Consider the following 57671-nt stretch of genomic DNA (forward strand, 5'->3'; position numbering starts at 1 on the left):
CGAGTTCACCGCTTCCACCGGCGAGCAGCGCTGGGTCCTGGGATCCATGGGGCCCGGCACCAAGCTGCCCACGCTCGGCCACATCACCTACGCGAAGATCCGGGACGCCTACCAGATCAACGCCGAGGGCCTGCTCTCCGGCGGCGCCGACGCGCTGCTCGTCGAGACCACCCAGGACCTCCTGCAGACCAAGTCCTCCATCATCGGAGCCCGCCGCGCCATGGAGGCGCTGGGCCTCAGCGTTCCGCTGATCTGCTCCGTCACCGTCGAGACCACCGGCACGATGCTGCTCGGCTCGGAGATCGGCGCCGCGCTGACCGCGCTGGAGCCGCTGGGCATCGACATGATCGGCCTGAACTGCGCCACGGGCCCCGCCGAGATGAGCGAGCACCTCCGCTACCTCGCGCGCAACGCCCGCATCCCGCTGTCGTGCATGCCCAACGCCGGTCTGCCGGTGCTGACCAAGGATGGCGCGCACTATCCGCTGGGCGCACCGGAGCTCGCCGACGCCCAGGAGAACTTCGTCCGCGAATACGGCCTCTCACTGGTCGGCGGCTGCTGCGGCACGACCCCCGAGCACCTGCGCCAGGTCGTGGAGCGGGTCCGAGGCACGGCCGTAACCGAGCGAACCCCCCAGCCCGAGCCCGGCGCCGCCTCCCTCTACCAAACGGTCCCGTTCCGCCAGGACACCGCGTACATGGCGATCGGTGAGCGCACCAACGCCAACGGTTCCAAGAAGTTCCGCGAGGCCATGCTGGACGCCCGCTGGGACGACTGCGTCGAGATGGCCCGCGACCAGATCCGCGAGGGCGCGCACATGCTCGACCTCTGCGTGGACTACGTGGGCCGCGACGGCGTCGCCGACATGCAGGAGCTCGCCGGCCGTTTCGCCACCGCCTCCACCCTGCCGATCGTCCTGGACTCCACCGAGGTTCCCGTCCTCCAGGCGGGCCTGGAGAAGCTCGGCGGCCGTGCCGTCATCAACTCGGTGAACTACGAGGACGGCGACGGGCCGGAGTCCCGGTTCGCGAAAGTCACCCGACTGGCCCAGGAGCACGGTGCCGCGCTCATCGCGCTCACCATCGACGAAGAGGGCCAGGCCCGTACCGTCGACCACAAGGTCGCCATCGCCGAACGCCTGATCGAGGACCTGACGTCGAACTGGGGCATCCACGAGTCGGACATCCTCATCGACACCCTCACCTTCACGATCTGTACCGGCCAGGAGGAGTCCCGCAAGGACGGCATCGCCACGATCGAGGCGATCCGCGAGCTCAAGCGCCGCCACCCGGACGTCCAGACCACCCTCGGCCTGTCGAACATCTCCTTCGGTCTGAACCCGGCCGCCCGCGTCCTGCTGAATTCGGTGTTCCTGGACGAGTGCGTCAAGGCCGGTCTGGACTCGGCGATCGTGCACGCGTCGAAGATCCTGCCGATCGCCCGCTTCGACGAGGAGCAGGTGACCACCGCCCTCGACCTCATCTACGACCGCCGTGCGGAGGACTACGACCCGCTGCAGAAGCTGATGGCCCTCTTCGAGGGCGTCAACACCAAGTCGATGAAGGACGGCCGCGCCGAGGAACTCCTCGCCCTGCCCCTGGACGAGCGACTGCAGCGCCGCATCATCGACGGTGAGAAGAACGGCCTGGAGACCGACCTCGACGAGGCCCTCCAGACCCGCCCGGCCCTCGACATCGTCAACGACACCCTCCTGGAGGGCATGAAGGTCGTCGGCGAGCTCTTCGGCTCCGGCCAGATGCAGCTGCCGTTCGTCCTTCAGTCGGCCGAGGTCATGAAGACGGCCGTCGCCTACCTCGAACCCCACATGGAGAAGACGGACGACGACGGCAAGGGCACGATCGTGCTGGCCACCGTGCGCGGTGACGTCCATGACATCGGCAAGAACCTCGTCGACATCATCCTCACCAACAACGGCTACAACGTCGTCAACATCGGTATCAAGCAGCCGGTTTCCGCGATCCTCGAGGCCGCGCAGGAGCACAAGGCCGATGTGATCGGCATGTCGGGCCTGCTGGTCAAGTCCACGGTGATCATGAAGGAGAACCTCCAGGAGCTCAACCAGCGCAAGCTGGCCGCCGACTACCCCGTCATCCTCGGCGGCGCCGCCCTGACCCGGGCGTATGTGGAGCAGGACCTGCACGAGATCTACGAGGGCGAGGTCCGCTACGCCCGTGACGCGTTCGAGGGCCTGCGGCTGATGGACGCGTTGATCGGCGTCAAGCGCGGGGTGCCGGGGGCGAAGCTGCCGGAGCTGAAGCAGCGCCGGGTGCGGGCGAGCGCCGCCGACACGGTGGTGGAGGAGCGGCCCGAGGAAGGGCACGTCCGCTCCGACGTCGCCATCGACAACCCCGTCCCCACCCCGCCCTTCTGGGACACCCGCGTCATCAAGGGCATCCAGCTCAAGGAGTACGCGAGCTGGCTCGACGAGGGCGCCCTCTTCAAGGGCCAGTGGGGTCTCAAGCAGGCCCGCACCGGCGACGGCCCCACCTACGAGGAGCTGGCCGAGACGGAGGGCCGCCCCCGCCTGCGCGGCCTCCTGGACAAACTCCAGACGGAGTCGCTGCTGGAGGCGGCCGTCGTCTACGGCTACTTCCCGTGCGTCTCCAAGGACGACGACCTGATCATCCTCGACGACCAGGGCAACGAACGTACGCGTTTCACGTTCCCGCGTCAGCGTCGTGGCCGCCGGCTGTGCCTGGCCGACTTCTTCCGCCCTGAGGAGTCCGGGGAGACGGATGTCGTGGGCCTTCAGGTGGTCACCGTCGGCAACCGGATCGGGGAGGAGACCGCCAAGCTCTTCGAGGCGAACTCCTACCGCGACTACCTCGAACTGCACGGCCTGTCCGTCCAGTTGGCCGAGGCGCTCGCCGAGTACTGGCACGCACGCGTCCGCTCCGAACTCGGCTTCGCCGGCGAGGACCCCACCGACGTCGAAGACATGTTCGCCCTCAAGTACCGGGGCGCCCGTTTCTCCCTCGGCTACGGCGCCTGCCCCGACCTCGAGGACCGTGCCAAGATCGCCGACCTCCTCCAGCCCGAGCGCATCGGCGTCCACCTCTCCGAGGAGTTCCAGCTCCACCCCGAGCAGTCCACCGACGCCATCGTCATCCACCACCCGGAGGCGAAGTACTTCAACGCGCGCTGAGTCCTACCGCGCACGTTGATCGGACAAGACGTACACTTGACGGTCCATCGCAGGCCGGTTGCCCTCTGTGCACTCAGGGGCAACCGGCCTGATCGTCCCTCAAGGAGGTGCGCCAGGATGACCAGCACGGTCCCCGCGCTCGGAACCCGTACGGCCGAAGGCTCAGCACTGCAGGCCGTTCTCCTCGACATGGACGGCACCCTGGTGGACACCGAGGGCTTCTGGTGGGACGTCGAGGTCGAGATCTTCGCCGGTCTCGGCCACACCCTCGACGACTCCTGGCGGCATGTCGTGGTCGGCGGCCCGATGACCCGCAGCGCCGGGTTCCTCATCGAGGCCACCGGCGCCGACATCACGTTCGACGAACTGTCGGTGCTGCTCAACGAGGGTTTCGAGGACCGTATCGCCAGGGCCCTGCCCCTGATGCCGGGCGCGGCCCGCCTTCTCGCCGAGCTCTCCGCCCACGAGATCCCCACCGCCCTGGTCTCCGCCTCGCACCGCCGGATCATCGACCGCGTCCTGGCCTCCCTGGGCCCGCAGCACTTCGCCCTGAGCATCGCCGGGGACGAGGTGGAGCGTACGAAGCCCTTCCCCGACCCCTATCTGATCGCGGCCGCCGGACTCGGCGTCGACACGGTGAGATGTGCCGTCGTGGAGGACACAGCGACCGGTGTCGCGGCCGCCGAGGCCGCGGGCTGCCACGTCGTGGCCGTACCGTCCGTCGCGCCCATCGCCCCCGGCGCGCGCCGCACCGTCGTGACCTCGCTGGAAGAGGTCGACCTGCCATTTCTGCGCGGGCTGATGACGTACGACCGATGACGGAAATGCACTGAAGCGTTTACCGAGTGTGCCCGATTCGAATGCGGGATAACGCGCGGATGAACGGGCGGGCCGACAAATGAGAATTGCGTGCCCTCCGTCGATCCCCACCGCCTCCACCCGCGAGCGAATTCAGCTGAGTGCCCGCACTCGGAATATGTGAGCTTCGCCACGCGACAGGGGCTCGGCTGTGGGCGGGTGGCGTCTACACGCACCCTATTGGCAGCGTCTCCTCGTGACCTTGTGTCCCGATTGGGGAGAGCCTGCGCGGAATCCTTCCCGTGGCGGTTTTTCGTTGCGTCCACGCCCGGTTTCGCAGCGTGATGAGCGCTCAACTCCGGCTGCATGCGGGCCTTCCCGCGGTCCGGACTAATCTCGTCGGGAGAACATCGACGCAATCCCTCACCCGCGCGCACCACCCCACGCACGCCGGGTCCCCTGGGATCGACAGCCTGGAGAACCCGAGCATGAACCGCAAGACCTTGGTGCTGCCGACGGTGGTCGGCCTGCTGGCCCCGGTGCTCGCCGCCTGCGGTGGCGTCGACGGCGGGGGCAGCAGCGGCGACGCGATCGTCGTCGGCACCACGGACCGGTTCACCGCCACGAAGGCAGCCCCGGCGCCCATCGACCCGGCCTACGCCTATGACGTCGGCACCTGGAACATCCTGCGCCAGACCGTACAGACCCTGATGGTCCAGCCGCGCGGCGACGGCGAACCGGTGCCCGAGGCCGCCGAGAAGTGCGGCTTCACGGACAGCGGCAACGAGCGCTACGTCTGCACCCTGCGCAAGGGCCTCGAGTTCTCCAACGGCGACGCCGTGAAGGCGTCCGACGTGAAGTTCTCCATCGACCGGGCCCTGCGGATCCAGGCCGACAGCGGTGTGTTCGCCCTGCTGTCCACCATCGACACCGTCGAGACCCAGGGCGACCGCGAGGTCATCTTCCACCTCAAGACCGCCGACGCCACCTTCCCGTTCAAGCTGTCCACCCCGGTCGCCGGCATCGTCAACCCGGCCGACTACGACAAGGACAAGCTGCGCGACGGCTTCGACGTCGACGGCTCCGGCCCGTACACGCTCAAGGCCGAGGTGAAGAACGACGAACTCGTCAACGCCGTCTTCACCAAGAACAGCCGCTACAAAGGGCAGTTGACGCCGAAGAACGACAAGGTCGAACTGCGTTCCTTCGCGGACGCCGACGAGATGGGCACCGCGCTTTCCAAGGGCGACATCGACCTGATGACCCGCACGATGTCTCCCGAGCAGATCAGAAAGCTCGACGGCGACTCGACCGGCGACATCGACCTCGTCGAGATGCCCGGCCTGGAAATCCGCTACCTCGGCTTCAACACCAACGCCCCGACGGTGAAGACCAAAGCCGTCCGCCAGGCGATGGCCCAGATCATCAACCGCGCCGAACTCGTGGCCAAGGTGTACGGCGACGAGGCCCAGCCGCTCTTCTCGCTGGTCCCGGCCACGATCACCGGCCACTCGAACTCCTTCTTCAACAAGTACGGCGAGCCGAGCGACATCAAGGCCAAAGCCCTGATGGAGAACGCCGGAATCACCACGCCGGTGAAACTGACCCTGCACTACACCACCGACCACTACGGGTCGGCGACCAAGCAGGAGTTCGAGGAACTGCAGAAGCAGCTCAACGGCAGCGGGTTGTTCGACGTCACCATCCAGGGCGCCCCCTGGGACACCTTCCGCCCGGCCGAGAAGAAGGGCAAGTACGACGTCTACGGCATGGGCTGGTTCCCGGACTTCCCCGACGCCGACAACTACCTCGCCCCGTTCCTCGACAAGGACAACTTCCTCAGCCTGCCGTACGCCAACGCCAAGATCCGCGGCAGCCTGATCCCGCAGTCCCGCCGTGAGGCCGACCGCCTCACCGCCATCACGAGCCTCACCGACATCCAGAACATCGTGGCCGACGACGTACCCGTACTGCCGCTGTGGCAGGGCAACCAGTACATCGCCGCCCGCGACGGCATCACCGGCGCCGAGTGGGCCCTCAACTCCTCCTCGACGCTCCAGCTCTGGGAGCTCGGCCGCGGCGCGAGCAGCTGACCAGCACGCCCGCCCGAAGCACACGTCCCGACCCGGGGCTGGGACGGTCCCGGGTATCCAAGACCCGACGACAAGGCACTTCGACGTGAACCTGCGCAACCAGTGGCCGGTCCTGCCCATCGTGGCGGGGCTGGCCTCCGGCCTGCTGACCGCATGCGGATCGGAGAACGGCGGCACGGGGGCCGACGGCTCCACCGTGGTGATAGGGATGTCCGACGACGTCCTGGCCACCGACCCGGCCTCCGGCTACGACCCGGGCTCCTGGCTGTTGTTCAACAACGTGTTCCAGTCGTTGCTGAGCTTCCCCAACGGTGGCACCGAACCGCAGCCCGAGGCCGCCAAGGAGTGCGCCTTCAGCGACACGCAGACCAAGGTGTACAAGTGCACCCTGCGCGACGGCCTGAAGTTCAGCAACGGCGACGCGCTCACCTCGGAGGACGTCAAGTTCTCCTTCGACCGCATGCTGAAGATCAACGACGCCGCGGGTCCCGCGATCATGTTCCCGATGCTCGGCTCGGTGGACACCCCGAACGAGAAGACCGTCGTCTTCAACCTCAAGGTGCCCGACGCCACCTTCCCCAGCAAACTCGCCTCCGGCGCCGGCTCGATCGTCGACCACAGCCAGTACGAGGAGGACGGCCTGCGCAAGGACGGCGAAGCCGTCGGCTCCGGCCCCTACAAGCTCGACTCGTTCGACGAGGACAGCGCGGTCTTCTCCGTCAACCCGAACTACAAGGGCACCGCCGAGGTCCGCAACTCGGGCGTCACCCTCAAGTTCTTCCACGGCGACCAGACCGAGCTGAAGCAGGCCATCGTCGACAAGGACATCGACATCGCCTACCGAGGCCTCAAGGCCGGCGACATAGCCGACATCGAGAACGACAACGGCGACGAGGGCATCGACATCATCGAGGGCACCAGCGCCGAGGTCCAGCACCTCGTGTTCAACATGAACGACCCGGTCGCCGGAAAGATCGGCGTACGCAAGGCCATCGCCCACCTCCTCGACCGCGAGTCCCTCGTCAACGAGGTCTACGAGGACACCGCGACCCCCCTCTACTCGATCATCCCGGCCGGCATAGCGGGTCACAACACCGCCTTCTTCGACACCTACGGCGCCCGCCCCTCCAGGGCCAAGGCCCAGGCGGCCCTCCAGGCCGACGGCATCACCGGCAAGGTCAAACTGACCCTCTGGTCGACCCCGTCCCGCTACGGCCCCGCCACCGACGACGAGTTCAAGGCCATCGCCAAGCAGCTCAACGCCAGCGGCCTGTTCGACGCGACCGTCCAGTCCGTGCCCTTCGCGCAGTACGAGAAGGACATCGAGGCAGGCAAGTACGGCGTGTACGTGAAGGGCTGGGTGCCGGACTACCCCGACGCCGACAACTTCACCGCCCCCTTCTTCGGGCAGGGCAACGTCCTCGGCAACAACTACACCAACGGCACCATCACCGACACCCTCATCCCCGGCACCGCCGCCCAGAGCGACCGCTCCGCGACGGACACGGACTTCGCCGAGCTGCAGAACATCGTCGCCAAGGACATCCCCGTCCTCCCCATCTGGCAGGCCAAGCAGTACGCCGTCGCCCGCGAGAACATCTACGGCCTGGAGAACTGCCTCGACGCCTCGACCGTCTTCCGCTTCTGGGAGATCAACAAGGGCTGAGCCCCGCCGCACAGGAACGAGGGCGCCCCTTCCACATCCGGAAGGGGCGCCCTCGCCGTCGTACAGCCGTGGCGTACACACAACTCCGTCGTACGCGCGTCCGGTTACTGTGCGCCGGGACGCACCAGCCCGCTCTCGTACGCGTACACCGCGGCCTGGACCCGGTCGCGCAGTCCCAGCTTCGTCAGCACATGCCCGACATGCGTCTTGACCGTCGTCTCGCTGACGAACAGATCAGCGGCGATCTCCGCATTGCTCAACCCCCGCGCCACCAGCTTCAGCACCTCGACCTCACGCTCGGTCAGCGTGTGCAGGGTGTCCGGCACCGGCTCGTCACCGGAGGGCAGATGCCCCGCGTACTTGTCGAGAAGCCGGCGGGTGATGCTCGGCGCGAGCATCGCCTCGCCCGCCGCCACCACCCGGATCGCCTGCACCAGTTCGTTCGCCGGGGCGTCCTTCAGAAGGAAGCCGCTGGCACCGGCCCGCAGCGCCTCCACCACGTACTCGTCGAGATCGAAGGTCGTCAGCACCAGCACCTTCGCCGGCCCGTCCCGCCCCGGCCCCGTGATCTGCCGGGTCGCCTCCACCCCGTCCATCCGCGGCATCCGGATGTCCATCAGAACCACATCGGGCTGCAGGGCCCGCACCTGGTCGATCGCCTGAAGACCGTCTCCGGCCTCGCCGACGACCGCGATATCCTGCTCGGCCTCCAGAATCATCCGGAACCCCGTACGCAGCAGCGGCTGGTCGTCAACAAGTAGGACGCGGATGGCCACGTAGATCTCCTTCGCTAGTCGACCCCATTCTGCCCTGCGGGGGGCGCAGCCCTCCCCGCCAGGGGCCGCGGGACCGTGTTCATCTGCGGCTCCGCCGCGCGGGCGCGACAAGCCCCCACCGGCCCGCAGTTGAACTACGGCGCACCCGGCGGAGCCACCCGCACGGGCAACGGATACGGCGGGGGAGTCCCCCCGAACTCCGGACACACCGCCTGGTGATCGCACCACCCGCACAACTTCGTCGGCCGGGGCAGCCACACCCCCGTCTCCGTCGCCTCCCGGATCGCCTCCCACAACGCCAGCAACTTCCGCTCCACCCGCTCCAGATCGGCCAGGACCGGGTCGTACGTCAGCACATCCCCACTGCCGAGATACACCAGCTGAAGCCGCCGCGGCACCACGTTCTTCAGCCGCCACACCACCAGCGCGTAGAACTTCATCTGGAACAACGCGCCCTCCGCGTACTCCGGACGCGGCGCCTTCCCCGTCTTGTAGTCGACGATCCGCACCTCGCCCGTGGGCGCCACATCGACCCGGTCGATGATGCCGCGCAGCTTCAGCCCCGAATCCAGCTCCGCCTCGACGAACAGCTCACGCTCGGCGGGCTCCAGCCGTGTCGGGTCCTCCAGCCCGAACCAGCGCTCCACCAGCCGCTCCGCCTCACCCAGCCACCGGGCCAGCCGCTCCCCGTCCGGATCATCCGCGAACAGTTCCACGACCTCCGGCCGCGCCTGACGCAGCCGGTCCCACTGGCCCGGGATCAACGACTTCGCCTGCGGCGCCGTCCGCTCGGCCGCCGGCACATCGAACAGCCGCTCGAGAACCGCGTGCACCAGGGTGCCTCTCGTCGCCGCCTCACTCGGCTTCTCGGGCAACCGGTCGATCACCCGGAACCGGTACAGCAACGGACACTGCATGAAGTCACTGGCCCGCGAGGGCGACAGCGACGCCGGCGCGGAGGGCAGCACGACCGGCGGAACGGACTCGGCGGCACCCTCGGGGCTCATTTCCATGACGACGACCATACGGCCCGCCACTGACAGTGACCTACCCGCGGCAACGCCCCGGCAGCGACGGCCCGGCGAACACAGGGGGTGCCGGGGCGGAACACGGTGCGACGGCCGCATACCATCGACCCGAGACCTTTCCGCCCCGGAGCGGAAAAGGGAGACGCATTCGACAAGGGGACACCGTGGACGAGAGCGGCGGGAGCGGACAGCCGCGCTCCGGCAACGACCAGCCGACCGACCGCCACACCGGCGGCACGGCCCGGACCACCGACCCCGCACACCCCGAACCCACAACCGTGGACACCACGCGCGACGACCGGACCGACCGGGACGACGAGCACACCGAACCCGCGGAACCGGCCGCCGCGGAACCCACGAAGCAGACCGAACCCGACCCCGCCCCCGCGCCCGGCGGCACAGGCACCGCCCCGCGCCTCGCCAAGTCCCGGGCCCCCCGCAAACCCAAGGAACTCCGCGGCGGACTCCTCATGGGACGCCCCTTCGGCGTACCCGTCTACGTCGCCCCCAGCTGGTTCCTCGTCGCCGCCCTCATCACCTGGGTCTTCGGCGGCCAACTCGACCGCGTCCTGCCCGAACTCGGCGCCCTGCGCTACCTGGTCTCCCTCTTCTTCGCGGTCGCCTTCTACGCCTCCGTCCTCGTCCACGAACTCGCCCACACCGTCGCCGCCCTCCGCTTCAAACTCCCGGTACGCCGCATCCAGCTCCAGTTCTTCGGCGGCGTCTCCGAGATCGAGAAGGAATCCGAGACCCCCGGCCGCGAATTCGTCCTCGCCTTCGTCGGCCCCCTCCTCTCCCTGATCCTCGCGGGCGTCTTCTACCTCGCCCTCCAGACCGTCGAACCCGGCACCGTCCCCGGCGTCCTGCTGGCCGGCCTGATGATCTCCAACCTCATCGTCGCCGCCTTCAACCTCCTGCCCGGCCTGCCACTCGACGGCGGCCGTATGCTCCGCGCGATCGTCTGGAAGATCACCGGCAAACCCATGACGGGTACGATCGCCGCCGCCTGGGTCGGCCGCGCCCTCGCCGTCTCCGTCCTCATCGGACTGCCGCTGCTCACCCAGTCCGGCGCCCTCGGCTCCACCGCCGAGGACAGCGTCGGCATGGACACCGTCACCGACGCCCTGCTCGCCGCGATCCTCGCCGCGATCATCTGGACCGGCGCCGGCAACAGCCTCCGCATGGCACGCCTGCGCGAACACCTCCCCGAGCTGCGCGCCCGCAACCTCACCCGCCGCGCCGTCCCCGTCGAGACCAACACCCCCCTCTCGGAGGCCCTGCGCCGCGCCAACGACGCCGGCGCCCGCGCCCTCGTCGTCGTCGACCCCGACGGGGAACCCCTCTCCCTCGTCCGCGAGGCCGCCATCGTCGGCGTACCCGAACACCGCCGCCCCTGGGTCTCCGTCAGCGGCCTCGCCCAGGACCTCACCGACGGCATGCGCGTCTCGGCGGAACTCTCCGGCGAGGAACTCCTCGACGCGCTGCGCGCCACGCCCGCCACCGAATACCTGGTCGTGGAGGAGTCCGGCGAGATCTACGGAGTCCTCTCCGCGGCCGACGTCGAACGCGCCTTCGTCAAGGCGATGGCCCGCCCGAACTAGGGCACGGCCGCAGGCCACCACGGCACGACTCAGCGGGACACTCGCCCACGGCGCCACGGACCGGCGGCCAGGCGCTCGACGAGCAGGTAGTGGACGAGCAACGACAGGAACCACGTCACCGCACCCCCGACCAGGAACAGGGTGACAGCGCCCAGGCCGTGCGACTGCCCGCGCCGCAGCAGCCAGTACACCGGCAGATGCAGCAGAAAGAGGCTGTAGGACATCCGGCCGATCTCCGTGAGCAGATCGCCCGACAACAGCCGAACCAACGGCCCCCGGCCGCCGCACAGCACCGCCGTCAGCACAGCGGTGCCCAGCACGACCGCCACCACGTAACGGTCACCGGTGTGTCCTCCACCGAGAAGCACGGCCGACACCACCAGGGCCGCCGCCGCCCCCGGCCCGGCCACCAGCAGCAGCCCACCAACCCGCCGGGACACCGTACGGCCCCCACGCTCGGCCAGGTGAACAACGCAGGCGGCAGCGACCCCGGCCGGCAGAGCGAGCGTCTGTATACCGGTGACGACCCCGACGCCCGGCAGCACCCCGTACGCCGCGGCCACGGTCACCGCCCCGGCGAGCAGGGCAACGACCGACGCCACCTCGGCGAGTCGGCGCCGGGCCACCAGACACAGGCCCGCCAGCAGCAGCGACCACGCCAGCACGGAGCGCGCGGTCACGTCCCACAACCACAGCGGAGCAAGCGGCGAGTCCATCGTCGGGACGACACCCACCGCCCGGCCGTGCACCCACCCGGCCCAACCGTCCCGGCCCGCGACGACCGACCCGACCTCCCCGATCAGATCACGCACGATGCGCGAGGAACCCAGCGCCCAAAAACCCATGAACGCCATGGCCACCGCCACCAGCAGAGCGGGAACCAGCCGCTTCACCCTGCGGACCAGGAAGCCGACGGCGCCGGTCCTGCCGGTCGCCGTCGCCCTGCGCAGCAACGGCAGAGCGGTGAGGAAACCCGTCAGCACCAGCAGCACATCGACGCCGACACCCGCACCGGCCCAGGACACATACGGCCCGCCCACCCCGGTGTCGAACAACAGGACGGCCAGCACAGCCGCTCCCCGCAGACCGTCCACGGCCAGGAACCGTCGCCCACCCGTCTCGGGCGGCCCGGCCGGGGCTGCCGGAGACGGGGACGACTCGACCACGACCACGGGGACGGGCACAGGTACGGGCTCCGGATCCCGCTTCACCAGCAGCGTCGGCAGCCGGTCGGCCGTCGCCGGCCGCACGAGCGGGATGGTGTCCGTGATCCGCCCCGCCTCGACGCCCCGGGGCCGCCCGGGTGCCAGGCGGAGCCCACCGTCGGCCCTCGGACCGGGTTCGGCGTTCGGATCGGACGCCGGGCGTCCGTTGCGCTCTTCGTTCATCTCGGCCAGGTCCGGAAGCAGGAGGCGATGACAGCCTCGGCGGGACGGCCGAGGAAGGAGGTGCGGGAACCGGCGGGCGTACCGGCCGTGGGGTCGGTGTGGAAGTCGAGGTTCCACCAGTACAGGCCGGCCATGTCCCGGTCCTGGGCGACCCGGCAGGCCGCCTCGAACCAGCGCTTTTGCACCGTGGGATTGAGCTTCCCGCCACCCGTCCACACCGCCGGGTGACGGTAGGCGCCGTCCTCGGCGATGATGCCGACCTCGCTCAGGACGATCCGGGGCAGCTTCCCGGTGCTCTTCTGGTCCAGCCAGCGCTGCCAGCCCTCGGCGATCTGCGCGACGGAGGCATCGTCCCCGAGGTGGCGGAACGGGAAGTACGCGTCGATGCCCAGATGGTCCACGGGGACGGGGACGTGCCGGGACACGTAGTCGTCCCAGTTCGCGTCGTAGGACAGCTCACCGGAGAACGACCTGCGCGCGGCATCCACAACCGAACGCCAGCGCGGATCGTCCTCCAGCGACGTCAGCTCCGCCCCGAGGACGAAGGTGCTCGCGTGATGACGGTCCGCGAGGGCGAGATACGGCGCGAGGAACGCCTCGTAGGACCGGAACCAGGCCGCCCTGTCGGCAGGCTTGAGCGATCCACGCCAGGCCAGCGGATCCCGGGCGACCAGACTCCGCTCATCGAGAAGCGGACGCAGAGTGATACGCAGCCCGGCCGCCGCCGCGGTGTCCAGGAACAGCCCCAGACGCCGTACGGAGGGAGTCCTGGCAGAGGCACTCACCACGCTCGCCGACGGCCCCGCGGTCACGAACGGAAAAGTCACCGAGACCGCGTTCATGTGCTTGCCGACCATGTAGTTCACCAGGCGCAGCGCATTGGCACGCACCGACGCGTCCGTCTCGGCCGCGTAGGAGTACCAGAGCACCTGCGCACCGAGCTGGGGATCCCCCGGCCGCCAGGGACGGGCAACCCGCTCGGGCGCCGGAAGCCTGCCCGGCGACGCGGAGGCGGACGCGGGCGAGGACGGAGCCGCCGCCGGGGACACCCTGGCGTTCGCCGGGGCCTTCGCTCCAGGAGCGACACATCCCGTCAGCAGGACAGCCAGGAGGACAAGGGGAACGGGGAGACGAAGGCTCCGCAGACGTGTACGCATCCCTCAGGCCGGCTTCGCTATCACGACGAACTGGTTCTCCGCCCCGCGCAGACACCGCAGCAGCCCCCGGAAGGAACCCACCGCCTCCCACAGCGCGAAGAACGGCATCAGGGCGACCACCGCGACCGGCTCCCACCACAGACGACGGCCGTTCACCGACACCGACGCGTTGATCTTGAGCCCCTCCCAGTACATCCACACCGCGTACCCCATGGTCACCGCCCACAGCGGCAGGATCCACGGCGTGACCGGCGACGTGTTGAGGTCACCCAGCAGCGCGCCGACCGCCAGGACCACCCCCACATGCTGGAAGGGCCCCATGACCCACGTCGTCACGCTGTACATGAGCAGCGCCCTGGAACGGCGCGGCAGAGTGCGGTTGAACGCCAGCCCCACCAGACCCCACGACCAGCGCTCCCGCTGCTTGAGGAAGTCCCGCATCGTCGCCGGGGACGCGCCGTAACTCCGCCCCGAGAACCAGTCGCTGCGCCCCTTGTAGCGGCTGGCGAAGACCAGAGCCAGATGAGCGTCCTCACAGATGGAGTCCGGGCCGAAGTCCCAGCCGATCGTCGCCTCGATGGACGCCCGGATCAACAGCAGCTCGCCGTGCAGCCCGGCCAGCGGAGTACCGCCGCCGGTGAGAACGGCGAAGCGGGCGATGTCGTCGGCCGGACGTATCGCGTCGGCGAGCCACGTCAGACGGTTGACCGCGTTCTCCCGCGGATACGTCAGCATGCCCTGCGCCAGATGCTTGCCCTCGGAACCGGCGCGGCGCTGCGCGTTGATGAAACGCGCGACCTGCTCGGCGGTGTCGGGGCCCACCCCCGTGTCGTCGTCCATGTGCAGCACCCACACGTCGTCCAGCGCCTCACCCTCGGCGATACGCAACTCGTGGGCGTAGTGGTTGGCGCGGGCCTTGAACCGGGTGCCGTTGGCCGTGCGGTAGGCCTTCGGCACGGTCACCACCCGGATCAGCGGACTGCGGGCGGCCAGCGCGTCGATACGGCCGGCGGCCTCGCACCCCTCCTCCGTCAGCACGTCGATACGCAACTCGGGGAACCAGCGCGGCAGGAACGCGCAGTACGACAGCACCGACCGCTCCAGCGCCGGATACGTGTCGTCACGGCCGATGGTCGGCACCAGCACGACGAGACGGTCCTCCAGCGCCGGCGCGGCCTCCACCCAGCCCCGCTGGCGCGCGATACGACGCCGCGTCAGCAGCGCACCCGTGACACCGACGAGCGAACTCACGACGGGCAGCGTCCACAGGACGGTGACGACCCAGCCCATCAGCGTCACCTTGGGGGAGTACAGCGCGGAGGAGAAGGCGTAGGCGAGGCCCGCGGTGACCAGGAACGGCAGGAAACCCGGCTTCCACACCGCCTGACGCTTCACCATCCGCGCGGTGCGACGGGACGGGAAAACGTCAACGCCGTCTGCGGAGGTGGTCATGATCACCCACTTGTATGTATAAGGACCGACTCATCCCAAGGGCGGCAAAACCCTTGAAGTGCGAAGAAGTACTAAGCGGAACCATGCATGTCGATTGCAGATTTTGTGAAGATGATTCCCATCACAGGGCCCCACCCCCGAAGCCCACCCCGAACCCCGTCCCGACCCCGCCCCCTCGATGGTCGGCGGCCCCCGTCAACACCGGTAGGCTCTTCACATGTCCGAACCGACCGGTGCCGCCCGCAGGCGCGGGCCCTTCAAGGTCGGGGACCAGGTTCAGCTGACCGACCCCAAGGGCCGCCACTACACGTTCACGCTCGAAGCCGGAAAGAACTTCCACACCCACAAGGGTTCCTTCCCGCACGACGAGCTGATCGGCGCACCCGAGGGCAGCGTTGTCCGCACCACCGGAAACGTCGCCTACCTCGCGCTGCGCCCCCTGCTCCCCGACTACGTCCTGTCCATGCCCCGCGGCGCCGCCGTGGTCTACCCCAAGGACGCGGGGCAGATCCTCGCCTTCGCCGACATCTTCCCCGGCGCACGCGTCGTCGAAGCGGGCGTCGGCTCCGGCTCACTCAGCAGCTTCCTGCTGCGCGCCATCGGCGACCAGGGAATGCTGCACTCCTACGAGCGCCGCGAGGACTTCGCCGAGATCGCCCAGCAGAACGTCGAGCGCTACTTCGGCGGCCCCCACCCCGCCTGGCAGCTCACCGTCGGCGACCTCCAGGACAACCTCAGCGACACCGAGGTCGACCGCGTCGTCCTCGACATGCTCGCCCCCTGGGAATGCCTGGAAGCCGTCTCCAAGGCGCTCGTCCCCGGCGGAATCGTCTGCTGCTACGTCGCGACCACCACCCAGCTCGCCCGGACCGTCGAGTCCATCCGCGAGATCGGCTGCTTCAACGAGCCGAGCGCCTGGGAGTCGATGATCCGCAACTGGCACATCGAGGGCCTCGCCGTCCGCCCCGACCACCGCATGATCGGCCACACCGGCTTCCTGCTCACCGCCCGCCGCCTCGCCGACGGTGTCGAGCCCCCCATGCGCCGCCGCCGCCCCTCCAAGGGCTCCTACGGCGAGGACTACACCGGCCCCAACGCCGACGGCGGCAACAGCCGCTGACCGCTCAACGCAAGGACACCGTGGCCGAGTTCCCGCAGATCACCGGGAACTCGGCCACAACACTTTCCCGTTGACGCCACAACGGCACCCGTTCCGACACCGGCCACCACCCGCCCCGCCGTTCCGCAGCGCTGTGACGTGTGGCACTATGCGGGACACCCCACCGGCACAGCCCTCCACGGGAGACACTCCGAGTGCAGCAATCCGCCGTCCCGGAACTCGCACACACGCACACCCGCCCCATCCACTGGCTCGCCACGGCCACCGCCCTCGCCGGTGTCGTCGCCCTCTCCTCGGCCTTCCAGCCGGGCTCCGCCACCGCGGCCCAGGCGGCCGGCCCCACGGGCGGACCCGCCGCGGCCGTGGCACCCCCCGACCCCACCGGAGTCGACTTCCCCCTCCAGTGCGGCCCCCTCCCGATCCTCGTACAGCACAAGGCCACCGGAGACCTCGACGGCGACGGCAGACCCGAAACGGTCGCCTCCGTCCGCTGCGACGCCGGCTCCGGCACCCCGCCCAACGGCGTGTACGTCCTCACCCGGGCCGCCGACGCCGAGCAGCCGCGCATCGTCGCGACCCTCGTCGACCCCAAGGACCGCCTCACCGTCACCGACCTCACCGTCACCGATGGCGCCGTCACGGCCACCCTCCTCGGCTACTCGTCCCTCGACGTCCCCCGATGCTGCCCCGACGTCGACGAGCGCGCCAAATGGCAGTGGAAGAACGGCGCGTTCCTCCGCTCGACACCCGCCGGCGCACGCAGCGCGTGACCCGGGTGCAAGTGATCAGCAGGCGACCGCGAAATATCCGTACGACCAACAGCCTGTGAGAAACCAGACAACCGCAGGGGCGCGAATCAGCCGGAGGTAGCGCGGAGTGGTCAGACCATCACTCCGCGTCCGGGCCGAAAACCTCGACCCTGTCCGAAACTCGACGTACGTGAATACAGTCCCCCGGACACTCCTTCGCGGAGTCCACCACATCCGTCAGCAAAGGCAGCGGAACCGGCGTCGTCGCCCCCGGGGCCTGCAACAACTCGTCCTCGGGGCTCTTCACATAGGCCAGCCCGTCGATGTCCAGCTCGAAGACCTCCGGCGCGTACTGGACACAGATTCCGTCCCCCGTACACAGGTCCTGATCGATCCAGACCTCCAAGGCCTCACCGCCGGCCATGGCCTCCTCCTGCACAGTCATATCCCCTGCCGATTCTGTCCCGAGCAGGACAATCCGACGGCAAGTCGGCCCAGCTCTGACGGGTGTTGAACACTTCGACCCTACCTCCGGCCGCTTCCCAATCATGTTCTGTGGGTATTCCCCTGGCGTGAGGGAGAGCGCAAGGGTGAAGATCGGACACACCTCGACAGTCTTTGTGATCTAGGTGTTTCAATCGACACCCACCCAGGTAGGGTCTGGAAGCGTCCAGCTCCCCTTGGAGGAGGTGAGGACCGTGGCAGCCCACGACGACGACATGAACCGCGGCATCCGCCCGGGACGAGGGTCCGACGACCCGTCCGGGCAGGTTGCCTACCTTGAGCAGGAGATCGCCGTCCTGCGGCGCAAGCTCGCCGACTCTCCGCGACACACGAGGATTCTCGAAGAGCGGATCGTCGAGCTGCAGACCAATCTGGCCGGCGTGTCCGCACAGAACGAGCGGCTCGCCAACACACTCCGAGAGGCCCGCGACCAGATCGTGGCCCTCAAGGAAGAGGTCGACCGGCTGGCACAGCCCCCGGCCGGCTTCGGTGTCTTCCTGGAGGCCAATGAGGACGGCACAGCCGACATCTTCACCGGAGGCCGCAAACTCCGCGTGAACGTCAGCCCCAGCGTCGAGCTCGAAGAGCTACGACGCGGCCAGGAAGTGATGCTCAACGAAGCACTCAACGTGGTCGAGGCCATGGAGTTCGAGAGCGTCGGCGACATCGTCACCCTCAAGGAGATCCTCGAGGACGGCGAGCGCGCCCTGGTACAGGGACACACCGACGAGGAAAGGGTGGTACGGCTCGCCGAACCACTCCTGGACGTCGTCATCCGCCCCGGCGACGCACTCCTGCTCGAACCCCGCTCCGGCTACGTCTACGAAGTCGTACCGAAGAGCGAGGTCGAGGAACTCGTCCTCGAAGAAGTACCCGACATCGGCTACGAGCAGATCGGCGGCCTGGGCAACCAGATCGAAATGATCCGCGACGCGGTCGAACTCCCGTACCTTCACCCCGACCTCTTCAAGGAGCACGAACTCAGGCCGCCCAAGGGCGTCCTGCTCTACGGGCCCCCCGGATGCGGTAAGACACTCATCGCCAAGGCCGTCGCCAACTCGCTGGCCAAAAAGGTCGCCGAGGTCACCGGCCAGGCCCAGGGCAAGAGCTTCTTCCTCAACATCAAGGGACCCGAACTCCTCAACAAGTACGTCGGCGAGACCGAGCGGCAGATCCGCCTCGTCTTCCAGCGCGCAAGGGAGAAGGCCAGCGAGGGCACCCCCGTCATCGTCTTCTTCGACGAGATGGAATCCCTCTTCCGCACCCGCGGATCCGGCGTCAGCTCGGACGTGGAGAACACCATCGTCCCCCAGCTCCTCGCCGAGATCGACGGCGTGGAAGGCCTGCAGAACGTGGTCGTCATCGGCGCCTCCAACCGCGAGGACATGATCGACCCCGCCATCCTGCGCCCCGGCCGCCTCGACGTGAAGATCAAGATCGAACGTCCGGACGCGGAATCCGCCAAGGACATCTTCCAGAAGTACCTCACCGACCGCCTCCCGCTGCACCCCGAGGACGTGGGGGAGCACGGCGGCGACAAGGTGGCCACGGTCCACAGCATGATCCAGACGGCCGTGGAACACATGTACACGGAATCCGAGGAGAACCGCTTCCTGGAGGTCACCTACGCCAACGGTGACAAGGAAGTCCTCTACTTCAAGGACTTCAACTCCGGCGCCATGATCGAGAACATCGTGGGCCGGGCCAAGAAGATGGCGATCAAGGACTTCCTCGACCACAAGCAGAAGGGCATCCGCGTCTCCCACCTCCTCCAGGCATGCGTGGACGAGTTCAAGGAGAACGAGGACCTCCCCAACACCACCAACCCCGACGACTGGGCCCGAATCTCCGGAAAGAAGGGCGAACGGATCGTGTACATCCGTACGCTCATCACCGGAAAGCAGGGCGCCGACACCGGACGCTCCATCGACACGGTGGCCAACACCGGTCAGTACCTGTAAAAAACCGGGTGGCTGCGGGTGCCCTCACCGGGTACCCGCAGCCAACTGTTTTTCAGGCCACAGCCGGAGCGAGGCAATGACGCAAATGATCTCCCCACCAGCGCAAAGGCGTTCTAGGCTCTTTCGTACCGCCGAGTCGCGCAGTGCGGGGACGGGCACCGCACACGCACCGGAGCACCACCGGTACTTGAGCGGCGTCCCCGACCGAGGACACCGCCGGGCAAGGAGGGCCGCATGACCGTACGGCGAGTAATGGGCATCGAGACGGAGTACGGGATCTCCGTCCCCGGCCACCCGAACGCCAATGCCATGCTCACCTCGTCCCAGATCGTCAACGCCTACGCGGCGGCGATGCACCGGGCCCGCAGGGCCCGCTGGGACTTCGAGGAGGAGAACCCGCTGCGCGACGCGCGAGGCTTCGACCTCGCCCGAGAAGTCGCCGACTCCAGCCAGCTCACCGACGAGGACATCGGCCTCGCCAATGTCATCCTCACCAACGGCGCACGGCTCTACGTAGACCACGCACACCCCGAATACAGCGCCCCCGAAGTCACCAACCCCCGCGACGCCGTCCTCTGGGACAAGGCCGGCGAACGCATCATGGCCGAGGCGGCCGAACGCGCCGCCCAGCTCCCCGGCGCCCAGCCGATCCACCTCTACAAGAACAACACCGACAACAAGGGCGCCTCCTACGGCACGCACGAGAACTACCTGATGAAGCGGGAAACCCCCTTCTCGGACATCGTGCGCCACCTCACGCCGTTTTTCGTCTCGCGCCAGGTCGTCACCGGCGCCGGCCGCGTCGGCATCGGCCAGGACGGCCACGAACACGGCTTCCAGCTCAGCCAGCGAGCCGACTACTTCGAGGTCGAGGTGGGCCTCGAGACCACCCTCAAGCGCCCGATCATCAACACCCGGGACGAACCCCACGCGGACGCGGAGAAGTACCGCCGCCTCCACGTGATCATCGGCGACGCGAACCTGTCGGAGATCTCGACGTACCTGAAACTGGGTACGACGGCCCTGGTCCTCTCCATGATCGAGGACGGCTTCATCGCCGTCGACCTGGCCGTCGACCAGCCTGTACGCACCCTCCACCAGGTTTCCCACGACCCGACACTCAAGCGCCTGGTCACGCTCCGCAGCGGACGGACACTGACCGCCGTACAACTTCAGATGGAGTACTTCGAACTCTCGCGCAAATACGTCGAGGAACGGTACGGGGCCGACGCCGACGACCAGACGAAGGACGTCCTGGTCCGCTGGGAAGACACCCTGAACCGCCTGGAGAACGACCCCATGAGCCTCGCCGGCGAGCTCGACTGGGTCGCCAAGCGGGAACTCATGGAGGGCTACCGGCGCCGCGACGACCTCGACTGGGACGCCGCCCGGCTGCACCTGGTCGACCTCCAGTACGCCGACGTACGGGCCGAGAAGGGCCTCTACAACCGCCTCGTGGCCCGTGGCCGCATCAAGCGGCTGCTGGACGAGAACGAGGTCGAGCGGGCCCGCACGAAGCCCCCGGAGGACACGCGCGCGTACTTCCGCGGACGCTGCCTGGAGCAGTACGCGGACGACGTCGCCGCGGCCTCCTGGGACTCGGTGATCTTCGATCTGCCGGGCCGGGACTCGCTCCAGCGGGTTCCAACCCTGGAGCCGCTTCGCGGAACGCGTAATCACGTCAAAGAGCTCCTGGACCGCTGCCGAACGGCAGAAGACCTGGTCAGGGTCCTGTCGGGCCACTGAGCGGGGCTTTGGGCCGGGGCGGCCGGGCAGGGTGGAAAGTGCCGCGTCCGGGAATCATCGAGGTGGTTCCCGGACGTTGTGGCAACTACGGGGCCAATGTCGGACCCTGCTTGTAGGGTCTGATCAAGAACGTCGAACCGAGCGGGGTGAGGGTTATGGCGACCAAGGACACCGGCGGCGGACAGCAGAAGGCGACGCACAGCACGGAGGAGGTCGAGGAGGCACCTGAGGCACAGGTGTCCGAGGACCTCAAGGAACGCCAGGAGAAGCTGAGCGACGACGTCGACTCTGTCCTCGACGAAATCGATGACGTACTTGAGGAGAACGCCGAGGATTTCGTGAGGTCCTTCGTGCAAAAAGGTGGGCAGTAAAGGGTATTAGGTCGACTGGCCTTCTGATCGAAGGTTGCGGGGGATGGTTGACGAGACGTTGGGCAAGCGGTGCACGGGCTGCAAGAAGGACTTGCCCGTTGTAGCTTTCGCGCGGGACAAGAACCGACGTGATGGCCTTCAGGTGCGGTGCCGGGACTGCGTGGCGGAGTACGGTGCCGAGCATTACCGGCGCCGCCGGGAGGCCCTGGGGAAGTCTGTGCGGGAGAGGGCGGATGTTCCGCCTGGGCACAAGCTCTGCCGGACGTGCGGCGAGATCAAGCCTCACAGTGAGTGGCATCGCAATGCGACCGCCTCCGACGGGTTGTCCACACGCTGCAAGGCGTGCCGGGCGACCCGGGGGCGGGAAGACCATCTCATGCGCAATTACGGCCTCACCGAAGCCGAGCGCGACGAGTTGATCGGCTCGCAAGGTGGCGTCTGCTGCATATGTTTGTCTGCTCCGCCTGCACATGTGGATCACTGCCACGAGACGGGTAGGGTCCGAGGCGTACTGTGCTTCGGCTGTAATGCAGCGCTGGGGCAGTTCAAGGATCGGCCCGACGTCATAAGGCGGGCTGCGACATACGTGGAAGGAAACGCGTGGAAGCCAACACTCGTAGCACCGGGCGTCTACCGGCTGCCTTCCTGACGCCCGGGTCGTCGTCCTTCATGGACTTTCTGTCGGACCATCAGCCGGAGATGCTCCCGGGTAAGCGGCAACTGCCGCCCACCCAGGGTGTGATCGAGGCGCCCCACGGCACGACCATCGTCGCCGTCACCTTCCCGGGTGGTGTGGTTCTCGCCGGTGACCGGCGGGCGACCATGGGGAACGTCATCGCGCAGCGGGACATCGAGAAGGTGTTCCCGGCGGACGAGTACTCGGCTGTCGGGATCGCCGGCACCGCCGGTCTCGCCGTCGAGATGGTGAAGCTGTTCCAGTTGGAGCTGGAGCACTTCGAGAAGGTGGAGGGTGCGCAGCTCTCGCTGGAGGGCAAGGCGAACCGGCTGTCCACCATGATCCGTTCGAATCTCGGTATGGCGATGCAGGGGCTCGCGGTGGTGCCGTTGTTCGCCGGGTTCGACGTGGACCGCGGGAAGGGGCGCATCTTCTCGTACGACGTGACGGGTGGGCGTTCCGAGGAGCACGGTTATGCGGCGACCGGGTCGGGGTCGCTCTTCGCGCGTGGTGCGATGAAGAAGCTGTATCGCCGTGATCTGAGTGAGGCGGACGCGACGACACTGGTCATTCAGGCGTTGTACGACGCGGCGGACGACGATTCGGCGACCGGTGGTCCTGATGTCGCGCGTCGGATCTACCCGATTGTCACCGTGATCACCGAGGACGGTTTCCGCAGGTTGACGGACGACGAGGGTGCTGAGATCGCCCGTTCGATTCTGGAGCGGCGTCTGGACCAGCCCGACGGCCCGCGTGCCGCGCTGCTGTAGTGCCTCTCGTGGTTCAGGTGGTCCAGTGACTTCGACAGAAAGGGACGGTTAATCCGGTGTCGACGCCGTTCTATGTCTCACCCCAGCAGGCGATGGCCGACCGGGCGGAGTATGCCCGTAAGGGCATCGCGCGTGGTCGCAGTCTGGTTGTGCTGCAGTATGCCGATGGCATCGTGTTCGTCGGCGAGAACCCGTCCCGTGCGCTGCACAAGTTCAGCGAGATCTATGACCGGATCGGCTTCGCGGCTGCCGGTAAGTACAACGAGTACGAGAATTTGCGGATCGGTGGTGTGCGGTATGCCGATCTGCGGGGGTACACGTACGACCGTGATGATGTGACGGCTCGGGGTCTGGCGAACGTGTACGCGCAGACGTTGGGCACGATCTTCTCCTCGGCGGCGGAGAAGCCGTACGAGGTGGAGCTTGTCGTCGCGGAGGTCGGTGCGACGCCGGACGGTGACCAGATCTACCGGTTGCCGCACGACGGTTCGATCGTCGACGAGCACGGTTCGGTGGCGGTCGGTGGTAATGCCGAGCAGATCAGCGGTTATCTGGATCAGCGTCATCAGGACGGTATGTCGTTGGCGGAGGCGCTGAAGCTGGCGGTTCAGGCGCTGTCGCGGGATACGAACGGTACTGAGCGGGAGATTCCGGCGGAGCGGCTGGAGGTCGCGGTGCTGGATCGTACGAGGCCGCAGCAGCGGAAGTTCAAGCGGATCGTCGGTCGTCAGCTGGGGCGGTTGCTGGAGGCCGATGGGGCTACGACGGAGGCGGAGAGCGCCGCCGAGGACGAGTAGTCCGCCGCAGTAGCACCTTGTTGTCTGTTTTTGATTCGTACCCCGGTTGCCTGTGGCGGCCGGGGTTCGGTCGTTCGTGGGGGCGGTCGGGGGTGTTCAGGGGCGCTTGGCGGGCGGTGCTGTGGAGCCTCGTACGACGAGTTGGACGGGGATGTCGCCCTGGGTGGGGGTGCGGCCGTCGAGGACGGCGAGGAGGGCTTGCATGCCGCGTTCGCCGAAGAGTTCGGCGTCGAGGCGGACGGTGGTGAGTTCGGGGTCGATGGCGGTGGCGAGGGCGAGGTCGTCGAGGCCGGTGACGGAGAGGTCGTCGGGGATGCGCAGGCCGAGGCGACGGATGGCTTTGTAGGCGCCGGTGGCGAGTTTGTCGTCGTCGCAGACGAGGGCGGTGGGGTGGGGGCCGGGGCCGGTGAGGGCGGCTGTGACGGCCTGTTGGGCGCCTTCGATGGTGATGGGGGCGTGGATGGTGCGCAGGGCGGTGTCGGGGGCGGTGGCGAGGCGTGTGGCGAGTTCCTGGGCGCGTACGGCGAAGGTCCAGGAGGGGATGTCGGCGGCGAGGTGGAGGAAGTGGCGGTGGCCGAGGGTGAGGAGGTGGTCGGCGACCTGGCGTACGCCGTCGGCGATGTCGAGGTTGACGGTGGCGGCGCCGAGGCTGCCGTGGGGGTCGCTGTCGAGCATGACGAGGGGGAGTTGGTCGCCGCGGATGGTGGTGAGGGCGTCGGCGGCCATGGAGGAGGCGATGACGCCGTCGAGGGCGGCCTGGGCGGAGTGGAAGGGGTCGCGGGCGGGGCCGATGCCTTCGGGGGAGGGGTAGAGGACGACGCCGAAGCCGTGTTCGGCGGCGATGCGGGCGGCTCCGGTGTAGACGCCGGCGAAGAACTCGTTGGTGAGGACGGGGACGACGAGGAGGACGGTGCGGGTGTGGCCGAGGCGTAGGTTGCGGGCGGCGAGGTTGGGGCGGTAGCCGAGGTCGCGGGCGGCGGTGCGTACGCGTTCGGCGGTGGTTTCGGAGACGCGGCCGCGCCATTTGTCGCCGAGGACGAGGGAGACGGCGGCCTGGGAGACGCCTGCGGCCCGGGCGACGTCGCGGCTGGTGGGTCGGGTGCTGCCTCGTACCACCGGGGGCCTGCTCTTTCGTGTGGACGTGCGGACTGGGCACATGGTACGTATGACGGGCGACGTTATACGTACAACTTCCGGCGTCGCGGGTGACGGGAAGGGCTGGTCATGGCGGCGGGATACCTGGAGATCCTCAGGGCACGGCATGCGGTGCGGCTGCTCGTGGGCACCCTGGTGGGCCGGCTGCCGAACGCCACCGCGGCCATCGCGATCGTGCTGTTCGTGCGGGCGGAGGGCGGGACCTACAGCCTGGCCGGCGCGCTCGCGGCGGTGTACGGGGTGGCGAACGCCGTGGGGCAGCCGCTGCTGGGGCGGCTGGTCGACCTGTACGGACAGCCGCGGGTCCAGTTGTCGGCCGCGCTCGTGTCGGCGTTCGGTATGGGGGCGTTCGCATTCGCGGGTATCGGTCCGCTGCCGCTCTCCTATGCCGCTGTGGCGGTCGCCGGGCTTTTCACGCCTCCGTTGGAGGGCGGTCTGCGGGCGCTGTGGCCGTCCGTCCTCCGCAAGGAGGAGCAGGTGCACACGGCGTACGCGATGGACGCGGTGGCGCAGGAGGTGATGTTCACGGTGGGGCCGTTGCTGGTGACGCTGTGCGCGTCGCTGTGGTCGGCGCAGGCCGCGTTGCTCGTGCTGAATGTGATCGGGGTCCTGGGGGCCGTGTCGGTGGTGCTGTCGCCGCCTTCGCGGGCGTGGCGTTCGGCGCCGCGTGAGGCGCACTGGCTGGGTGCGCTGCGCTCGCCGGGGCTGCTGGTGATGCTGGGGGCGTTCCTGTTCGTGGGGATCGCGCTGGGGTCGATCACGGTGGCGTCGGTGTCGTACGCGGACGATCACGGCGGGGACGCGGTGTACGGCTGGCTGATGGCGGCGGTGGGGCTGGGTGCGCTGCTGGGTGGGACGGTGTACGGGGCGCGGCAGTGGAGTGGGCCCGCGGAGCGGCGGCTGACGGTGCTGGTGGGGTTTCTGGCGGTGTGTTACGTGCCGTTGACGTTGATGCCGGGTGCGGTCGCGATGACGTTGCTGATGGTGCTGGCGGGTGTGTTCCTGGCGCCGGCTCTCGCGTGTGTGTTCGTGCTGGTGGATCGGCATGCCCCGCGGGGGACGGTCACCGAGGCTTTCTCCTGGCTTGTGACGACGTTCACCGTGGGTGCGTCGCTGGGAACGGGCCTGGCGGGGCCGGTCGTCGAGTGGGGCGGAACGCTGTGGGGGTTTGTCGTGCCGGGTGGTGCGGGGGCCGTGTCGTTGCTGGTTCTGCTGGTCACCGGGCGGGTGCTGGCGGCTCCCGCGGGGGGTGCGGTGGTTGCGGTCTCATCGGAAAATGATCCAAACCGTGCTGCCGGATCCCGTTTCAGCTCGGGGGATCGGGCGTAATGTTCAGTCATGGACCGCCGCATTTTCGGGCTGGAGAACGAGTACGGCGTCACGTGTACGTTCAGGGGACAGCGGCGTCTGTCTCCCGACGAGGTGGCTCGGTACCTCTTCCGCCGTGTCGTGTCATGGGGCCGTAGCAGCAATGTCTTTCTGCGAAACGGCGCACGCCTCTATCTTGACGTGGGATCACATCCGGAATACGCGACCCCGGAATGTGACAACGTGACGGAACTCGTCACCCACGACAAGGCCGGCGAGCGCATTCTCGAAGGACTCCTGGTGGACGCCGAACGACGCCTGCACGAGGAAGGAATCGCGGGCGACGTCTACCTCTTCAAGAACAACACGGACTCGGCGGGCAACTCTTACGGTTGCCACGAGAACTATCTGGTGGCCCGGCACGGGGAGTTCTCCCGGCTCGCGGACATCCTGATTCCGTTCCTCGTCACCCGCCAGTTGCTGTGCGGGGCGGGCAAGGTGCTGCAGACGCCGCGCGGTGCCGTGTACTGCGTGAGTCAGCGGGCGGAGCACATCTGGGAGGGCGTCTCCTCGGCGACGACCCGGTCCCGGCCGATCATCAACACGCGTGACGAACCGCACGCGGACGCCGAGCGTTACCGTCGGCTGCATGTCATCGTCGGCGACTCGAACATGTCCGAGACGACGATGCTGCTGAAGGTCGGTGCCACCGACCTCGTGCTGCGCATGATCGAGGCGGGCACGGTGATGCGGGATCTGACCCTGGAGAACCCGATCCGGGCGATCCGCGAGGTCAGCCACGACATCACGGGTCGCCGCAAGGTGCGGCTGGCCAGTGGCCGGGAGGCCTCGGCGCTGGATGTGCAGCGCGAGTACTACGAGAAGGCCGTGGACTTCGTCGAGCGGCGCGGTATCCGTACGGGCACGGTCGCGCAGGTGCTGGAGCTGTGGGGCCGGGTGCTGGACTCCATCGAGGCCGAGGATCTGGACCGGATCGGTACCGAGATCGACTGGGTGATGAAGTACCAGCTGATCGAGCGGTACCGGGCCAAGCACAATATGACGATGTCGCATCCGCGCGTCGCTCAGATAGACCTCGCCTATCACGACATTCACCGCAGGCGGGGTCTTTACTACCTGCTCGAGAGGAAGGGTCAAGCGGCGCGGATCTGCAACGACTTGAAGATCTTCGAGGGCAAGTCGGTTCCGCCGCAGACCACTCGGGCGCGGCTGCGTGGTGACTTCATCCGGCGGGCTCAGGAGCAGCGTCGTGATTTCACGGTCGACTGGGTGCATCTGAAGCTCAACGACCAGGCGCAGCGCACGGTGTTGTGCAAGGACCCGTTCCGCAGCGTCGACGAGCGGGTGGAGAAGCTGATCGCCGGTATGTGAGATTTGCGGCCCGGATGTGATTCCGGAACGCAACACGGGCGCCGTACGTTTTCGGTACGGCGCCCTTCGCACGCCGTAGAGTTGCGCGCACGCCAGCAACACAAGATCGACACCGATACGAGGCTTTCACCGTGCGCCGACGCTCAGTTCTCCTTGCCGTACCTGCCGGACTTGTCACGCTCGCCGGATGCGGCGACGACAAGTCCGACAAGAGCAAGGCCAGTGACAGCAGCCCGTCCCCTTCGGCGTCGGGTCCGTCCGCCGCGCCGGCGCCGAAGATCGTGGACGGTCCGCTGCCGGCGGTCACCGCGGGGGCGAAGTTCGGCGAGAAGCCGACCGTTGCCAAGGGCAGCGGTGCCCCCTCGAAGGATCTCGCCGTGAAGACGCTCCTCGCGGGCGGCGGCAAGACGGTCGCCGAGAACGACTACGTCGTGGCGAACTACCTGGGCCAGATCTGGGATTCCGCGAAGGTCTTCGACAACTCCTACGATCGCGGGACCGCGCTGGTCATCCAGCTCGCGCAGGGCAAGATCATCGACGGCTGGCGGTACGCGCTGACCGGCAAGAAGGCCGGCAGCCGAGTCGAGATGTCCGTCCCGCCCACGTGGGGCTACGGCACGTCCGGCAACTCGCAGGCGGGGATCAAGGGCACCGACACGCTGGTGTTCGTCGTGGACGTCCAGGACACCTTCAACGCGAAGAGCTCGGCGAAGGGCAAGGTCGTCCCCCAGGACGACGCGGCTCTGCCGAAGGTCGGGACGAACACGGACGGCGCGGCTCCCTCGATCGAGGTCCCGAAGTCCGCGGCGCCGACGAAGCTGGTGGCGAACTACGTCATCGAGGGCGACGGCGAGGAGGTCAAGGAGACCGAGTCGGTCCTCGTGCAGTACAAGGGCGTGCTGTGGGACACGGGCAAGGAGTTCGACTCGTCGTACAACAACGGGCAGCTGGTCTCGTTCGGGCTGTCGCAGGTCGTCAAGGGGTGGGCGCAGGGGCTGACCGGCAAGAAGGTCGGCAGCCGTGTGATGATCTCGATTCCGCCGGCGCTGGGCTACGGCGACAACCCGCCGCAGGGCAGCGGTATCGAGAAGGACTCCGTACTGGTGTTCTCGGTGGACATCCTCGCGAAGATGTGAACCCTGCGGGGAGGTCGGCCTGGCGCGGGCGGCATGGCGCCGGGGATGAAAGACTGTCCTTGTTGCCTTTGTTCCATCACCAGCAGGAGCCTGAGACGTGAGCATCGAGAAGCCCGAGATCGACTTCCCCGAAGGCGAGCCCCCGGCGGACCTCCAGATCAAGGACATCTGGGAGGGCGACGGCGCCGAAGCGGTGGCGGGTCAGAACGTCACCGTCCACTACGTGGGTGTCTCCTTCAGCACGGGTGAGGAGTTCGACGCCAGCTGGAACCGGGGCACCCCGTTCAAGTTCCCGCTGGGCGGCGGCCGGGTCATCAAGGGCTGGGACCAGGGTGTGCAGGGCATGAAGGTCGGCGGCCGGCGTGAGCTGACCATTCCGGCCCACCTCGCCTACGGCAACCAGAGCCCCACGCCGGCGATCAAGCCGGGCGAGACGCTGATCTTCGTGGTCGACCTGATCGCGGTCTGACCGTCCGGTCCGATCGTCGTACGACAGTCGAATGGGATCGGGATCAGGTCGGATCGTCGTACGAGGTGGGTACGGGGTCCGACCGGAGTCGATCATCCGGGGTCCATGCCTGTCCGGGCATGGGCCCTCGGCTTTTGCCGCGCCACTTCGGAGCGGTACGGTCATCCGTCGTAAGCACCATAGGAAGGCGAAGGGCGTCGATGGCCATTGCCAAGGCGGAGCGGCTGATGAATCTGGCGCTGTGTCTGCTCGGGACGCGCCGGCCGCTGAGCAAGCGCGAGTTGCGTGACTCCATCGAGGCCTATCTCGAAGCGGGCAGTGACGACTCCTTCAACCGGATGTTCGAGCGCGACAAGGACGATCTGCGCGAACTCGGTCTGGTCATCGAGACGGTGGAGAACCTCGACGGGGAGGTCGGCTACCGGGCCGGCCGGGACAGCAACCGGCTGCCGCCCATCACCCTCGACGCCGAGGAGGCCGCCGCCCTGGGCCTGGCCGCGAAGGTCTGGCAGCAGGCCCGCCTCGCCGGTGCGGCCAGCGGCGCACTGCAGAAGCTGCGCGCGGCCGGACTCCCCGAGGACGTCGACCCCTACGGTGCCCATGGCGCCCTGGAGCCGCGCATTCCGGTGCACGAGGCCGCCTTCGAACCGCTGATGCTGGCCTGCCGGGACCGCCGCCCGGTCGTCTTCGACTACCGCAAGGCCAACGCCGCCCGCCCGGAACCCCGTCAGGTGGAGCCGTGGGCGCTGGAGTGCTGGCGGGGCCACTGGTATCTGGCGGGCTGGGACCGCGACCGGCGCGCCGAACGGGTGTTCAGGCTGTCCCGGATCACCGGCAAGGTCCGCAGCCGGAGCGCGAGTTACACCGCCGAGGTGCCCGATGTCGTCACGGTCCGCGAGACCGTCGCCAGCTGGGCGGGGGAGACCGCCGACCGGTCCGCGCTGATCCGGCTGCGCAAGGACGCCGGCTACCCCCTTCGGGCGAAGGCGTCCGCGGTGCGGGAACTCGGCAACGGCTGGGACGAGTTGGAGATTCCGTACGGGCACGGGCTGGACGCCTGGCTGGTGGAGTTCGGGCCGGACGTGGTGGTCGTGGAGCCGGCCGAGCTGCGTGCCGACGTGGTGGACCGGCTGCGTGCCGTGGCCAAGGGCTGAGGGGGAGCGCAAGCAAGTGGCAGGCAAACCGGCCAGGCCCGTGAACGCCATCGACCAGACGCGGCGCATGCTGTCCCTGGTGACGTATCTGCGCGAGCGGCCCGGCGCCCGCGTCGGCGATGTCGCCCGCGCGTTCGGGATCACCGAGGACGAGCTGGTCTCGGACCTGGACGTGCTGCCCATGTGCGGCACGAGCTTCCGGGGCGGCGATCTGCTCGACATCGACACCGACGGCGAGCGGATCTGGTGGCACAACCCCGCCGCCCTCGGCGAGGAGGCCGCCGAACCGCTGCGGCTGGCCGCCGACGAGGCGACCGCGCTCCTGGTGGCCGCCCGCGCGGTGTCCACGCTGCCCGGACTGCGCGAGGGCGACCGGCAGGCGCTGCTGCGGGCCACCGCCAAGGTGGAGACGGCGGCCGGCGAGGCCGCCGGGGCCAGCGCGCGGCTCTCGGTGACCTTCGAGTCGGAGGGCGGGGTGTTCGCGGACGTCGACCGGGCGATCTCCGAACGCCGCCGCCTGTGGATCCGCTACTACTCGCCCGCCCGCGACGAGGTCACCGAACGGGAGATCGACCCGATCCGCCTGGTCAGCGTCGGCCACACCTACGTCGAGGCCTGGTGCCGGCGCTCCGAGGCGCGTCGCACCTTCCGCCTCGACCGGGTCGCCGAGATCAGGATCCTGGACGAGCCGGCCGCCCCGCCCGAGATAGAGCTGCGGGACCTGTCGGAGGGGCTGGTGCAACCGGCCGCCGAGGATCCCGAGGTCGTCGTCGAGGTCGGCCCGGGCGGCCGCTGGGTCGCCGAGTACTACCCGCACGACAGCGCGGATGAGCTTCCCGACGGCGGGCTGCGTATCACCCTGCGGACCCCCGATCCGGCGTCGCTGCGCCGCCTGGCGCTGCGGCTCGGCCGTGACGGGCGCATCGTCTCGCCGCAGGACCTCGCGGACAGTGCCCGGCAGGCCGCCCAGGAGGCACTGGCGGCGTACGACGTCCCGTCGGCCGCCCCCGGGGCGCAGGCGGGCCCCTCCGGGGCGCACGGGGTCCAGGACGGGCTGTACGACGGACGGGAGCAGGGGCTTTGAGCGAGTCTCCGATGTCAGGTGTGCGGGACGGTGTGCGGGACATGACCGTGGCGGCTGCCTTCGCCGGCATGAGAAGAGTGGCGCCTGTCGTGTTCCGGGCCGCCTGTCCTGACTGTCGTGGCAACTTCGAGCTCAACGCCGGCGCGCTGCGGCTGGCGATCGGGGCCAGTAGTCGGACCACGTTCTACTCCTTCACGTGTCCCGAGTGTGATGTGACCGTTCGCAAACCTGCCGGGGAGCGGGTTGTCGAGTTGCTCACCGGGGGTGGGGTCAGGACGTTGCGGTTGGCGGGGCCGGCCTGAGGGGTGTTCCGCGGGGCCGGGGTGGGTGGTTTTTTTCGCCCCCGCCGCCCCTACCCGTCCCATCCCTTCCTGGGGGCTGCGCCCCCAGACCCCCCTTACGGCCCTGAACGGGCCTTGTCCTCAAACGCCGGACGGGCTGGGTGGGCCGCCGGGCGGGCTGGAGGGTCGCCGGGCGGGCTGAAGGGCAGGCTAGGCTCGGGGCATGTTCTGGCCGATGTTCGCGATCGCTTTGGGGTTTTTGGGGCTCGTGGTTCTCGGGGTGCTTGCCGTTCGGGTTTTTTTGGAGGCGCAGCGTCTGGGGGCGCAGGTCGCGGACTCGGCTCGGCGGATCAATCGGGCTGCCGAGGATCTGGAGCGGGCCGCCGTGCACACGGCACGTTCCGTCGATGCCCTGTGACTGTGCGGCGGCAATTCTGTGAGTCCATGGGTTGATGTGTTTTGGGCGACTTCGCCCTGTCACCTTGTCGGGGTCGGCAGGTACGCTGCTGATCGCGGTCGGAAAACGAGGCCCGGACCGCAAACCGGGAGTACGCACAGGGATTGCCTCAGGTTTACCCCCGAGCGTTACGATCGCTGTGAACACGACGGTCGGACACCTGTCCGAACGATCGGACAGCACCCCCACCCAGCCGCCTCGGTGAGAAGGTAAAGACTTATGTTCGGAAGGCTCGGAGCTCCCGAGATCATTCTCATCCTCGTCGTCATCATCCTGTTGTTCGGCGCGAAGAAGCTTCCGGACATGGCGCGCTCGCTCGGCAAGTCCGCGCGCATCCTGAAGAGCGAGGCCAAGGCGATGAAGTCCGAGGGCCAGGAAACCGCCCCCGCCGCTCCGCCGCACACCGACGAGCAGCCCCCGGCACAGCGCACCATCCAGGCCGCCCCCGGTGACGTGACGAGCTCGCGCCCGGTCACCGAGCCGACGGACACGACCAAGCGCTGACGCTGACGCAAGGCCGGATCGCCTCCGGCCTGCCGCACGAGATGAGGACGTGGGTTGCTCAAGTCTGCCCGCAACAAGGAGGAGAAGGAGAGAGATCCCGAGGGGCGGATGCCCCTCGTGGAGCATCTCCGCGAGCTCCGCAACCGGGTCGCGAAGGCCATGCTGGCCATCGTGATCGTCACGGTCGTGGCCGCCTTCTTCTACAACGACATCATCAACTTCTTCACGAAGCCGGTGCTCGACTCGGTCGGATGCCCGTCATCCTTCTCCGAGCTGGCGAAGCAGCAGAAGCAGGGGGACAACCCCTGCGCGCAGATCACGATCAACGGCCTGCTCGCGCCCTTCACGCTCGCGCTGAAGGTGTCGCTCATGGCCGGTGTCGTGCTTGCCTCGCCGATCTGGCTCTACCAGCTCTGGGCGTTCGTCGCCCCGGGTCTGCACAAGAGTGAGAAGAAGTACGCGTACGCGTTCGTCGCCTCCGGTGTCCCGCTGTTCCTCGGTGGCGCCTACTTCGCCTACCGGGTGCTCCCCACCACCGCGAAGGTCCTGATCGAGTTCACGCCGTTCGGCGTCGACAACCTGCTTCCGCTGGACGATCTGCTCGACCTCGTCACGCGCATGGTGATCGTCTTCGGTCTCTCCTTCGAACTTCCGCTGCTGCTGATCATGCTCAACCTCACCGGGATTCTCACCGGTAAGCGCATGGCCGGCTGGTGGCGCGCCATGATCATGGGCATCACGGTGTTCGCGGCGATCGCTACGCCCAGTACGGACCCGTTGACCATGATGGCGCTCGCGGGACCCATCTGGATCCTGTACTTCGGCGCGGTGGCCTTCTCGCTGGCGAACGACCGGCGCAAGCGCCGGCGTGACGAGGCCGGCCCCGGCGACGACGAGGCCTCCGACCTGGACCTCACCCCCGAGGACATCGGCGAGGTCGAGACCGTCTCCGCCAGCCGCGCCCTGCCCGAACAGGCGGGCACGGACCGGGTCAACGGCTACGACGACGTGACCTGAGGCTTTCTCACCCACACCCTGACGCGGAAGCGGCCGGGGCGCCCGACCGGCGCCCCGGCCGCTTCCGCGTCTGTCTGAGCTGCACGGATCCCGGGTTTACCAGGCATCGATCCGGATAATGATCGTCCTGTTGTCAGTGGGGGCCGGTAGTCTCGAAAGCACGATGACAGAGGACCTCTCACCGGCCGAGCGGTATGCGGCAGCACGCAAGCGCGCTGTCGAGCAGGCCACCGCGCTCGCGTCCTTCCGCGAGATGTACGACTTCGGCCTCGACCCCTTCCAGATCGAGGCCTGCCGGGCGCTCGAAGCCGGGAAGGGCGTGCTGGTGGCCGCCCCCACCGGGTCGGGCAAGACGATCGTCGGCGAGTTCGCCGTCCATCTCGCCCTCCAGCAGGGCAAGAAGTGCTTCTACACGACGCCGATCAAGGCACTGTCGAACCAGAAGTACTCGGACCTGTGCCGTCGTTACGGCGCGGACAAGGTCGGCCTGCTCACCGGCGACAACAGCGTCAACTCCGACGCCCCGGTGGTCGTGATGACCACCGAGGTGCTGCGGAACATGCTGTACGCGGGCTCACAGACCCTCCTCGGCCTGGGTTATGTGGTCATGGACGAGGTGCACTACCTCTCCGACCGCTTCCGCGGTGCCGTCTGGGAGGAAGTGATCATCCACCTTCCCGAGTCGGTCACCCTCGTCTCGCTGTCGGCGACCGTGTCCAACGCCGAGGAGTTCGGCGACTGGCTCGACACCGTGCGCGGCGACACCCAGGTGATCGTCTCCGAGCACCGGCCCGTGCCCCTGTTCCAGCACGTGCTCGCCGGACGCCGGATGTACGACCTCTTCGAGGAGGGCGAGGGCAGCAGGAAGGCCGTCAACCCCGATCTCGCCCGGCTCGCGCGGATGGAGGCCCAGCGGCCCTCCTTCCAGGACCGCAGACGCGGGCGCGCCATGCGCGAGGCCGACCGTGAGCGGGAACGCCGATCGCGCTCACGCGTGTGGACGCCCGGACGCCCCGAAGTCATCGAACGGCTCGACGCCGAGGGCCTGTTGCCCGCCATCACGTTCATCTTCAGCCGCGCCGCCTGCGAGGCCGCCGTACAGCAGTGCCTCTACGCGGGACTGCGGCTGAACGACGACGAGGCGCGGGAGCGGGTACGGGCCATCGTCGAGGCGCGCACCGCCTCCATCCCCACCGAGGACCTGCACGTCCTCGGGTACTACGAGTGGCTCGAAGGCCTGGAGCGAGGCATCGCGGCCCACCACGCGGGCATGCTGCCCACGTTCAAGGAGGTCGTCGAGGAACTCTTCGTACAGGGCCTCGTGAAGGCCGTCTTTGCCACCGAGACCCTCGCGCTCGGCATCAACATGCCCGCCCGCTCGGTCGTGCTCGAGAAACTCGTCAAGTGGAACGGCGAACAGCACGCCGACATCACCCCCGGCGAGTACACCCAGTTGACCGGCCGCGCCGGCCGCCGTGGCATCGACGTCGAGGGGCACGCCGTCGTGCTCTGGCAGCGCGGAATGAGCCCCGACCACCTGGCGGGACTGGCCGGCACGCGCACGTACCCGCTGCGCTCCAGCTTCAAGCCGTCGTACAACATGGCGGTCAACCTCGTGGACCAGTTCGGCCGGCACCGCTCGCGCGAACTGCTGGAGACGTCGTTCGCGCAGTTCCAGGCCGACAAGTCGGTCGTCGGGATCTCCCGGCAGGTGCAGCGCAACGAGGAGGGACTGGACGGCTACAAGCAGTCCATGACCTGCCACCTCGGCGACTTCGAGGACTACGCGCGGCTGCGCCGCGAACTCAAGGACAGAGAGACCGATCTGGCCCGGCAGGGCGCCGCCCAGCGGCGAGCCGAGGCCGCCGTCGCGCTGGAGAAGCTCAAGCCCGGCGACATCATCCATGTCCCCACCGGCAAGTACGCGGGCCTCGCCCTCGTCCTGGACCCCGGGCTGCCCGCGGGCCGGTCCAACGGCCACCGCGGGTTCGAGCAGCACGACGGCCCGCGCCCGCTGGTGCTGACGTCCGAACGGCAGGTGAAGCGGCTCGCGTCCATGGACTTCCCGGTGCCTGTCGAGCCGTTGGAGCGGATGCGGGTCCCCAAGTCCTTCAACCCGCGTTCCCCGCAGTCCCGTCGCGACCTCGCCTCCGCGCTGCGCTCCAAGGCCGGGCACATCCCGCCCGAGCGGGCCCGCAAGCAGCGGTCCCAGGCGGCCGACGACCGGGAGATCGCCCGGCTGCGCACCGCGATCCGCGCCCATGCCTGCCATGGCTGCAACGACCGTGAGGATCACGCCCGTTGGGCCGAGCGCTACTACCGGCTGCTGCGCGACACCTCGCAGCTGGAACGGCGCATCGAGGGCCGCACCAACACCATCGCCCGTACCTTCGACCGCATCGTGGCCCTGCTCACCGAGCTGGACTATCTGCGCGCCGACGAGGTGACCGAGCACGGCAAGCGGCTCGCCCGGCTCTACGGCGAGCTGGATCTGCTGACGAGTGAATGCCTGCGCGCGGGCGTGTGGGACGGGCTGTCGCCCGCCGAACTCGCCGCGTGCGTCTCGGCGTTGGTGTACGAGTCCAGGGCGGCCGACGACGCCATGGCACCGAAGGTGCCCTCCGGCAAGGCCAAGGCCGCGCTCGGCGAGATGGTCCGCATCTGGGGCCGGCTCGACGCGCTGGAGGAGGAGTTCCGGATCACCCAGAGCGAGGGCGTCGGCCAGCGCGAGCCCGACCTCGGCTTCGCCTGGGCGGCCTACGAGTGGGCTTCCGGCAAGGGCCTCGACGAGGTGCTGCGCGAGGCGGAGATGCCGGCCGGCGACTTCGTACGGTGGTGCAAGCAGGTCATCGACGTCCTCGGGCAGATCTCTGCTGCGGCGCCGGTCGCCGGCGGCGAGTCGTCGACGGTCGCGAAGAACGCGCGCAAGGCCGTGGAGGGGCTGCTGCGCGGGGTTGTGGCCTACTCGTCGGTGGGGTAGCCGCCGGCGGTTCGGCAGGGTAGCCCCCGGCAGTTCGGCGGGTTGTGGTTTGGCTCGGTGGGGTTGGGCTTGGCGGTTCGGCGGGTTGTGGTTTGGCTCGGTGGGGTTGGGCCTGGCAGGTCGGTGGGTTGTGGTTGGGCTTGGAGGGTGCGGGCGGTTTGCTGTGGCTCCGCTCGCACCCCAGGCGGTGGAGTCGCAGGTTGGCCGTGGGCCGTCAGGGGCGGTTGTTCAGGTATGCGCGCCAGCCGCCGTACGCCGTGATGTCCTCGGCGCCGTCCAGGGCCGCCGGTTCGCACAGGAAGCCGGGTACGTGCGTGCCGTCGGCGAGTTCGAGGCGGCCCAGGGTCATCGGGCGGGGCAGGGCGGCGAGGAAGTGGCCGAGGCCTTCGGCGGGCAGGCGCCATACCTCGGCCTCGATGGCCGCTCCGCCGGTTTCCTCTTCGCCCACATGGACGAGGCCCGGCTTCGGCGGGGTCGTCGGGAGGGCGTGCAGTCGGTAGACGGGGGCCGTCGTGGTCGTCCGCTCCAGTCGGGCGCCCAGGGCGAGGAGCTGGGGATTGAGCGGCTGGCCGGCGAGATGCGCGCCGACCACCGCCAAGCGGGCCTCGGGCTGGAACAGGCGGGCGATCGTGGCGAGCCGGTCGTCGGTGAACGCCGGGCCGATCAGCATCACGCCGAACGGGAGACCGTCCACCTGGCCCGCGGGTACGGCCACCGCGGCCAGGTCGAAGAGGTTGGTGGAGTTCGTGAAACGGCCCAGCCGGGCGTTGGCGCCCAGTGGATCGGCGGCGACCTCGGCGAGGGTCGGGTGACCGGGGGCCGTGGGTAGCAACAGGGCGTCCGCGTCGGCCAGTTCCGCGAGTGCGCGGGTGCGCAGGGTGGCAAGCCGATCCTGGTCGGCGTAGAGCTGGTGGGCGGGGATGTCACGGGCGCGGGTGATGATGCCGGCGACGGTGGGATCGAGGGTCGCGCTCGCTTCACCTCCCTCGGCGAGCACCTTGTCGACGAAGGCACCCACCGCTGTGTAGCGCTCGGCGACGAACGCGCCCTGGTACAGCATCTCGGCGGCTTCGGAGAAAGGGGTGAGGTCTAGGGTGCGGACGGAGACACCAGCGGCGCGGAGCTGGGACACCGCGGCCTCGTACGCCTGTGCCCAGCCCGGGTCGAGTTCGCCGAGCTGGGCGAGCGGCGGGACGGCCACGCGCCAGGGGCCGGGGGCACGCTGGGGCAGGGGCGGCAGGTCGCGGGCGGACGGGGACACCATGTGTGCGAGTGCCCGCTCGGCCTCGGGGAGCGTACGGGCGAAGACGGTCACACAGTCGAGGGACGCGCAGGCCGGGACGACGCCGGTCGTGGGAACCAGGCCTCGGGTGGGCTTGAGGCCGACGATGCCGTTGAACGCGGCGGGGACCCGGCCCGAGCCTGCGGTGTCGGTGCCGAGGGCGAAGTCGACGAGGCCCAGGGCCACGGCTGTGGCGGAGCCGGAGCTGGAGCCGCCGCTGATACGGGTGGGGTCGTGGGCGTTGCGGACGGGGCCGTAGGGGGAGCGGGTGCCGACCAGGCCGGTGGCGAACTGGTCGAGGTTGGTGGTGCCGAGGAGGAGGGCGCCGGCGGCTCTGAGGCGGGCGATGACGGGGGCGTCGGCCTCGGGGAGGTAGGCGTAGGCGGGGCAGCCGGCGGTGGTGGGGAGGCCCTGGACGTCGATGTTGCCCTTGGCGGCGAAGAGGGTGCCGGCCAGGGGGAGGTGGTCGCCTGCGGCGAGGCGGGCGTCGATGCGGGTGGCTTCTGCCTCCAGGTCCGCCTGGGGGCGGAGGTCGATCCAGATTTCGGGGCGGTTCACCGCGGTGATGCGGGTGTAGGCGAGGTGGACTCGGGTGACGGTGGGGGTGGGCATGGGGCTCCTTGGGGTGTCTGTGCGTCTTTCGCCCCCGCCGCCCCTACCCGTCCCATCCCTGGGGGCTGCCGCCCCCCAGACCCCCGCTTTCGGCCCTGGACGGGCCTTGTCCTCAAACGCCGGACGGGCTGGTATTTCAGCCTCTCCGGCGTTTGAGGAGCGGGGGTTCGGGGGCAGCGCCCCCGAGAAGGATGGGAGGGGTAGGGGCGGCGGGGGCGAGAGACTGGGCGGGGTCAGGGGGTTGGGGTCAGGATGAGTAGTGCTGTGCCTGCTTCCACCTGTGCGCCCGGTCTCGTCAGGATCTGGTGGATCACTCCCGATGCCGGGGCATGTACCCGGGACTCCATCTTCATCGCCTCCAGGGCCAGCAGCGGCTGGCCCGCTGTCACCTCGTCGCCCGGGGACACGTTCAACTGCCATACCGACGCGGCGAATTCGGCCTCGATCAGCTGACTCCCAGGGGGAACCGTCACCTCGGGTGCGGCAGCGGCAGGTGCCGTGGCCGTCTCCGCCCTCGTGAACTCGCCCGCCGCCTCCCACGCGTCCCGTTCCGCCGCGAACGCCGCGCCCTGGCGGGAGCGGAACCCGGCGATCGACTCGGCGTTCCGGGTCAGGAACTCCTCGTACTCGGCCAGAGAGAACACGCCTTCCTCGATGCGGGGGACGAAGCGGCCCGAGGTGATGTCGGCGCGCAGTTCGAGGAGTTCGTCGGGCTCGACGGCGTACCACTTGACGCGGTCGAAGAACCGCAGCAGCCACGGTGACCCCGGCTCGAACGCGCCGCGCTGCTGCCAGCCCGACCACACCTGGGTGGTGCGGCCGACGAACTGGTAGCCGCCGGGGCCCTCCATGCCGTAGACGCAGAGATAGGCGCCCCCGATGCCGACCGAGTTCTCCGCGGTCCAGGTGCGGGCCGGGTTGTACTTCGTCGTCACCAGGCGGTGGCGGGGGTCCAGCGGGGTGGCGACCGGGGCGCCCAGGTAGACGTCTCCCAGGCCCAGGACGAGGTACTCCGCGTCGAAGACCGTGCGGTACACGTCGTCCACCGAGTCCAGTCCGTTCACGCGGCGGATGAACTCGATGTTCCACGGGCACCAGGGGGCGTCGTCGCGGACGCCCGCCATGTAGCGGGCGATCGCCTCGCGGGTCGCCGGGTCGTCCCAGGAGAGGGGGAGGTGGACGGTCCGGGAGGGGACCGTGAGGCGGTCCGCGGGGGGCAGGGCGGTGGCCGTCCGCCGTATCGCGGCGAGGAGTTCGGGCTGGGGGAGGACGGCCGGGTCGGCCTGGATCTGGAGGGAGCGGATGCCCGGTGTCAGGTCCTTCACCCCGTCCAGGTCCAGCTCGGTCACCGCCTCCATCAAAGCGTGGACGCGCATCCGGAGGCCCAAGTCGAGCTGCATGGGGCCGAATTCGACCAACAGGTTGTCGTCGCCGCTGCGGCGGTAGGTGATGTCGCCGTCCCGGGCCAAAACCCCGTTGTCCACGATCGCTGCCCGTGGTGCGCCCGTTGTGTCCACGGGGGTGAAGCGGACCGTGTCGCCGGGGCGCAACTGGCCCAGTTTCCAGCGTTCCGTGCTCAGGACGGTCGCCGGGCACACGAAACCACCCAGGGAGGGGCCGTCCGGGCCCAGCAGGACCGGCATGTCGCCGGTGTAGTCGACGGCACCCACGGAGTACGGCGTGTCGTGGATGTTGGACGGGTGCAGGCCCGCCTCACCGCCGTCGGTGCGTGCCCAGCGGGGCTTGGGGCCGACCAGTCGTACGCCGGTGCGGGCCGAGTTGAAGTGGACCTTCCAGTCGGCGGCGTAGAAGTCGTGGATGTCCTCCTCGGTGAAGAACTCCGGTGCCGCGTGGGGGCCTTCGACCGAGCCGAGGTGCCATGGGGAGGTGAACTCCGGGCGGTCGGAGGGGGGAACCGGGGTGCCCGACTCCGCTGCCGACCCGCCGTGCAGGACGTCGCCGGTGCGCAGCGCCCTGCCCCCGTGCCCGCCGAACCTGCCCAGGGTGAAGGTGGCCGCGCTGCCGAGGAACGGCGGCACGTCCAGGCCGCCGCCCGCGAAGAGCACGTAGGTCCGCAGGCCCTGTTCCGTCGGGGCGCCGATCGTCAGGACGGCGCCCGCCGGTACCGTCACCGGGTCCCACTGCTCGACCGGCGTGCCGTCGAGTGTGACCGGCGCCGGGGCGCCGGTGACGCACACCGTGGTGGGGTGGGTGAATCTCAACGACGGGCCCTGGAGGGTGCATTCGAGGCCCGGAGCGCCCTCGTCGTTGCCCAGGGCCCGGTTGCCGAGCCGGAAGGAACGGTCGTCCATCGGGCCGCACGGGGGGACGCCCACCTGCCAGTAGCCGGTGCGGCCCGGCCAGTCCTGGACGGTGGTGAGGGTGCCGCCGGTGACGACCTCGATGCGTGGAGTCGGATCGCTCACCCCGGCGAGGGTCGCCGTCGAGTGCCTCGCGGAGCGGAAGTCGGGGTTCGCCAGCGCCGCCCGCACCAGGCCGAGGTTCGTCTCGATGCCGTCGACCCGGGTACGGGCCAGCGCCTCGTCGAGCCGGCGCAGGGCGTGCTCCCGGTCGGCGCCGTAGGCGATCACCTTCGCGAGCATCGGGTCGTACGACGTGGTCACCTCGGTGCCCGTCTCCACCCAGCCGTCGACCCGTACCCCGGCCGGGAACTCCACCCGCGTCAACAGGCCCGCGCTGGGCCGGTGTTCGCGCGAGGGGTCCTCGGCGTAGACGCGGGCCTCGACGGCGTGACCGCGTGGGGTGCCCGGGTCCCGTACGACATCGCGCTCACCGCGGGCCAGCCGCAGCATCCAGGCGACGAGGTCGACGCCGTAGATCTCCTCCGTGACCGGATGTTCCACCTGGAGCCGGGTGTTGACCTCCAGGAAGTACACCTCCTCGCGCGCGGCGTCGTACACGAACTCGACGGTTCCGGCGGAGCGGTAGCCGACCGAGGCGCACAAGTCGCGTGCGGAGGCGGCCAGTTGGGCGCGGACGTGGGCGGGGATACCGGGTGCCGGCGCCTCCTCCACCACCTTCTGGTTGCGGCGCTGGAGTGAGCAGTCGCGGTCGCCGAAGGTGACGACCCTGCCCTCGCCGTCGCCGAAGACCTGCACCTCGACATGGCGGGCGTGTTCCACGAGCCGTTCCAGGAAGACACCGGCCGAGGAGAAGGACGCGGCGGCGACGCGCTGCACCCGCTCCCAGGCGTCGGCGAGTTCGGCGTCCGAGGCGCAGGCCGACATACCGATGCCGCCGCCACCGCCGGTCGCCTTGAGCATCACGGGATAGCCGATGGCGGCGGCCCGCGCGTACGCCTCGTCGAGGGAGGCCAGCAGTCCTGTGCCGGGGGCGAGGGGCACGCCCGCCGCTTCCGCCGCCGCCCGGGCCGTGTGCTTCGCGCCGAACAGCTCCAGCTGGCCCGGCGTCGGCCCCACGAACACGATCCCGGCGTCCTCGCAGCGCCGCGCGAAGCCGGCGTCCTCGGACAGGAAGCCGTACCCGGGATGGATCGCCCCCGCACCCGTCGCCTTGGCCGCCGCCAGCACGAGGTCGGCGTCGAGGTACGACTCCTTCGCGGGCGCCGGCCCGAGGCGCACCGCCTCGTCGGCGAGCCGGACGTGCGGGGCGGAGCGGTCGGGGTCGGAGTAGACCGCGACCGTGCGCAGGCCCAACTCCCGTGCCGTACGGATGATGCGCACCGCGATCTCGCCCCGGTTGGCGACCAGCAGCGTGTCGAAGGTCATGCCGTGCCCGCCTCGGTGATGGTCATCTCCACCTCGGTCGGGTCGAAGCCGTTGCAGGGGTTGTTGATCTGGGGGCAGTTGGAGACGAGGACCAGGACGTCGCACTCCGCGCGGAGCGTGAGGGAGAGGCCTGGCGCCGAGAGGCCGTCGACGATGCCGAGCGTGCCGTCCTTCTCCACCGGCACGTTCATGTACCAGTTGATGTTGGAGACCAGGTCCCGCTTGCCCAGGCCGTGTTTGGCGCCTTCGGCGAGGAAGTTGTCCACGCACGCGTGCTGCGACCAGGTGTGGTGGCCGTAGCGCAGGGTGTTCGACTCCTTGGAGCAGGCGCCGCCGACCGTGTCGTGCCGGCCCACGTCGTCGGCGACCACGGTCATCAGGGGCGTGTGTTCGTTCGACATCAGGACACTGCCCGTGGTGAGGAAGATGCCGCCCTGCGCGTGGATCGTGTCGGGCGCGCTGTAGCGCACGGACGTGTCGTGGGCGTCGTACACCAGGAAGTCGACGGCCTGGTTGCCGTGCAGGTCGGTGATGGTGAGGGTCCCGCCGGTCCGGACGACCGACGACCAGGCGGCGCGGGCGGGAACGACGGTCTTCCGGACGATCGGCGTGCTCATGCGAGCCCCCTCGCGGCAAGGAATTCGGCGGTGTTCAGGAACGCGCGGCGGCCTTCGGGCGTGGCCTCCCACAGGGGGTCGCCGGGGCGGGTGGCCTCGGCGCGCCAGGCCAGTACCTCCAGCGGGGTGCTGACGTAGTCGGCGCGGGGGTCGGCGGGGTGCGGGACGTTCGCGATCAGCACGGTGACGTCCTGCTCGGCGCGCAGCGTCACACTGGCGCCCGGTCCGGCCGAGCCGGTGAAGTCGAGGGTGCCGTCCTCGCGTATCTGCACGCCCTGGAAGAAGGAGAGCGACGGCGGCAGATCGCGCGGCTGGAGGCCGTTCTTGGCCGCGGCCAGCTTGAACAGCTCACGTCCGGCGGGGGAGGGCGACTGCGGGGTGCCGTCGCCGTACCGGGCGGTGTTGCGTACGAGGGTCGAGGTGCCGCAGAGCGCGTCGTGGCGCCCGGCGGTGTCGGCGACCAGGGAGGCGAGGACGCGGCCCTGGTCGGAGAGGAGCAACTGGCCCTCGCCCAGGTAGGCGTTCCACTGCACCTTGACCGTGTCGGCGACGTTCAGCCGCTCCCAGGGCCGGTCCGCGACGAAGAGCAGCAGATGGGCGCAGGTGTCACCGCGCAGGTCGGTCAGGCGCAGCTCGGTGCCGCGGGCCAGTACCCGGTGTGTGTAGTTGCCGCCGGCCACGGTCTCGGCCCACACCAGATGGCCGGCGGCGCAGGGTGGCGACGGCCAGTCGGCGGCCGGGACGACGGGCATGGCCTCGGCCCGGTCGCCCTCCTGGGCGCGGGCGTGGTCGCGGGCTCCGTACGTGGTCGATGTCCCCATTGAGGGTCCTCCGGCTCCGAAGTCGTACTGCGGGTGGTGTCGGGTGCGGGGCGGTCGGCGGCGTGCTGGTCGTCGGGCGGTGGTCCCGCCGCGCTATTTCTGTCGCCCGACAGAAATTAGGCGGACGGCGAGACACCGCAGTTGCCCGTGCGTTTCGGCCCCGTTACCGATTGCTCACGAAGATCGTCGGGCGGCGCGGTGTGCGAGGATCGAACGCATGGGAACGACGGGTGGGCCGGGCGGACGGCGGGTCGGCAGACCGCGGGCCGCGCAGCGGCCGGACAGTGGGCTCGCCCCGCGGGCGGAACTGCTCACCGCGGCCGCCGAGTTGTTCACCACCCGGGGGTATGCCGCCACCACCACGCGGACCATCGCCGAGCGGGCGGGGATGCGCCAGGCGTCCATGTACCACTACGTCTCCGGCAAGGAGGAGCTGCTCGCCGAGCTCCTGGAGTCCACCGTCACGCCGTCCCTGACGTACGCCCGAGGGCTGCTCTCCGATGACACGACCCCGGCCGAGAGCCGGCTGTGGGAGCTGTGCCGCACGGACGTCGAGCTGCTCTGCGGCGGCCCGCACAACCTCGGCGGCCTCTACCTCCTCCCCGAGGTGCGCGCCGAACGCTTCGCGGGCTTCCATGCCGTACGGGCGGAACTCAAGGACGCGTACCGGCAGTTGCTCGCGGCGACGGCCGCCGGGGGTGCCCTCGCCAAGAGTGAGCTTGATCTGCGGACGGATCTGCTCTTCGGGCTCATCGAGGGCGTCATCCTCGTGCACCGCTCCGATCCCGAGCGCCCGGCCGCGGTCTTCGCGGAAGCCACGGCGGACGCGGCACTGCGCATCGCCGGAATCTGAGGCTCAGGGCTCTCCCGGGCTTCCCGGAGGCCTTTGTTCACCCGTCACGGTGAGTGGTCCTCGCACACCCATGCGTCGTGACTCGGCGTGTGCGATTGCATCCGCAGCGTGTAAATGGGCCGAGGGTACTCCAGTTGCGAAAGGCATTTCAGAGGCTTGCCGAATATGACACGGCGTTGATCCGGTCGGACTAAGCTCGCCCGCAGCGCGCCGAGTTGGGATGTATTCGTGCGCTTGTTCCCAAAGATACGGAAGATTCAGAAACTCCTGACAGTTCCCAGACGTACCCCCAAGCAAGTTCCCCCAACCCCAGCCGATTTGTCTCAGAGGGCATACATGGTGAGTGTTCAATCGCCCCCCGGTGGCCGTGAACTTCCCTACGCGCGCGTGCTGTTGCTACCTGCCATAGCTATGGCAGGGGCGACCGGAGCCGCCGTCGCCCTGGTGACGGGCCCGGCACGGTCCGCCGTCGGCTGGTGCGGGGCCATGGCCACGCTGCTGGTCGTCGCGGTCGCCGCCGAAGCGGTCCGCCGCGGCCGTACCGTCCGTGATCTGCGTGCCGAGCACGCCCGTAACACCGCGTATCTGGAACGGCGCATCGCCGGCCACGACGAGGACTTCTTCCGGCTCGGCGAGGAGATCCTGCCGTACGCGCTCCGTCTGATGCGCGGAGTCGGTTCACCCTCAGAGGTGATTCGCCAACTGGGCCTGCCGGACTCCGCGTACCCCGGACTGCCCGTGCCGCAGCTCCGGCTGCTGGAGCACGTCCTGGAGATCGTCGACCGCGAGGAGGCCATGCGGGACGGCTCGGAGCGCGCGTTCGTCAGCATCGCCCGGCGAGTGCAGTCGATCGTCCACCAGCAGGCCAACGAACTCCGGGAGATGGAGGAGGACCACGGCCGCAACCCCGAGGTCTTCGACGACCTCCTGCGCATCGACCACGGCACCGCGCTGATCGGCCGCCTCGCCGACTCCATCTCCGTGCTCGGCGGCGGCCGGCCCGGACGCCAGTGGCCCGAGCCGGTCGCGCTGTACAGCGTGCTGCGCGGCGCGATGTCCAGGATCCTGGAGTACCGACGTATCGACCTGACCTCCATCGCGCATGTCAACGTCGACGGCAACTCCGTCGAACCGGTCATCCACGCTGCGGCCGAACTCCTCGACAACGCCACGCGCTACTCGCCGCCCCACACCAAGGTGCATGTCACGGCGACCGAGGTGCAGACCGGCATCGCCATCGAGATCGAGGACGCCGGCGTCAGCCTCAGCGAGGAGTCCCGCAAGCGCGCAGAGGGCATGATCGCCCGCGCCCAGGCGGGCTTCGACCTCAACGACCTCGGTGAGGCGCCGCGCCTCGGCCTGGCGGTCGTGGGACGCCTCTGCGAGGCGTACAACATGCAGATCTCGCTCAGGCAGTCCGCGTACGGCGGTGTCCGCGCCATCCTGGTCGTACCGTCCGAGATGCTCACCACCGACCCGGCCGTCGGCCTGGCCCATGGCATCGGTGCCACCGCCGCACCCAAGATCGAACTCGGTGCGCTGGAAGGCCCCAAGCGCCCGCCCAAGAAGCGCCGTCCCACGACCGGCCCGCGTATCCCGGCCTCCGTCTCCATGGAGGACGACATCCCCGAGGTCACCGAGTGGACCGAGAACGGCCTGCCGCAGCGCCGCAGCCGGGTCAAGACCCCGCTCAGCGAGCGGTACGCCCGCTCCAGGGCCGCCGAGGCCGAGATGGAGGCCAACCCGGAGCTGCGGAAACTGTGGGAGCCCGAGTCGCAGAAGAAGAAGGACAAGAAGGACGAGCCCCTGCCGGGCCTGTGGGTCGAGGCGTTCATGGAGGGGCTCAAGGGCGACCCGGACCCCACTGCCTACATCCGGAACCCCGACGACCCGACGACGCTCTCCGGCCACCCGGACGACGCGGCCGACTTCACCGGGTTCCCGGGCGGTTCCACGACCCCGGGCGGCCGCCCGGACGACCTGGCGGCCTTCGGCGGCCACCGGGAAGACCCCACCGCAGCCAGTGCGACCAACCAGCAGCCGGCCCACGCTGAGGCCGACGACGAGGGGGACCTCAAGTGATCTCGCAGCGAGCCAACTTCGACTGGATGCTCAAGACGCTCGCCGACGGCGTACCGGGTGTCCAGCAGATCGTGGTGCTCTCCGCCGACGGACTGCGCATCGCCCGCTACGGCGGCGACCCCGACGCCGCCGACCGTGTCGCCGCCGCCTGCGCGGGGCTGCAGAGCCTCGCGGGCGCCGTCGCGCACGAGATCCCGGACAGCGACGGCACGATGCGCATGGTCATCATCGAGGTCACCGGCGGCTACTTCTACCTGATGGCCGCCGGTCCCAACGCCTACCTCGCCGTCCTCGCCAACGTGGTCGCCGAACCAGGCAGCATGAGCCACCACATGCGTGACCTCGTCGTCCGGATCGGCGAGCACCTCACCAGTCCGCCCCGGCGGAACGGGCAGAGCGTATGACTCCTCCGCAGCGTCGACGGCGCTACCCACTGAAACAGGAGCCCCCGCCGGAACGCCTTCTGAGCCTCGCCGGTACGGAAGGCGGCACGGGCCCGGAGGGCAAGGAGGGCGCCGAGGGTGAGGAAGGAGAGCGCAAGAACCCCGAGCGGCTCTATGTGCTCACCGGCGCGGCCCCGGGCGGCGAGCGCGCCTCTCTCGACCTCGTCACGTTAATCGTGGCGTGCGCCGAACCCCCGCCCTCCGCTCCGCCGGAGCAGTCGGCGCTGCTCCGCCTCTGCAAGGCACCACTGTCCGTGGCCGAGCTATCGGCTTACCTCAACCTGCCGTTCAGCGTGGTGACCGTCCTGCTCACCGAGCTGCTGACGGCCGAACTGGTCCAGGCGCGCGACCCGCTCATCAGCCAGTCGCTCGCCGACCGTTCCCTCCTCGAAGCGGTGATGCATGGACTTCAAAAGCTCTGACACCATCACGGGTCCACGAACCGAGGACCGGCTGCCGCAATCCACCCAGGCCGCGGTGAAGATCGTGATCGTGGGCGGGTTCGGCGTCGGCAAGACGACCATGGTCGGTTCGGTCAGCGAGATCAGGCCGCTGACCACCGAAGAGACCATGACGCAGGCCGGTATCGGCGTCGACGACAACTACGGCTCCGACTCCAAGACGGCCACCACCGTGGCCATGGACTTCGGCCGCATCAGCATCACCGACCAGCTGGTGCTGTACCTGTTCGGCACCCCCGGCCAGGAACGCTTCTGGTTCCTGTGGAACGGGCTGTTCGAAGGCGCCCTGGGCGCGGTCGTCCTGATCGACACACGGCGCCTGGAAGTGAGCTTCGACGTGATAGGGCGACTGGAGGAACGAGGCGTCCCCTTCGTCATCGCCGTCAACTCCTTCCCGGACGCGCCCCGTTACCCGGTCGAGGACCTGCGTTCGGCTCTCGATCTGGCCCCGGAGATCCCCATCGTGGAGTGCGACGCCCGCCGCCGGGCCTCCAGCCGCGACACGCTCATGACGCTGATGCGCTTTCTGCACTCGCTGGAGATGAGGAAGGCGTCCGTCTGAACGCGCCGATCAACGACCCACAAGCAACTCATCTGACACCGGATCCACTTCAGTTTCGGAGCGATCACCGTGACGCTTGAACCCCACCCCTCGACCACCACGGACGACCCCTCGCTCGGACCACCCCCCGGTTGCCCCGCCCACGGCAGCGGCACCGGCCCCGGCGGGCTGCGTCGGCTCTACGGTCCCGAGGCGGAGGACCTGGGAGCCGTGTACGAGAAGCTCCGCGCCGAACACGGCGCGGTGGCCCCCGCGCTGCTCCACGACGACGTGCCGATCTGGGTCGTGCTCGGCCACGGCGAGAACCTGCACATGGTGAGCACCCCCTCGCAGTACTGCAAGGACAGCCGGTTGTGGACCCCCATGCTGGAAGGCATGGTCAAGCCCGACCACCCGCTGATGCCGCACTTCGCCTGGCAGCCCATCTGCGCCCATGCCGAGGGCGACGAGCATCTGCGGCTGCGCGGAGCGGTCACCGGCGCCATGTCGACCATCGACCACCGGGGCATCCGCCGCCACATCAACCGCGCCACCCAGCACCTCGTCAACCAGTTCTGTGAGGACGGCAGGGCCGACCTGGTCGGCCAGTTCGCCGAGCATCTGCCGATGGCGGTCATGTGCGAGATCCTTGGCATGCCCGAGGAGTACGGTGACCGGCTGGTGCAGGCCGCCCGCGACTGCCTCAAGGGCAGCGAGACCGCGCTCGCCAGCCACGCCTATCTCATGGAGGTCCTCAGCCGGCACGCCGTCCGCCGCCGGGCCGAGCCGCAGGACGACTTCACCAGCCATCTCGTCACCCACCCCGCCGGGCTGTCCGAGGACGAGGTCAGGGAGCACCTGCGCGTGGTGCTCCTCGCCTCCTACGAGACCACGGCCAACCTGCTCGCCAACGTGCTGCGCATGGTGCTCACCGAACCGGGCTTCCGGGCGCAGCTGAACGGCGGCCAGATGACCGTGCCCGAGGCGGTGGAGCAGTCCCTGTGGGACGAGCCGCCGTTCAGCACCGTGTTCGCCTATTTCGCCAAGCAGGACACCGAGCTGGGCGGCCAGCGCATCCGCAAGGGCGACGGACTCCTCCTCGGCATGGCACCGGGCAACGTCGATCCGCGGGTCCGCCCCGACCTCAAGGCGAACATGCAGGGCAACCGCTCGCACCTCGCCTTCAGCGGCGGCCCGCACGAATGCCCGGGCCAGGACATCGGCCGCGCCATCGCCGACGTCGGCGTCGACGCGCTGCTGACCCGTGTTCCCGACATCCAACTCGCCTGCCCGGAGCACGAGTTGCGCTGGTTGTCGACCGTCGGGAACCGGCATCTGGTGGAACTGCCCGTGAAGTTCGCGCCGAAGCCCCAGCAGGACGTCATGGAGCGGCCCGCCATCAACCCGTTGCAGCGGCAGCGCCCGGCCAGCTGGCAGATCAGCTCCGAGCAGCCACAGCCCACGGTTCCGGCACCCGCGGCCCCGGCCGCCGAACCCACTCCGCCGCCCGTAGCCGAACCGGTCCGCCGACCGGGCGTGCTGCGCCGCATCCTGCGCTGGTGGCGCGGCGAATGAGCCGGCCGGCCACCGAGGTCATCTGGCCCAGTCCTCGTACGAGGACCAGGCCCCGAGCACACGCGGGCTGACGAACCGATGCTCGAGCCCCGTGACCGGATCGGTGAACTCCAGCACCCGCGCCAGCAGTTGGAGCGGGCGCCGGAAGTCACCGACCGCCACGGGGCCGGTCACCACCGGATAGAGGGGATCGCCGAGGATCGGCACCCCCAACGCGCTCATGTGCACCCGCAGTTGGTGGGTCTGCCCGGTGGCCGGCGTCAGCCGGTACCGGGCCCGCCCGTCTCGGTGCTCGAGCAACTCGACCCGGCTCTCGGCGTTGGGCTCGCCCTCGACCTCGTAGGCCGCCGGCACCCCGCGCTCCTTGACGATCCGGCTGCGCACGGTACGCGGCAGGACCAGTGCCGGATCGTGGGGGGCCACCGCCTCGTACTCCTTCGCCACCCGCCTGTCGCGGAACAGCGTCTGGTAGGCGCCGCGCTCGTCCGGTCTGACCGTGAACAGCACCAGGCCGGCCGTCAGCCGGTCGAGGCGGTGGGCCGCGCCCAGTGCCGGGATTCCAAGCTGCCGACGCAGCCGTGCCAGGGCCGTCTCGGCGACATGGCTGCCGCGCGGGGTGGTGGCCAGGAAGTGCGGCTTGTCGGCCACCACCACGTGCTCGTCCCGATACACGACCTCGATCGCGAAGGGCACGTGCTCCTCGTCCGGCAGGTCCCGGTGGAACCACACGAACATGCCCGGCACGTACGCCGTGTCCCGCGTCACCGGGCGCCCGGTGACGTCCACGACGTGTCCCTCGTCGAGCATGTCGTCGATCACTCCGGCCCCGGCCGCGAGCCGCGCCACGAGGTAGTCCCGTACGGTCGCCCACGTGTCACCGGTCGGCAGCCGCACCCGCACCGGATCCACCCCGTCACGCTGTGGCAGTGGAGAGGGCGGGGGTGGGGTGCGGCGTCTCATCACGGGGAAGCGTACGTGGCGGTTCCAACCGGACGCCGGTCATCCCCGCGAGCGTCCTTCGGGTCGTCAGGATCCGAGGGCCGCGGACGAGACGTCTCCTGGGGCAGGTGCCTGGTACCGCTCGGCGATCGTCGTCCAGACGTCGACGGCGGCGAGGTGGTAACGCATCACTTCCAGCACGGCCGACAGCTGCTCACGATCGTTGCCGTTCAGCTGCAACTGTTCGCAAAGTGCCGGGAGTTGGGTGCGCTCAAGATGGTCGTACTCCGACTGCCTGGCCGCCCGCAGCCGGGTGACCACGGCGGCGGCCTCGTCGACGGAGATGTCCAGAAACCTCGCGTACACGAGGACGAAGTTGCATGTCTCGTCCTCGTTCTCGACCTCTCGGCGGTAGGAGCGGACGTCGTTGTAGAGAGTCTGCAAGTCGGTCCAGGCGTCCATCAGCGCACGGAACTGACGGGACTGGCGCACCCGCGGCGGCACTTCCGCCGCTGCCACGTGCTCGGCGAGGCAGATCCCGACGTGACCACCGAACGAGCCGCGGCGGCGGACAAGGTACTCGGCAGGATCAGGAATTCGCCCGTCGCACATGCATTCAAGCTCCCAGCATTGTCCGTCGGCATATTCCATCACGGCGTTCAGCATGTTGTGTTTCCAGGCTGTCGACCGGGTCGGCTTCATTCGAAGCCATATGTCGGCGAGGGACCTCTCAATGGGGTGCTGCGGTATCGCGTGCGAGGTGCCTTCCTGCGGCATGAACCGAGAGAGCCCGTCCACCATGGCCCGCGCCCCCGGAAGGTCGCGTTCGGCTTTGAATGTCCTTACGAACATCAGGTCGAGGGCGAACATCCACGCGTACAGGTGGTACGCGAGGAACAACTCGTCCTTTGACGCGTAGGGATAGCACCACGCGGTGCAATCGGCGAGTCCGATGGCCGCCCACTCGTCCGGGTCGGCCGCGAGGGGCAGGAGCCCCATGCTGTACGTCCACGCGTCGCCGTCGCGGTTCAGCAGGTCGACGCTCGGGTTCCCCTGCCATGAGTAGAGCATGCGGAGCGAGGGTGTGCTCATCGTGCTGATCTCCTGTCGGGTATTCAAGACCTGGCACGAGCGGTAATTCTCGGATCCTTCGGCTTGGACGGAACACGGAACCGGAGGCTTTCGGGGGATGACGGAACCGGGCGGGAGCGGAGCCTTCCACAATGCCCTCCGGGTGGCGGAGCCGACCGAGTCCATGAACTACGCGCTGTGCTCCGTACGCTGCGACCGCGGCCTGGCTGACCAGTGCGGGAAAAAGGGCCCGCCGGCTGAACCGGTCGAGCGAGGTTTCAGCGGCACGGTCGCGGATCGTCTCTACATTCCGGTGCGCCTGCGGTTTAGTCAACTGTTCGAGGCGATTGGAGCTTGTGCGAGGCGACTTGGCGCGGTAGCGCGGGAGGGTGCCCCGGGCGGCACCGGTCCCGTGTTCTCGGAGATCGACTGGATGACCCTGCCAACGGTGTGCGCATCCGGACACCACCTCCGCGGGCCCGGGCGCGGCACCCCTTCATGCCGTCAATTCGCCCTGAAGGCCGTCACTTTGGACCATGCGATGGTTTTCGGCCTTCGGACAGGGCGCCCTCCTCCGGCGCATGGAGTTGCCCCGGCGCATGGAGCGGTCCTCGACCGGCCGGATGCGCGGCTTCGCGCTCCGCTCAGTGCGCTGCCCGGTTTGCACAACAAGGCTTACTGCAACGGCAATTGAGCCGTATCTGGCAGGGATCGAGCAGGATCCGCGCCAGAGCGCACGCGTCGTGCGCGCATGAGCCGGTACAGAGTTCCGAGAACTACCGTGACGACCAGGAACAACACCGTGAACCACTGGAAGTACCAGTGTCCGCCCGCAGGGTCGTACACCGCCGCCCGCGGCCAGGCCAGGTTGACCGTCATGAACAGGCCGTACAGGAGTGCCAGCGCGTTCACCGGGACGCCCCAGCGGCCGAGGGAGAAGAGGGGCCTGCCGGTCTCGTCGGTGCCGTCCGCGGTGAAGGAACCCTTCAGGCGTCGTACGAGCAGTGGGCCCGTCACCATCGCGTACGCCAGGTACAGCATCACGATGCAGGTGGTGCCGATGGCCAGGAACGCTTCCGGGGACGCGAAGTTGAGGAGGAGCAGGGCAGCCGCGAGGACGCCGACGACCAGGGCCGGGCCGCTCGGCATGCCTGTGCGCGGGTTGACCTTCGCCAGGCGGGACGCGAAGGGCAGCTGGCCGTCGCGGGCCATGGAGAACAGCATCCGGCAGGCCGCCGTCTGGATCGCGAGGGTCGCCACCGCGATCGCCACGACCACGTCGACCAGCAGTGCGCGGCCCACCCCGTCGCCGAGGCTGCTCGTCAGGACGTAGCTCAGGCCCTCGACGCCGAGCCGGCCGTCGGTGAGGCTCGGCGCGGCGAGCAGGCCGGCGATGATGATCAGGCCGCCCAGCAGGCCCGCCGAGGCGAGCGCGGTGAGGATCGTGCGGGGCGCGGTACGCCGGGGATGGTGCGTCTCCTCGCTCATCTCGCCCGCGCTGTCGAACCCGATCATCACGTACGCCGCCGTGAACGAGCCCACCAGCAGCGCCCCGAACAGGCCGGACTCCAGGGCCGTACCCGTGTGGAAGGTGATCCCGGGAGTGCGCTCGGAGTGGGTGAGCAGGAGCACGACGATCAGGACGGCGCCGATGATCTCGGCGGTCACGCCGACCCGGTTGACCAGGGACATCACACGGTTGTCGATGACGTTCACGAAGGTCGTCAGGAGCAGGAGAAGCACGCCGAGGATCGCCGCGTTGGCCGCGCCGCTCGCCGAGGTGGGCGCCGGGTCGTCGCCGACCAGCTGGAAGCCGGACCAGATGGCCGGCATGACGACCTGGAGCGCGAGAGCTGCCGCCGCGACGACCACGATCTGCCCGATCACCATGATCCAGCCGGCGAACCAGCCGAAGGTGAGGTTGGAGAGCCGGGACGACCACTGGTAGATCGCGCCGGAGATCGGATAGCGCGCGGCCAGTTCCGCGAAGCACGCGGCGACCAGCAGCTGGCCGATCAGCACGGCCGGCCAGGCCCAGAAGAAGACCGGGCCGCCGAACGCGTACCCGAAGGCGAAGAACTGGAAGACGGTGGTCAGGACGGAGATGAAGGAGAAGCCGGCGGCGAACGAGGCGTACCGGCCGAGGCTGCGGTGCAGTTCCTGGCGGTAGCCGAACTCGGAGAGGGAGCGGTCGGCGGACGGCTCCGGCGGGTCGGGGCGTACGTCGGAGGGAGCGGTCGTGGTCACGGTGGGACCTGCCTTCGGCGCGGTATTCCTGTCGGGTGACAGAAATTAGGGACGCGCTGTTTCGCAGGGATGTCGTGGCCGTGTCCAAGCGGGGCCCAAGTCCTCACGTGCCCGCGGCGGCGCAGCAAGCGGGAGGGCCGGCGGTGCTCGGCGGTGGGAGGCCGACTCGTGGGGCGTCCTCGGTCGATCTCCGTCCGCTCCGACCCCGGCCGTCAAGTGGGTGGTGGGGGAGGGGAGTTCGGCGAACTCAGGGAGTGTCCCGCCGCCCCGGCCGGGGGAATTCACTCGGCCGGGGCGGTCTGGTGGCTCGGGGGAGGATCAGGAGGTCGCCGGAGCGGCCGGCTCCTGCTCCGCCTCGACCTGCGCGTTCCAGTCCCGCTTGGACGCCTGCCAGCCGTCCTCGTCGTGACCGAGGCGCCAGTAGCCGGAGATCGAGAGGTCCTCGCGCGGGATACCGCGCTCCACGCGCAGCAGCCGGCGCAGCTCCTTCACGAAAGCCGCCTCGCCGTGTACGAACGCGTGCACGCGGCCCGCGGGGAACTCCAGGGCGCGTACGGCCTCGACGAGGGCCTGGCCCAGGGGGCGATCGCCGCGGTGCAGCCAGCGGACCTCGACGTCGGAGTCGATCTTCTGCTCCTCCTCGGGGCCCGCGACCTCGACGAACGCGTAGGCCGTCGCGCCGTCCGGCAGTGACTCAAGGGAGCAGGCGATCGCGGGCAGCGCGCTCTCGTCACCGACGAACAGATGCCAGTCCGCGTCAGGGTTCGGAGCGTACGCGCCGCCGGGGCCGCCGAAGGCCAGCGTCTCGCCGGGCTGGGCGCGCATCGCCCAGGGGCCGGCCAGGCCCTCGTCGCCGTGCAGGACGAAGTCGAGGGTCAGTTCGCGCAGTTCGGGGTCCCAGGCGCGCACCGTGTAGGTGCGGGTCACCGGCCACTGCTCGCGCGGGAACTCCTCGCGGACGCGCTGCATGTCGAAGGGCTGCGGGTAGGTGACGCCCTCGGCCGGGAACAGCAGTTTCACGTAGTGGTCGGTGCGGGTGCCGGCCGTGAACTCGGCGAGGCCGTCGCCGCCCAGGACCACGCGCTGCATGTGCGGTGTCAGGCGCTCGGTGCGGACAACCTGCGCGGAGTGGGTCTTCGGAGCCCTGCGTTCCGGGCGCTCTGCCATGACGGCCTCCCTGTTACCTTGCTTAGGCTTACCTAAGTTAGCATCTCCCCCTTGGAAATCCCTGCTACCCAGGCAATCTTCGTCCTGATGCCGGGGAAGCGGTACCTCACCTTCCGAGTGTTGTGAGCAATCTCTCCAGCGAACCCCCGAGTCCCCAGCGGGCGGCGAGCAGTTCGAGCGCCTCGGGGTCGCGTGGCGCATGCGGCACCGCCGTGTCGACGTCCGGCAGCGGGACATCGGCCGCGACCAGTACGACCTTGGGCGCGACCTCGACGTACGGCCGTGACTCGTCGAGCCGCTTCCGCTGCGAGGGCGTCAGCTTCGCCCTCGGGTCGTCGACCGCGGCCATGATCCCGGCCAGGTCGCCGAACTCGGCCAGCAGCTTCGCGGCCGTCTTCTCGCCGATGCCCGGCACGCCCGGCAGCCCGTCGCTCGGGTCGCCGCGCAGCAGCGCCAGATCCGCGTACCCCTTCCCGTCCACCCCATACCTCTCGCGCAGCCAGGCCTCATCGGTCAGCTGCAGGGAGCCCACGCCCTTGAGCGGGTACAGGACACGCACCCCACGCTCGTCGTCGACCAGTTGGTACAGGTCCCGGTCGCCGGTGACGATGTCGACAGGGCCCTTCGCGCGCGCGGTGAAGGTGCCGATCACGTCGTCCGCCTCGTAGCCCGCGACGCCCACGCGCGCGATGCCGACCGCGTCCAGTACCGCCTCGATGACCGGCACCTGCGGCGACAGCGTGTCCGGCACCTCCTCCTCGTCCGGCCCCACCTCGCGCTCCTCGGCGACGCGGTGGGCCTTGTACGAGGGGATCAGGTCGACCCGCCACTGCGGACGCCAGTCCGCGTCCATGCACGCCACCAGGTGATCCGGGCGATGGTCCTTGACCAGCCGGTCGATGAACTCGAGCAGCCCGCGCACGGCGTTCACCGGCATGCCGTCCGGAGCCTTCACGGACTCCGGGACGCCGAAATAGGCGCGGAAATAGAGCGAGGCGGTGTCGAGAAGCATCAGTCGTCCGGTCACGCTCGCATCATGCCGTACGCCACTGACAGTCACCCGGCGCGCCACTTCCGGACGCTCCCCGAGGCCCGTTCCGCAGGCCGCGCGTTACCTGTGCGAAGTGCTGTGAACTGGCCCACTCCTCTGTTTGCCCACGTCGAGCAGGGGCAGGCGCGGCCACGGAGGGGGTCGGTTGTTCGCTCGACATCGCACCCGAAAACGTCAGCACCCGGCACTACCCAGCACCACCACACAGCACCACGAGGAGCACCCCTTGTCTTCCAGGCTTGAGGCCGAGCATCTGTACAAGGTGTTCGGCAGACGACCCGGCGACGCGGTCGCCCGACTAGAACAGGGAACCGACCGCGACGAACTGCGCGACGACGGCACCACCGCCGCCGTCATCGACGCCTCCATCACGGTCGAACCGGGCGAGATCTTCGTCGTCATGGGCCTGTCCGGCTCGGGCAAGTCGACGCTGCTGCGCATGCTCAACGGCCTGCTGGAACCCACTGCCGGACACGTCCGCTTCGACGGCCAGGACCTGACCGCGCTCGGCGACCGTGAACTGCGCGCACTGCGCGCGAACAAGATCAGCATGGTCTTCCAGCACTTCGCGCTCTTCCCGCACCGCAGCGTCCGCGAGAACGCCGCGTACGGCCTGTCCGTGCAGGGCGTGCCCCGCGCCGAGCGCGAGCGCCGCGCCGACGAGGCGCTCGCCCTGTGCGGTCTGGCCGGCTGGGAGGACTCGTGGCCCGACGAGCTGTCCGGCGGCATGCAGCAGCGCGTGGGCCTCGCCCGCGCGCTGGCCACCGACGCCGACCTGCTGCTCATGGACGAGTCGTTCAGCGCCCTCGACCCGCTGATCCGCCGGGACATGCAGGACCAGCTCCTGGAACTCCAGAAGACCCTGAAGAAGACCATCGTGTTCATCACCCACGACCTCAACGAGGCCATGCGCCTGGGCGACCGCATCGCCGTCATGCGCGACGGCCGCATCGTCCAGACGGGCACCGCCGAGGACATCCTCGTCCGCCCCGCCGACGACTACGTCGCCTCCTTCACCAAGGACGTCGACCGCACGCGCGTGCTCACTGCCGGCGCTGTCATGGACCGGGGGACGCGCGGCGACGAGGCCGACTGCGACTGCCCGACGGCGACGCCCGACACGCCGTTCACCGAACTGTGCGCGCTCAGCGCCCGTCTCTCCCACCCGGTCGCCGTGGTCACCGCGCCCCCGGACCGCCGACTCGTCGGGGTCGTACCGAGACAGCGCCTCGTCGGGTTCCTGGGCGACGAGCAGGGCGACCCCGAGCCCTGCGACAGCCCGAGCGCCCCGGCCCACGCGGAGGGGAAGGTGACCACCCGTGCCTAGGCTCCAGCTCGGCGACTGGGTCGACGACGGCGTCACCTGGCTCGTCAACCACATGTCCTGGCTCTTCGACGCGATCA

48 protein-coding genes (2 of these 48 running past the window's edge) are annotated in these 57671 nt (G+C 69.2%); 32 read left to right on the plus strand and 16 right to left on the minus strand.

The annotated features are described in order from the left end of the window. The 4 genes from metH to PV396_RS23955 all read left to right on the plus strand — a co-directional run. Positions 1-3166: the 3' portion of a methionine synthase gene (metH, locus tag PV396_RS23940; protein ID WP_319207759.1), read on the plus strand. Its footprint begins 353 nt before the window's first position; the window shows 3166 of its 3519 coding nt (coding positions 354-3519); its start codon lies beyond the left edge, outside the window; it ends in the stop codon at positions 3164-3166. Between the two features lie 117 nt (positions 3167-3283). Next, on the plus strand, positions 3284-3985 hold the full coding sequence (locus tag PV396_RS23945) for an HAD family phosphatase (protein ID WP_319207760.1): 702 nt from the start codon (positions 3284-3286) through the stop codon (positions 3983-3985). A gap of 467 nt (positions 3986-4452) precedes the next feature. Further along, a complete protein-coding gene (locus PV396_RS23950) occupies positions 4453-6057 on the plus strand; it encodes an ABC transporter substrate-binding protein (protein ID WP_319207762.1) in 1605 nt (534 codons plus the stop codon). Positions 6058-6142: 85 nt separating this feature from the next. Further along, entirely contained in the window at positions 6143-7723 is a 1581-nt protein-coding gene (locus PV396_RS23955; protein ID WP_319207764.1) for an ABC transporter substrate-binding protein, read from the plus strand. 104 nt (positions 7724-7827) lie between these two features. On the opposite strand, the gene PV396_RS23960 is transcribed toward PV396_RS23955, so the two are convergent. Together PV396_RS23960 and PV396_RS23965 are read right to left on the minus strand one after the other, a co-directional pair. Beyond that, positions 7828-8499 carry a response regulator gene (locus tag PV396_RS23960; protein WP_107019862.1) on the minus strand — a complete coding sequence of 224 codons (672 nt, stop codon included), beginning with the start codon at positions 8497-8499 and terminating at the stop codon, positions 7828-7830. 134 nt (positions 8500-8633) lie between these two features. Continuing rightward, a complete protein-coding gene (locus PV396_RS23965) occupies positions 8634-9512 on the minus strand; it encodes a PD-(D/E)XK nuclease family protein (RefSeq protein ID WP_319207769.1) in 879 nt (292 codons plus the stop codon). A gap of 179 nt (positions 9513-9691) precedes the next feature. Here PV396_RS23965 and PV396_RS23970 point away from each other — a divergent pair, with 179 nt between their 5' ends. Continuing rightward, positions 9692-11128, plus strand: coding sequence for a site-2 protease family protein (locus PV396_RS23970; RefSeq protein ID WP_319207771.1), 1437 nt, complete (start codon positions 9692-9694; stop codon positions 11126-11128). A 29-nt stretch (positions 11129-11157) separates the two neighbouring features. Here PV396_RS23970 and PV396_RS23975 read toward each other — a convergent pair whose 3' ends face one another. The 3 genes from PV396_RS23975 to PV396_RS23985 form a co-directional block, all read right to left on the minus strand. Beyond that, positions 11158-12516: an acyltransferase gene (locus tag PV396_RS23975; RefSeq protein WP_319207773.1), complete on the minus strand. Its 1359-nt coding sequence runs from the start codon at positions 12514-12516 to the stop codon at positions 11158-11160. After that, positions 12513-13445: a glycoside hydrolase family 113 gene (locus PV396_RS23980; protein ID WP_319207776.1), complete on the minus strand. Its 933-nt coding sequence runs from the start codon at positions 13443-13445 to the stop codon at positions 12513-12515. Before PV396_RS23980 ends, PV396_RS23975 begins: the two co-directional genes overlap by 4 nt. Positions 13446-13676: 231 nt before the next feature. After that, positions 13677-15125 carry a glycosyltransferase family 2 protein gene (locus PV396_RS23985; protein WP_319207778.1) on the minus strand — a complete coding sequence of 483 codons (1449 nt, stop codon included), beginning with the start codon at positions 15123-15125 and terminating at the stop codon, positions 13677-13679. A gap of 217 nt (positions 15126-15342) precedes the next feature. Between PV396_RS23985 and PV396_RS23990 the strand changes: the two genes are divergently transcribed. Together PV396_RS23990 and PV396_RS23995 are read left to right on the plus strand one after the other, a co-directional pair. Beyond that, the gene (locus tag PV396_RS23990) at positions 15343-16245 is read left to right on the plus strand and encodes a tRNA (adenine-N1)-methyltransferase (protein ID WP_319207780.1); all 903 of its coding nucleotides are present in this window, start codon (positions 15343-15345) and stop codon (positions 16243-16245) included. A 194-nt stretch (positions 16246-16439) separates the two neighbouring features. Continuing rightward, positions 16440-17015 (plus strand): hypothetical protein, encoded by a 576-nt coding sequence (locus PV396_RS23995; protein WP_319207783.1) that lies wholly within the window; start codon positions 16440-16442, stop codon positions 17013-17015. Between the two features lie 118 nt (positions 17016-17133). On the opposite strand, the gene PV396_RS24000 is transcribed toward PV396_RS23995, so the two are convergent. Beyond that, positions 17134-17439 carry a ferredoxin gene (locus PV396_RS24000; protein ID WP_319207785.1) on the minus strand — a complete coding sequence of 102 codons (306 nt, stop codon included), beginning with the start codon at positions 17437-17439 and terminating at the stop codon, positions 17134-17136. Positions 17440-17692: 253 nt separating this feature from the next. On the opposite strand from PV396_RS24000, the gene arc reads away from it, so the two are divergent. The 6 genes from arc (at position 17693) to prcA (ending at position 23819) form a co-directional block, all read left to right on the plus strand. Further along, a complete protein-coding gene (gene arc / locus PV396_RS24005) occupies positions 17693-19459 on the plus strand; it encodes a proteasome ATPase (protein ID WP_319207788.1) in 1767 nt (588 codons plus the stop codon). 234 nt (positions 19460-19693) lie between these two features. Then, positions 19694-21205, plus strand: coding sequence for a depupylase/deamidase Dop (dop, locus tag PV396_RS24010; RefSeq protein WP_360804549.1), 1512 nt, complete (start codon positions 19694-19696; stop codon positions 21203-21205). Positions 21206-21360: 155 nt separating this feature from the next. Further along, a complete protein-coding gene (locus tag PV396_RS24015) occupies positions 21361-21576 on the plus strand; it encodes a ubiquitin-like protein Pup (RefSeq protein WP_319207791.1) in 216 nt (71 codons plus the stop codon). 43 nt (positions 21577-21619) lie between these two features. Continuing rightward, positions 21620-22225 (plus strand): endonuclease VII domain-containing protein, encoded by a 606-nt coding sequence (locus PV396_RS24020; protein WP_319207792.1) that lies wholly within the window; start codon positions 21620-21622, stop codon positions 22223-22225. Next, a complete protein-coding gene (prcB, locus tag PV396_RS24025) occupies positions 22177-23022 on the plus strand; it encodes a proteasome subunit beta (RefSeq protein WP_319207793.1) in 846 nt (281 codons plus the stop codon). The genes PV396_RS24020 and prcB overlap by 49 nt, the downstream gene beginning before the upstream one ends. A 56-nt stretch (positions 23023-23078) precedes the next feature. After that, a complete protein-coding gene (prcA, locus tag PV396_RS24030) occupies positions 23079-23819 on the plus strand; it encodes a proteasome subunit alpha (protein WP_319207795.1) in 741 nt (246 codons plus the stop codon). 96 nt (positions 23820-23915) lie between these two features. On the opposite strand, the gene PV396_RS24035 is transcribed toward prcA, so the two are convergent. After that, positions 23916-24935, minus strand: a complete 1020-nt coding sequence (locus tag PV396_RS24035) for a LacI family DNA-binding transcriptional regulator (protein ID WP_319207797.1) — start codon at positions 24933-24935, stop codon at positions 23916-23918. Positions 24936-25043: 108 nt separating this feature from the next. Between PV396_RS24035 and PV396_RS24040 the strand changes: the two genes are divergently transcribed. From PV396_RS24040 to PV396_RS24090, 11 genes are all read left to right on the plus strand, one after another. Then, on the plus strand, positions 25044-26303 hold the full coding sequence (locus tag PV396_RS24040) for an MFS transporter (RefSeq protein WP_319207799.1): 1260 nt from the start codon (positions 25044-25046) through the stop codon (positions 26301-26303). 9 nt (positions 26304-26312) lie between these two features. Then, positions 26313-27674, plus strand: coding sequence for a Pup--protein ligase (gene pafA, locus PV396_RS24045; protein ID WP_319207800.1), 1362 nt, complete (start codon positions 26313-26315; stop codon positions 27672-27674). A 131-nt stretch (positions 27675-27805) separates the two neighbouring features. Then, a complete protein-coding gene (locus PV396_RS24050; protein WP_319207803.1) occupies positions 27806-28810 on the plus strand; it encodes an FKBP-type peptidyl-prolyl cis-trans isomerase in 1005 nt (334 codons plus the stop codon). Positions 28811-28907: 97 nt separating this feature from the next. Beyond that, the gene (locus tag PV396_RS24055; RefSeq protein ID WP_319207805.1) at positions 28908-29279 is read left to right on the plus strand and encodes an FKBP-type peptidyl-prolyl cis-trans isomerase; all 372 of its coding nucleotides are present in this window, start codon (positions 28908-28910) and stop codon (positions 29277-29279) included. 200 nt (positions 29280-29479) lie between these two features. Next, positions 29480-30433, plus strand: a complete 954-nt coding sequence (locus PV396_RS24060; RefSeq protein ID WP_319207806.1) for a helix-turn-helix transcriptional regulator — start codon at positions 29480-29482, stop codon at positions 30431-30433. A 16-nt stretch (positions 30434-30449) separates the two neighbouring features. Beyond that, complete coding sequence (locus PV396_RS24065) at positions 30450-31517, plus strand: WYL domain-containing protein (RefSeq protein ID WP_319207808.1); 1068 nt, start codon at positions 30450-30452, stop codon at positions 31515-31517. An 11-nt stretch (positions 31518-31528) separates the two neighbouring features. Then, positions 31529-31819, plus strand: coding sequence for a hypothetical protein (locus PV396_RS24070; RefSeq protein WP_319208421.1), 291 nt, complete (start codon positions 31529-31531; stop codon positions 31817-31819). A gap of 202 nt (positions 31820-32021) precedes the next feature. Next, complete coding sequence (locus PV396_RS24075; RefSeq protein ID WP_319207809.1) at positions 32022-32216, plus strand: hypothetical protein; 195 nt, start codon at positions 32022-32024, stop codon at positions 32214-32216. Positions 32217-32474: 258 nt separating this feature from the next. After that, a complete protein-coding gene (tatA, locus tag PV396_RS24080; RefSeq protein ID WP_319207811.1) occupies positions 32475-32759 on the plus strand; it encodes a Sec-independent protein translocase subunit TatA in 285 nt (94 codons plus the stop codon). Between the two features lie 54 nt (positions 32760-32813). Further along, on the plus strand, positions 32814-33776 hold the full coding sequence (gene tatC / locus PV396_RS24085; RefSeq protein ID WP_319207812.1) for a twin-arginine translocase subunit TatC: 963 nt from the start codon (positions 32814-32816) through the stop codon (positions 33774-33776). Between the two features lie 118 nt (positions 33777-33894). Further along, positions 33895-36756: a DEAD/DEAH box helicase gene (locus PV396_RS24090; RefSeq protein WP_319207815.1), complete on the plus strand. Its 2862-nt coding sequence runs from the start codon at positions 33895-33897 to the stop codon at positions 36754-36756. A gap of 214 nt (positions 36757-36970) precedes the next feature. Here PV396_RS24090 and atzF read toward each other — a convergent pair whose 3' ends face one another. The 4 genes from atzF to PV396_RS24110 all read right to left on the minus strand — a co-directional run bounded on the left by atzF (position 36971) and on the right by PV396_RS24110 (position 43837). Beyond that, positions 36971-38650 (minus strand): allophanate hydrolase, encoded by a 1680-nt coding sequence (atzF, locus tag PV396_RS24095; RefSeq protein ID WP_319207816.1) that lies wholly within the window; start codon positions 38648-38650, stop codon positions 36971-36973. A 233-nt stretch (positions 38651-38883) separates the two neighbouring features. Beyond that, entirely contained in the window at positions 38884-42399 is a 3516-nt protein-coding gene (locus PV396_RS24100) for a 5-oxoprolinase/urea amidolyase family protein (RefSeq protein ID WP_319207818.1), read from the minus strand. After that, positions 42396-43016: an urea amidolyase associated protein UAAP2 gene (locus tag PV396_RS24105; protein WP_319207819.1), complete on the minus strand. Its 621-nt coding sequence runs from the start codon at positions 43014-43016 to the stop codon at positions 42396-42398. The genes PV396_RS24100 and PV396_RS24105 overlap by 4 nt, the downstream gene beginning before the upstream one ends. Further along, positions 43013-43837: an urea amidolyase associated protein UAAP1 gene (locus tag PV396_RS24110; RefSeq protein ID WP_319207821.1), complete on the minus strand. Its 825-nt coding sequence runs from the start codon at positions 43835-43837 to the stop codon at positions 43013-43015. Before PV396_RS24110 ends, PV396_RS24105 begins: the two co-directional genes overlap by 4 nt. Positions 43838-44054: 217 nt before the next feature. On the opposite strand from PV396_RS24110, the gene PV396_RS24115 reads away from it, so the two are divergent. The 6 genes from PV396_RS24115 (at position 44055) to PV396_RS24140 (ending at position 49792) form a co-directional block, all read left to right on the plus strand. Then, a complete protein-coding gene (locus tag PV396_RS24115; protein ID WP_319207823.1) occupies positions 44055-44690 on the plus strand; it encodes a helix-turn-helix domain-containing protein in 636 nt (211 codons plus the stop codon). 336 nt (positions 44691-45026) lie between these two features. Further along, positions 45027-46772, plus strand: coding sequence for a sensor histidine kinase (locus PV396_RS24120; protein WP_319207825.1), 1746 nt, complete (start codon positions 45027-45029; stop codon positions 46770-46772). Then, on the plus strand, positions 46769-47176 hold the full coding sequence (locus PV396_RS24125) for a roadblock/LC7 domain-containing protein (protein ID WP_319207827.1): 408 nt from the start codon (positions 46769-46771) through the stop codon (positions 47174-47176). Before PV396_RS24120 ends, PV396_RS24125 begins: the two co-directional genes overlap by 4 nt. Further along, complete coding sequence (locus tag PV396_RS24130; protein ID WP_319207829.1) at positions 47173-47637, plus strand: DUF742 domain-containing protein; 465 nt, start codon at positions 47173-47175, stop codon at positions 47635-47637. The genes PV396_RS24125 and PV396_RS24130 overlap by 4 nt, the downstream gene beginning before the upstream one ends. Next, complete coding sequence (locus PV396_RS24135; RefSeq protein ID WP_319207832.1) at positions 47618-48238, plus strand: GTP-binding protein; 621 nt, start codon at positions 47618-47620, stop codon at positions 48236-48238. The genes PV396_RS24130 and PV396_RS24135 overlap by 20 nt, the downstream gene beginning before the upstream one ends. A 69-nt stretch (positions 48239-48307) precedes the next feature. Next, entirely contained in the window at positions 48308-49792 is a 1485-nt protein-coding gene (locus PV396_RS24140) for a cytochrome P450 (protein WP_319207834.1), read from the plus strand. Positions 49793-49810: 18 nt separating this feature from the next. Here the strand turns inward: PV396_RS24140 and PV396_RS24145 are convergent, their stop codons facing one another. From PV396_RS24145 to PV396_RS24165, 5 genes are all read right to left on the minus strand, one after another. Beyond that, positions 49811-50752, minus strand: a complete 942-nt coding sequence (locus tag PV396_RS24145) for an RluA family pseudouridine synthase (RefSeq protein WP_319207835.1) — start codon at positions 50750-50752, stop codon at positions 49811-49813. Positions 50753-50818: 66 nt separating this feature from the next. Next, positions 50819-51823 (minus strand): terpene synthase family protein, encoded by a 1005-nt coding sequence (locus PV396_RS24150; RefSeq protein WP_319207838.1) that lies wholly within the window; start codon positions 51821-51823, stop codon positions 50819-50821. A 654-nt stretch (positions 51824-52477) separates the two neighbouring features. After that, positions 52478-54049 carry an amino acid permease gene (locus PV396_RS24155; protein ID WP_319207840.1) on the minus strand — a complete coding sequence of 524 codons (1572 nt, stop codon included), beginning with the start codon at positions 54047-54049 and terminating at the stop codon, positions 52478-52480. Between the two features lie 318 nt (positions 54050-54367). Further along, positions 54368-55216: a siderophore-interacting protein gene (locus PV396_RS24160; protein WP_319207842.1), complete on the minus strand. Its 849-nt coding sequence runs from the start codon at positions 55214-55216 to the stop codon at positions 54368-54370. 106 nt (positions 55217-55322) lie between these two features. Further along, on the minus strand, positions 55323-56243 hold the full coding sequence (locus tag PV396_RS24165; protein ID WP_319207844.1) for a 5'-3' exonuclease: 921 nt from the start codon (positions 56241-56243) through the stop codon (positions 55323-55325). Positions 56244-56493: 250 nt separating this feature from the next. Here PV396_RS24165 and PV396_RS24170 point away from each other — a divergent pair, with 250 nt between their 5' ends. Together PV396_RS24170 and PV396_RS24175 are read left to right on the plus strand one after the other, a co-directional pair. Beyond that, on the plus strand, positions 56494-57594 hold the full coding sequence (locus PV396_RS24170; RefSeq protein ID WP_319207846.1) for a glycine betaine/L-proline ABC transporter ATP-binding protein: 1101 nt from the start codon (positions 56494-56496) through the stop codon (positions 57592-57594). After that, positions 57587-57671 carry the beginning of an ABC transporter permease/substrate binding protein gene (locus tag PV396_RS24175; protein WP_319207848.1) on the plus strand. Its footprint extends 1754 nt past the window's final position, so only the first 85 of its 1839 coding nucleotides appear in the window; the start codon lies at positions 57587-57589; its stop codon lies off the right edge, out of view. The genes PV396_RS24170 and PV396_RS24175 overlap by 8 nt, the downstream gene beginning before the upstream one ends.

It is taken from the genome of Streptomyces sp. ME02-8801-2C (assembly GCF_033793965.1).
GTDB lineage: Bacteria > Actinomycetota > Actinomycetes > Streptomycetales > Streptomycetaceae > Streptomyces.

What these genes read in the sequence shown, in the direction of transcription:
- PV396_RS24075 (WP_319207809.1), top strand. Translation starts at nt 32,022, where the DNA reads ATGTTCTGGCCGATGTTCGCGATCGCTTTGGGGTTTTTGGGGCTCGTG.
- PV396_RS24160 (WP_319207842.1), bottom strand. Translation starts at nt 55,216, where the DNA reads ATGGCAGAGCGCCCGGAACGCAGGGCTCCGAAGACCCACTCCGCGCAG.
- PV396_RS24020 (WP_319207792.1), top strand. Translation starts at nt 21,620, where the DNA reads ATGGTTGACGAGACGTTGGGCAAGCGGTGCACGGGCTGCAAGAAGGAC.
- PV396_RS24110 (WP_319207821.1), bottom strand. Translation starts at nt 43,837, where the DNA reads ATGGGGACATCGACCACGTACGGAGCCCGCGACCACGCCCGCGCCCAG.
- PV396_RS24105 (WP_319207819.1), bottom strand. Translation starts at nt 43,016, where the DNA reads ATGAGCACGCCGATCGTCCGGAAGACCGTCGTTCCCGCCCGCGCCGCC.
- PV396_RS23990 (WP_319207780.1), top strand. Translation starts at nt 15,343, where the DNA reads ATGTCCGAACCGACCGGTGCCGCCCGCAGGCGCGGGCCCTTCAAGGTC.
- PV396_RS24115 (WP_319207823.1), top strand. Translation starts at nt 44,055, where the DNA reads ATGGGAACGACGGGTGGGCCGGGCGGACGGCGGGTCGGCAGACCGCGG.
- PV396_RS24060 (WP_319207806.1), top strand. Translation starts at nt 29,480, where the DNA reads ATGGCCATTGCCAAGGCGGAGCGGCTGATGAATCTGGCGCTGTGTCTG.
- PV396_RS24000 (WP_319207785.1), bottom strand. Translation starts at nt 17,439, where the DNA reads ATGACTGTGCAGGAGGAGGCCATGGCCGGCGGTGAGGCCTTGGAGGTC.
- PV396_RS23975 (WP_319207773.1), bottom strand. Translation starts at nt 12,516, where the DNA reads ATGAACGAAGAGCGCAACGGACGCCCGGCGTCCGATCCGAACGCCGAA.
- pafA (WP_319207800.1), top strand. Translation starts at nt 26,313, where the DNA reads ATGGACCGCCGCATTTTCGGGCTGGAGAACGAGTACGGCGTCACGTGT.
- PV396_RS23945 (WP_319207760.1), top strand. Translation starts at nt 3,284, where the DNA reads ATGACCAGCACGGTCCCCGCGCTCGGAACCCGTACGGCCGAAGGCTCA.
- PV396_RS23985 (WP_319207778.1), bottom strand. Translation starts at nt 15,125, where the DNA reads ATGACCACCTCCGCAGACGGCGTTGACGTTTTCCCGTCCCGTCGCACC.
- PV396_RS24145 (WP_319207835.1), bottom strand. Translation starts at nt 50,752, where the DNA reads ATGAGACGCCGCACCCCACCCCCGCCCTCTCCACTGCCACAGCGTGAC.
- tatA (WP_319207811.1), top strand. Translation starts at nt 32,475, where the DNA reads ATGTTCGGAAGGCTCGGAGCTCCCGAGATCATTCTCATCCTCGTCGTC.
- PV396_RS23950 (WP_319207762.1), top strand. Translation starts at nt 4,453, where the DNA reads ATGAACCGCAAGACCTTGGTGCTGCCGACGGTGGTCGGCCTGCTGGCC.
- PV396_RS24100 (WP_319207818.1), bottom strand. Translation starts at nt 42,399, where the DNA reads ATGACCTTCGACACGCTGCTGGTCGCCAACCGGGGCGAGATCGCGGTG.
- PV396_RS24130 (WP_319207829.1), top strand. Translation starts at nt 47,173, where the DNA reads ATGACTCCTCCGCAGCGTCGACGGCGCTACCCACTGAAACAGGAGCCC.
- PV396_RS24040 (WP_319207799.1), top strand. Translation starts at nt 25,044, where the DNA reads ATGGCGGCGGGATACCTGGAGATCCTCAGGGCACGGCATGCGGTGCGG.
- PV396_RS24090 (WP_319207815.1), top strand. Translation starts at nt 33,895, where the DNA reads ATGATCGTCCTGTTGTCAGTGGGGGCCGGTAGTCTCGAAAGCACGATG.
- PV396_RS24120 (WP_319207825.1), top strand. Translation starts at nt 45,027, where the DNA reads ATGGTGAGTGTTCAATCGCCCCCCGGTGGCCGTGAACTTCCCTACGCG.
- PV396_RS23965 (WP_319207769.1), bottom strand. Translation starts at nt 9,512, where the DNA reads ATGGAAATGAGCCCCGAGGGTGCCGCCGAGTCCGTTCCGCCGGTCGTG.
- PV396_RS24135 (WP_319207832.1), top strand. Translation starts at nt 47,618, where the DNA reads ATGGACTTCAAAAGCTCTGACACCATCACGGGTCCACGAACCGAGGAC.
- atzF (WP_319207816.1), bottom strand. Translation starts at nt 38,650, where the DNA reads ATGCCCACCCCCACCGTCACCCGAGTCCACCTCGCCTACACCCGCATC.
- PV396_RS24150 (WP_319207838.1), bottom strand. Translation starts at nt 51,823, where the DNA reads ATGAGCACACCCTCGCTCCGCATGCTCTACTCATGGCAGGGGAACCCG.
- PV396_RS24070 (WP_319208421.1), top strand. Translation starts at nt 31,529, where the DNA reads ATGTCAGGTGTGCGGGACGGTGTGCGGGACATGACCGTGGCGGCTGCC.
- dop (WP_360804549.1), top strand. Translation starts at nt 19,694, where the DNA reads ATGACCGTACGGCGAGTAATGGGCATCGAGACGGAGTACGGGATCTCC.
- PV396_RS24015 (WP_319207791.1), top strand. Translation starts at nt 21,361, where the DNA reads ATGGCGACCAAGGACACCGGCGGCGGACAGCAGAAGGCGACGCACAGC.